The organism is Sphingomonas sp. HMP9, from assembly GCF_013374115.1.
GTDB lineage: Bacteria > Pseudomonadota > Alphaproteobacteria > Sphingomonadales > Sphingomonadaceae > Sphingomonas.
On record NZ_AP022673.1, the window covers coordinates 462,501 to 520,171 of the forward strand.

At 61.9% G+C, this 57,671-nt stretch carries 34 protein-coding genes, 1 tRNA gene, 2 rRNA genes, 3 pseudogenes and 1 other annotated feature (1 of these 41 only partly in view); of the genes and pseudogenes, 21 read left to right on the top strand and 19 right to left on the bottom strand.

Annotation, left to right across the window (positions count from 1 at the left end):
* From HMP09_RS02180 to HMP09_RS02195, 4 genes are all read left to right on the top strand, one after another.
* Nucleotides 1–2,331 (top strand): 23S ribosomal RNA (locus tag HMP09_RS02180); it begins 466 nt to the left of the window's first position.
* 256 nt (nucleotides 2,332–2,587) lie between these two features.
* Nucleotides 2,588–2,702: ribosomal RNA gene (gene rrf, locus HMP09_RS02185) — 5S ribosomal RNA — on the top strand.
* Between the two features lie 85 nt (nucleotides 2,703–2,787).
* Nucleotides 2,788–2,864 (top strand) — tRNA-Met (locus HMP09_RS02190).
* A 195-nt stretch (nucleotides 2,865–3,059) separates the two neighbouring features.
* On the top strand, nucleotides 3,060–4,328 hold the full coding sequence (locus HMP09_RS02195) for an IS256 family transposase (protein WP_176498995.1): 1,269 nt from the start codon (nucleotides 3,060–3,062) through the stop codon (nucleotides 4,326–4,328).
* On the opposite strand, the gene HMP09_RS02200 is transcribed toward HMP09_RS02195, so the two are convergent.
* On the bottom strand, nucleotides 4,273–5,067 hold the full coding sequence (locus tag HMP09_RS02200; RefSeq protein ID WP_176498996.1) for a zinc ribbon domain-containing protein: 795 nt from the start codon (nucleotides 5,065–5,067) through the stop codon (nucleotides 4,273–4,275). The two genes, HMP09_RS02195 and HMP09_RS02200, sit on opposite strands and share 56 nt — an antisense overlap.
* 53 nt (nucleotides 5,068–5,120) lie before the next feature.
* On the opposite strand from HMP09_RS02200, the pseudogene HMP09_RS02205 reads away from it, so the two are divergent.
* From HMP09_RS02205 to HMP09_RS02235, 7 genes and pseudogenes are all read left to right on the top strand, one after another.
* Nucleotides 5,121–6,349, top strand: a pseudogene (locus HMP09_RS02205) (IS3 family transposase).
* Nucleotides 5,402–5,518: a sequence feature (AL1L pseudoknot), on the top strand. Its footprint overlaps the pseudogene before it by 117 nt.
* A gap of 627 nt (nucleotides 6,350–6,976) precedes the next feature.
* Nucleotides 6,977–8,014 carry a gluconate 2-dehydrogenase subunit 3 family protein gene (locus HMP09_RS02210; RefSeq protein ID WP_232090557.1) on the top strand — a complete coding sequence of 346 codons (1,038 nt, stop codon included), beginning with the start codon at nucleotides 6,977–6,979 and terminating at the stop codon, nucleotides 8,012–8,014.
* A 24-nt stretch (nucleotides 8,015–8,038) separates the two neighbouring features.
* Nucleotides 8,039–9,850 carry a GMC family oxidoreductase gene (locus HMP09_RS02215; protein ID WP_176498998.1) on the top strand — a complete coding sequence of 604 codons (1,812 nt, stop codon included), beginning with the start codon at nucleotides 8,039–8,041 and terminating at the stop codon, nucleotides 9,848–9,850.
* A 15-nt stretch (nucleotides 9,851–9,865) separates the two neighbouring features.
* Entirely contained in the window at nucleotides 9,866–11,023 is a 1,158-nt protein-coding gene (locus HMP09_RS02220) for a cupin domain-containing protein (RefSeq protein WP_176498999.1), read from the top strand.
* Nucleotides 11,024–11,043: 20 nt separating this feature from the next.
* The gene (locus HMP09_RS02225) at nucleotides 11,044–12,381 is read left to right on the top strand and encodes a cupin domain-containing protein (RefSeq protein ID WP_176499000.1); all 1,338 of its coding nucleotides are present in this window, start codon (nucleotides 11,044–11,046) and stop codon (nucleotides 12,379–12,381) included.
* Nucleotides 12,378–14,351 (top strand): alpha amylase C-terminal domain-containing protein, encoded by a 1,974-nt coding sequence (locus tag HMP09_RS02230; protein WP_197942447.1) that lies wholly within the window; start codon nucleotides 12,378–12,380, stop codon nucleotides 14,349–14,351. Before HMP09_RS02225 ends, HMP09_RS02230 begins: the two co-directional genes overlap by 4 nt.
* A 229-nt stretch (nucleotides 14,352–14,580) precedes the next feature.
* A pseudogene (locus tag HMP09_RS02235) lies at nucleotides 14,581–14,841 on the top strand (transposase); the annotation flags it as partial.
* A gap of 103 nt (nucleotides 14,842–14,944) precedes the next feature.
* Here HMP09_RS02235 and HMP09_RS02240 read toward each other — a convergent pair.
* The 6 genes from HMP09_RS02240 to HMP09_RS18245 form a co-directional block, all read right to left on the bottom strand.
* Nucleotides 14,945–16,279 carry a recombinase family protein gene (locus HMP09_RS02240; protein WP_232090831.1) on the bottom strand — a complete coding sequence of 445 codons (1,335 nt, stop codon included), beginning with the start codon at nucleotides 16,277–16,279 and terminating at the stop codon, nucleotides 14,945–14,947.
* Complete coding sequence (locus tag HMP09_RS18320; RefSeq protein WP_232090558.1) at nucleotides 16,171–16,902, bottom strand: recombinase family protein; 732 nt, start codon at nucleotides 16,900–16,902, stop codon at nucleotides 16,171–16,173. The genes HMP09_RS02240 and HMP09_RS18320 overlap by 109 nt, the downstream gene beginning before the upstream one ends.
* Nucleotides 16,903–17,619: 717 nt before the next feature.
* Nucleotides 17,620–19,062, bottom strand: coding sequence for a tetratricopeptide repeat-containing sulfotransferase family protein (locus HMP09_RS02245; protein WP_232090560.1), 1,443 nt, complete (start codon nucleotides 19,060–19,062; stop codon nucleotides 17,620–17,622).
* A gap of 98 nt (nucleotides 19,063–19,160) precedes the next feature.
* A complete protein-coding gene (locus tag HMP09_RS02250; RefSeq protein ID WP_176499003.1) occupies nucleotides 19,161–22,259 on the bottom strand; it encodes a TonB-dependent receptor in 3,099 nt (1,032 codons plus the stop codon).
* A 919-nt stretch (nucleotides 22,260–23,178) separates the two neighbouring features.
* Nucleotides 23,179–23,865 carry a sialate O-acetylesterase gene (locus HMP09_RS18240; protein ID WP_197942448.1) on the bottom strand — a complete coding sequence of 229 codons (687 nt, stop codon included), beginning with the start codon at nucleotides 23,863–23,865 and terminating at the stop codon, nucleotides 23,179–23,181.
* Nucleotides 23,754–24,701, bottom strand: coding sequence for a hypothetical protein (locus HMP09_RS18245; RefSeq protein ID WP_197942449.1), 948 nt, complete (start codon nucleotides 24,699–24,701; stop codon nucleotides 23,754–23,756). The genes HMP09_RS18240 and HMP09_RS18245 overlap by 112 nt, the downstream gene beginning before the upstream one ends.
* Nucleotides 24,702–24,925: 224 nt before the next feature.
* Between HMP09_RS18245 and HMP09_RS02260 the strand changes: the two genes are divergently transcribed.
* Nucleotides 24,926–25,963, top strand: coding sequence for a cupin-like domain-containing protein (locus tag HMP09_RS02260; RefSeq protein ID WP_176499004.1), 1,038 nt, complete (start codon nucleotides 24,926–24,928; stop codon nucleotides 25,961–25,963).
* 78 nt (nucleotides 25,964–26,041) lie between these two features.
* Here HMP09_RS02260 and HMP09_RS02265 read toward each other — a convergent pair whose 3' ends face one another.
* Both HMP09_RS02265 and HMP09_RS02270 read right to left on the bottom strand, forming a co-directional pair.
* Nucleotides 26,042–29,527, bottom strand: a complete 3,486-nt coding sequence (locus HMP09_RS02265; protein ID WP_176499005.1) for a glycosyl hydrolase 2 galactose-binding domain-containing protein — start codon at nucleotides 29,525–29,527, stop codon at nucleotides 26,042–26,044.
* Between the two features lie 97 nt (nucleotides 29,528–29,624).
* Nucleotides 29,625–30,614 (bottom strand): ROK family protein, encoded by a 990-nt coding sequence (locus HMP09_RS02270; protein ID WP_232090561.1) that lies wholly within the window; start codon nucleotides 30,612–30,614, stop codon nucleotides 29,625–29,627.
* A gap of 236 nt (nucleotides 30,615–30,850) precedes the next feature.
* On the opposite strand from HMP09_RS02270, the gene HMP09_RS02275 reads away from it, so the two are divergent.
* From HMP09_RS02275 to HMP09_RS02290, 4 genes are all read left to right on the top strand, one after another.
* Nucleotides 30,851–34,000 carry a TonB-dependent receptor gene (locus HMP09_RS02275; RefSeq protein WP_232090563.1) on the top strand — a complete coding sequence of 1,050 codons (3,150 nt, stop codon included), beginning with the start codon at nucleotides 30,851–30,853 and terminating at the stop codon, nucleotides 33,998–34,000.
* Nucleotides 34,001–34,137: 137 nt separating this feature from the next.
* Nucleotides 34,138–35,658 carry a tryptophan halogenase family protein gene (locus tag HMP09_RS02280; protein ID WP_443026456.1) on the top strand — a complete coding sequence of 507 codons (1,521 nt, stop codon included), beginning with the start codon at nucleotides 34,138–34,140 and terminating at the stop codon, nucleotides 35,656–35,658.
* Nucleotides 35,659–35,755: 97 nt separating this feature from the next.
* Nucleotides 35,756–36,901: an ROK family transcriptional regulator gene (locus HMP09_RS02285; RefSeq protein WP_332103260.1), complete on the top strand. Its 1,146-nt coding sequence runs from the start codon at nucleotides 35,756–35,758 to the stop codon at nucleotides 36,899–36,901.
* A 37-nt stretch (nucleotides 36,902–36,938) separates the two neighbouring features.
* Entirely contained in the window at nucleotides 36,939–38,168 is a 1,230-nt protein-coding gene (locus HMP09_RS02290) for a glycoside hydrolase family 27 protein (RefSeq protein ID WP_443026432.1), read from the top strand.
* A gap of 212 nt (nucleotides 38,169–38,380) precedes the next feature.
* Here the strand turns inward: HMP09_RS02290 and HMP09_RS02295 are convergent.
* The 10 genes and pseudogenes from HMP09_RS02295 to HMP09_RS02340 form a co-directional block, all read right to left on the bottom strand.
* Nucleotides 38,381–38,635, bottom strand: a pseudogene (locus HMP09_RS02295) (tyrosine-type recombinase/integrase); the annotation flags it as partial.
* Nucleotides 38,636–38,673: 38 nt separating this feature from the next.
* Nucleotides 38,674–39,824, bottom strand: a protein-coding gene (locus tag HMP09_RS02300) for an IS3 family transposase (protein ID WP_176499007.1) whose coding sequence is annotated in 2 segments (ribosomal slippage) — nucleotides 38,674–39,560 and nucleotides 39,560–39,824 — 1,152 coding nt in all. Because the reading frame shifts where the segments join, the coding sequence is not laid out codon by codon here.
* 12 nt (nucleotides 39,825–39,836) lie between these two features.
* Entirely contained in the window at nucleotides 39,837–40,346 is a 510-nt protein-coding gene (locus tag HMP09_RS02305; RefSeq protein ID WP_232090567.1) for a DUF6351 family protein, read from the bottom strand.
* A 502-nt stretch (nucleotides 40,347–40,848) separates the two neighbouring features.
* The gene (locus HMP09_RS02310) at nucleotides 40,849–41,157 is read right to left on the bottom strand and encodes a VOC family protein (RefSeq protein WP_176499009.1); all 309 of its coding nucleotides are present in this window, start codon (nucleotides 41,155–41,157) and stop codon (nucleotides 40,849–40,851) included.
* Nucleotides 41,158–41,371: 214 nt separating this feature from the next.
* The gene (locus HMP09_RS02315; RefSeq protein ID WP_176499010.1) at nucleotides 41,372–42,664 is read right to left on the bottom strand and encodes an MFS transporter; all 1,293 of its coding nucleotides are present in this window, start codon (nucleotides 42,662–42,664) and stop codon (nucleotides 41,372–41,374) included.
* Between the two features lie 30 nt (nucleotides 42,665–42,694).
* A complete protein-coding gene (locus tag HMP09_RS02320) occupies nucleotides 42,695–44,086 on the bottom strand; it encodes a mannitol dehydrogenase family protein (protein ID WP_232090568.1) in 1,392 nt (463 codons plus the stop codon).
* Nucleotides 44,083–45,495, bottom strand: coding sequence for a glucuronate isomerase (gene uxaC / locus HMP09_RS02325; protein ID WP_176499011.1), 1,413 nt, complete (start codon nucleotides 45,493–45,495; stop codon nucleotides 44,083–44,085). The genes HMP09_RS02320 and uxaC overlap by 4 nt, the downstream gene beginning before the upstream one ends.
* Nucleotides 45,492–46,673 carry a mannonate dehydratase gene (uxuA, locus tag HMP09_RS02330; RefSeq protein WP_176499012.1) on the bottom strand — a complete coding sequence of 394 codons (1,182 nt, stop codon included), beginning with the start codon at nucleotides 46,671–46,673 and terminating at the stop codon, nucleotides 45,492–45,494. The genes uxaC and uxuA overlap by 4 nt, the downstream gene beginning before the upstream one ends.
* 308 nt (nucleotides 46,674–46,981) lie before the next feature.
* Nucleotides 46,982–50,050, bottom strand: coding sequence for a TonB-dependent receptor (locus HMP09_RS02335; protein WP_176499013.1), 3,069 nt, complete (start codon nucleotides 50,048–50,050; stop codon nucleotides 46,982–46,984).
* Between the two features lie 242 nt (nucleotides 50,051–50,292).
* Nucleotides 50,293–51,039, bottom strand: coding sequence for a FadR/GntR family transcriptional regulator (locus HMP09_RS02340; RefSeq protein ID WP_176499014.1), 747 nt, complete (start codon nucleotides 51,037–51,039; stop codon nucleotides 50,293–50,295).
* 279 nt (nucleotides 51,040–51,318) lie between these two features.
* Between HMP09_RS02340 and HMP09_RS02345 the strand changes: the two genes are divergently transcribed.
* Genes HMP09_RS02345 through HMP09_RS02365 form a run of 5 tightly spaced genes read left to right on the top strand, consistent with a single transcriptional unit; the run spans nucleotide 51,319 to nucleotide 57,377 of the window.
* Complete coding sequence (locus HMP09_RS02345) at nucleotides 51,319–52,743, top strand: 3-keto-disaccharide hydrolase (RefSeq protein ID WP_232090570.1); 1,425 nt, start codon at nucleotides 51,319–51,321, stop codon at nucleotides 52,741–52,743.
* Between the two features lie 14 nt (nucleotides 52,744–52,757).
* Nucleotides 52,758–54,080, top strand: coding sequence for a Gfo/Idh/MocA family protein (locus tag HMP09_RS02350; RefSeq protein ID WP_176499015.1), 1,323 nt, complete (start codon nucleotides 52,758–52,760; stop codon nucleotides 54,078–54,080).
* A gap of 1 nt (nucleotide 54,081) precedes the next feature.
* Nucleotides 54,082–54,936, top strand: coding sequence for an FAD:protein FMN transferase (locus tag HMP09_RS02355; protein ID WP_232090572.1), 855 nt, complete (start codon nucleotides 54,082–54,084; stop codon nucleotides 54,934–54,936).
* Complete coding sequence (locus HMP09_RS02360) at nucleotides 54,933–56,204, top strand: Gfo/Idh/MocA family protein (protein ID WP_176499016.1); 1,272 nt, start codon at nucleotides 54,933–54,935, stop codon at nucleotides 56,202–56,204. The genes HMP09_RS02355 and HMP09_RS02360 overlap by 4 nt, the downstream gene beginning before the upstream one ends.
* Before the next feature lie 15 nt (nucleotides 56,205–56,219).
* Nucleotides 56,220–57,377: a Gfo/Idh/MocA family protein gene (locus HMP09_RS02365; protein WP_176499017.1), complete on the top strand. Its 1,158-nt coding sequence runs from the start codon at nucleotides 56,220–56,222 to the stop codon at nucleotides 57,375–57,377.
* Nucleotides 57,378–57,671 lie beyond the last annotated feature (294 nt).

The window sequence follows — 57,671 nt, forward strand, 5'->3', positions numbered from 1 at the left end:
TCGTACATGACCGATAGCGAACTAGTACCGTGAGGGAAAGGTGAAAAGCACCCCGATGAGGGGAGTGAAACAGTACCTGAAACGGATTGCCTACAAGCAGTTGGAGGGCTTTTATGGCCTGACAGCGTACCTCTTGCATAATGGGTCTGTGACTTAATGTATCAAGCAAGCTTAAGCCGATAGGTGTAGGCGCAGCGAAAGCGAGTCTGAATAGGGCGCCAGAGTTTGATGTATTAGACCCGAAACCCGGCGATCTAGGCATGACCAGGATGAAGGTGCAGTAACATGCACTGGAGGTCCGAACCGATTAACGTTGAAAAGTTACCGGATGAGTTGTGTTTAGGGGTGAAAGGCCAATCAAGCCGGGAAATAGCTGGTTCTCCGCGAAAACTATTGAGGTAGTGCCTCGCACGAACACCTTAGGGGGTAGAGCACTGGATGGGCTAGGGGGTCGCGAGATCTACCAAACCTAACCAAACTCCGAATACCTAAGAGTGATATGCGGGAGACAGACGGCGGGTGCTAAGGTCCGTCGTCAAAAGGGAAACAGCCCTGACCTACAGCTAAGGCCCCCAAATCGTATCTAAGTGGGAAAGCATGTGGGACTTCCAAAACAACCAGGAGGTTGGCTTAGAAGCAGCCATCCTTTAAAGAAAGCGTAACAGCTCACTGGTCTAAACAAGAGGTCCTGCGGCGAAGATGTAACGGGGCTCAAGATACGTGCCGAAGCTTAGGGTGTACCACTTATGTGGTACGCGGTAGCGGAGCGTTCCGTAAGCCTGTGAAGCGATCTGGTAATGGGTCGTGGAGGTATCGGAAGTGCGAATGCAGACATGAGTAGCGATAAAGAGGGTGAGATGCCCTCTCGCCGAAAGACCAAGGGTTCCTGCGCAAGGCTAATCCGCGCAGGGTGAGCCGGCCCCTAAGACGAGCCCGAAGGGGGTAGTCGATGGGAACCACGTTAATATTCGTGGGCCTGGTGGTGTGTGACGGATCATGTGTGTTGTCATCCCTTATCGGATTGGGATGGCTTCGAAATGGTTCCAGGAAATAGCCCCACCGTATAGACCGTACCCGAAACCGACACAGGTGGTCAGGTAGAGTATACCAAGGCGCTTGAGAGAAGTGTCCTGAAGGAACTCGGCAAATTGCCTCCGTACCTTCGGAAGAAGGAGGCCCTCACTATGCGCAAGCACTTTGAGGGGGCACAGGCCAGGGGGTAGCGACTGTTTAGCAAAAACACAGGGCTCTGCTAAGTCGGCTTCAAGACGACGTATAGGGCCTGACGCCTGCCCGGTGCCTGAAGGTTAAGTGGAGGGGTGCAAGCTCTGAAATGAAGCCCAGGTAAACGGCGGCCGTAACTATAACGGTCCTAAGGTAGCGAAATTCCTTGTCGGGTAAGTTCCGACCTGCACGAATGGCGTAACGACTTCCCCACTGTCTCCAGGACATGCTCAGCGAAATTGAATTCTCCGTGAAGATGCGGAGTACCCGCGGTTAGACGGAAAGACCCCGTGCACCTTTACTGCAGCTTCAGAGTGGCATTAGGAAGAAACTGTGTAGCATAGGTGGGAGGCTTTGAAGCATCGGCGCCAGCTGATGTGGAGCCATAGGTGAAATACCACCCTGTTTGTTTCTGATGTCTAACCTCGTTCCGTAAGCCGGAACAGGGACCCTCTGTGGCGGGTAGTTTGACTGGGGCGGTCGCCTCCTAAAGAGTAACGGAGGCGCGCAATGGTGGGCTCAGGACGGTCGGAAACCGTCTGTTAGAGTGCAATGGCATAAGCCCGCCTGACTGCGAGACTGACAAGTCGAGCAGAGACGAAAGTCGGTCATAGTGATCCGGTGGTCCCTCGTGGAAGGGCCATCGCTCAACGGATAAAAGGTACGCCGGGGATAACAGGCTGATAACCCCCAAGAGCTCATATCGACGGGGTTGTTTGGCACCTCGATGTCGGCTCATCACATCCTGGGGCTGGAGCAGGTCCCAAGGGTTTGGCTGTTCGCCAATTAAAGTGGTACGTGAGCTGGGTTCAGAACGTCGCGAGACAGTTTGGTCCCTATCTGCCGTGGGCGTCGAAATTTGAGAGGAGTTGACCCTAGTACGAGAGGACCGGGTTGAACATACCTCTGGTGTACCAGTCGTTCCGCCAGGAGCGCAGCTGGGTAGCTATGTATGGACGGGATAACCGCTGAAAGCATCTAAGCGGGAAGCCTCCCTCGAGATAAGATTTCATAGAGCCGTCGGAGACCACGACGTTGATAGATCGGATGTAGAAGTGCGGTAACGCATGGAGCTAACCGATACTAATTGCTCTATTCGCGCTTGAGAGTCTCACACCATCAATGACAACACTGGGCCTAGCCCAACGCGTCTGATGCGTGCGGATGATTAAGACGACGCCAGATTGCCAATCCCCTCGCCGTCGAGGGATTGGTCCAAATACCAATACACCAGCACTCGGTGTTCCGAGAAGTTGGTCTACAAAATGCACGGTATCGATTTTAAAACCCTCAGGCTTTGCAGTAATGCGAAACCCGAGGGACCCAGATATTCACAGTCACGCATGTCGCACCGGCTTCATTGCCTGGTGGCTATAGCGTCGGTGTCCCACCCGATCCCATTCCGAACTCGGCCGTGAAACCCGACTGCGCCAATGGTACTATCGCTCAAGCGATGGAAGAGTAGGTCGTCGCCAGGCATTGAAGCCCGTGCGACATGCAACGCACAACACAATATCAAAACCCATTCACACACGTCTCATACCCCTTCGCTAACGCGAATGTCGCGGGGTGGAGCAGCCCGGTAGCTCGTCAGGCTCATAACCTGAAGGTCACAGGTTCAAATCCTGTCCCCGCAACCACCGCTATAGAACTACAACCGCCGCCCTCACGGGCGGCGTTGTCGTTTGTGGCAAACGCTAGCAAATCGGCGACCTTTGCGAGGACCTCTGCCTCGGGAGAGCTATGTTGGAAAATGGGTGACGGTGGAGGATTGAAGGCGGCGTATCGAGGCGGGTGATGAGCCTGCCGGAACCTCTCAAGGAGAGCGATACGCCATGACCGATACTACCAACGTCGTTCAATTTCGCCAGCCCGATGATGTCGACGATCCGTTGACCGAGGTGCTGCGTGCCGGAGCTCGCCGGCTGCTTGCGCAGGCGGTGGAACTGGAGGCCGAGGCGTTCCTGGCGGCGCGAGACGACCTGCGACTACCCGATGGACGGTCGCGCCTGGTGCGCCACGGGCACGGGCCAGAGCGTCAGGTCCAGACCGGGATTGGCCCGGTGCCGGTGTCGCGCGTGAAGATCCGTGATCGCGGGGGGGCCGAGGAAGGGGAGCGTGTGCGCTTCTCGTCGGCAATCCTGCCGCGCTGGGCACGGCGGACCAAGAGCCTGGATGCGCTGCTGCCGGTGCTGTATCTGCGCGGGGTTTCGACCGGCGATTTTCAGGAGGCGCTCACGGCGCTCCTTGGCAAGGACGCGCCCAACCTTTCGCCGGCGGTGGTCGGTCGGCTCACCGCTGAATGGCAGGTCGAATACGAGCACTGGCAGGCGCGCGACCTATCGGCCCGCCGCTACGTGTATGTGTGGGCGGACGGCGTCTACCTGCAGGCGCGGATGGAGGATCATTCCGAGTGCATGCTGGTGCTGATCGGCGCCACGCCTGAGGGCAGGAAGGAACTGGTCGGCTTCCAGGTGGGCGTCCGTGAAAGCGCTCAGAGCTGGCGCGAGCTGCTCGTCGAGGTGAAACGGCGCGGCCTCGCAATCGCACCCGAGATCGCGGTGGGCGATGGCGCACTCGGCTTCTGGAAAGCGCTCGACGAAGTCTGGCCCAGCACGCGCCACCAGCGCTGCTGGGTGCACAAGATCGCCAACGTACTGAACAAGGTGCCCAAGTCGGTGCAGCCTGCAATAAAAGCTGACCTGCGCGAGATATATAGCGCGCCTGAGCGCGCAGCGGCGGAGAAGGCGATCGCCGTCTTTGTCGAGAAATATAGCGCGAAATACACCAAGGCCGTCGAATGCCTGACCAAGGATCGCGAGAGGCTGCTCACCTTCTTCGACTTCCCCGCCGAGCACTGGGACCATCTGCGGACGTCGAACCCGATCGAGAGCGTGTTCGCGACCGTGCGCCACAGGACGGTGCGTACCAAGGGCGCGCTGTCACCAAAGACGGCACGCCTCATGGTCTTCAAACTCGTCATCGCCGCGTCCAGGAAATGGCGCCGGCTGAAGGGCGAGAACCAGTTGCCCAAAGTCGTCGCTGGTGTCACATTCCGTGACGGCACCGAAGTCGTCGACGGCCAATCAACCCGCGCCGCCTGATCGCCTCGTCACCCAAATTCCGGCATAGCTCGCCTCGGGACCATCCGTGCCGTCCGGGTAGATCGTCACGCTCGATAAGCGTCGCCAGTATCTCTGCCGATTCGCCGCGGGCCGCCTCGGTATCGAGCGTTTCGCGCAAGCGGCCGACCTTCTCTTCGAACAGTTGCAGCAGAGCCGGATGCGGCAGGACCTTGGCCGAAGGCACGGCTGTGGTTGGCGTATGCAACTGTCCTTCCAAGCGCGCTTTCTCGGTCTCCCGTTCGCTAAGGAGCTTCAGCAGGGTAGGGCTGGCTACTGCCGCCAGCATGTTCGCAGCCAGCGCGTCGATCTCGCGGGTGACCACGGCAAGGCGGTCGATGACCAATTGGTCATGGTCCGCCGACGTGCTGATGAGTTGCGCCATCTCACGCTTGAATTCCTCGGCGAATAGCCGGGCGTGGTCCCCGGTTAGCAACCGGTGTTGGAGGATCGAGAGGGTTGCAGTTTCGAGTGGCCCCTTGCGGACCGACACCGTGTTCGAGCAGGTGCCGCGCTCCTTCTGGCCGGCACAACGGTAATAGTCCTTGCCGGATATCGTGTAGGCCGACCCGCAGCAGCTACACATGATAAGGCCCGACAGGAGGTGCTTCTTACGGTTCTGGCGGGCGACCGGAACGTTTGTGCTGGGACGTAGACGCCGCGTGATCTGGGCCTGAACCGCGCTCCACTGCGAGTCGTTGACGATACGAAGATTGGGCACTGAACCGCGCCGGGTTTGCCGGAGGCTCCAACTCCTGAGAAGGTGGAGCCTGTATGAGCAAGACGACGAACAAGTTTGCGCCGGAAGATCGCGAACGCGCGGTACGGATGGTTTTCGACCACGAGCGGGATCATCCCTCGCGATGGGCAGCGGTGGTGTCGATCGCGGAGAAGAGCGGCTGCGTTCCGCAGACGCTGCATGAGTGGGTGAAGAAGGCTGAGGTCAACAGCGGCAAGCGTGCCGGTGTCCCGACCGAGGTTGCAGACAAGTTGAAGGCGCTCGAGCGCGAGGTCCGTGAGCTGCGGCAGGCCAACGAGATTCTGCGCAAGGCGTCCGCATATTTTGCGCAGGCGGAGCTCGACCGCCCGTTCCGGCGATGATCGCGTTCATTGACGATCACCGCGATGCCTATGGGGTCGAGCCGATCTGCCGCGTCCTGCCGATCGCCCCATCCACCTACTACGAGCGCGTCGCGCAGCGATAGGATCCGACACGCCTGTCGGCGCGGGCGCGGCAGGATGCGGTCCTAAAGCCTGAGATCGCGCGCGTGTTCGCCGAGAACTTCGCGGTCTACGGCGTGCGCAAGGTCTGGCGGCAGATGATACGGGAGGGCGTACCCGTCGCCCGCTGTACGGTCGCGCGACTGATGCGCGAGATGTGCCTGGCAGGCGTGATCCGGGGCAAGCCGGTGCGCACCACGATCAGCGACAAGGCGGCGCCGTGCCCGCTCGATCACGTCAACCGCCAGTTCTACGCGCCAGCGCCGAACATGCTGTGGGTCTCGGACTTCACCTACGTCGCGACCTGGGCGGGGTTCGTCTACGTAGCCTTCGTTATCGATACCTATGCTCGGCGGATCGTCGGCTGGCGAGCCAGCAGGATGGCTCATGCCAGCTTCGTCCTTGATGCCTTGGAACAGGCGCTTCACGATCGTCGGCCGACCCATCGGGGCGGCCTTATCCATCATAGCGACCGTGGGTCGCAATATGTGTCCATCAAGTACACCGAGCGCCTCGCCGAGGCCGGGATCGAGCCCTCGGTCGGCAGCGTCGGCGACAGCTACGACAACGCTTTGGCCGAGACGATCAACGGTCTCTTCAAGGCCGAGGTCATCCATCGCCGTGGACCCTGGCGATCCTTCGAAGCGGTGGAATACGCGACCCTCGAATGGGTCGACTGGTTCAACCATCGCCGGCTGCTGGAGCCCATCGGCAACATCCCGCCTGCCGAAGCCGAAGATCAATATTATGCTGCCGCGGACAACATCGATATGGCGGCGTGACTCACAACCCAACGCCTCCGGTAGACCCGGCGCGATTCAACCTGCCATTCCTTCAGCGTCATCGATCGTCACGATTGGTGGATTATCCGCCGCTGACCGGGGGCGGATTAAGCGGCCCGATGAAATCGGGATGTCCACCATCGAGAAATGTGAGTTCGTTGGTGGCGGTGGCCGTATCCGCGATCCGTCGCGAACCCACCTTTCGCGCAACGTCGAACCGGCGTGAAACATCTCCCTGGGCCAGACGCCTTCGAACGTGAACACGGCGGACGGCCAGATCAACGACACGAAACCGATTTGCTCGTCGGCCGTCTCACCCCTGGTCGATTCCGATATCACGCTGATGACACAGCCACGTTCGTCAAATATCCGGTGTGAACTTCTCCCGCAGCCGCAGCATCACTTTATTGAAGAACCTTGATGTCTCCATTTTTCTCTATTCCGCAGTGAGCAATTGGATGTTACCAATAAGCTCGATTGGGGAAAATCTCTCGTCATCCGATTCGTACTGGTGTGGTTTACTTAGGTTCAGTGACGGCTTTGCATTTCTCTTTGACGCGCGTTAAGGTTTTTTGGCCTTAATTGGCTCACCACACCTCCAGATTGCGAGGAATTATGGTCGCGACTGTGGTTATCAAAGATGATCAGTATATTCTCAATTACTGCACGAAGTATCTCGCGCGTGACAATGCGGACGAAAGGCACAGCGCCTATGGCGTCGATGCAGAAACTTCGCGAAGCCGGATCTCCGAATGCTGGCGGTTTCCGATAATCGACAGTCACGATGGGCCCGAGCCCCACGCTTACGAATTCAACGATGTAAGCTTCATCTGGCGATGCGATGATGCCGATCGGCCGCCGCACTCGGTCCAACTCATCACGACCTGCCATCGCTTGTTCGAGCCCCTTGATCTCAGGCGCATCGGAGACTCGATCTTCTTTGCCCTGACGCTCAAAGTGCCGAAAGGCGCGCGCTATCGCTACTTGCTCATCGTCGAGGGCAATGTCGTCGCCGACCCCATCAATCCTCAGATTCAAATCACGGCATCCGGCCAAATTTGGTCGAGCTTCTTTACTTGGGCCTACAATCAGCCAATCAGCTTCGAGCGTTGGGAATTCACAATCCTTGAGAGGCTCACCAGGCACATCCTGCCGTTCAACAGCAAAGAGGCGCAGAACTTCCTCGGGCGTGAGGGCGGCGGCGGCAATGGGGGCCATCTCTACCGGCTCGACATCTCGGTCGGCGTGGCAAACTATATCGACAAGGTCGTCGCGCGCGAAGAACGGCACCGCCTTTATGCCTACAAGACCTGCCTCGAGATGATCGATGCAGTGCTGCGCCGCCGTGAGATGCGCGTGCCGCCTGAAGCCATGGAAGAGCGGCTTTACGTCTCCCTCTATGACGACATGGCGAGCGGAGCCGCCGCCTTGTTCGAACACGGTTGGGACCGGATGCGCTACAACGATCCCGCGGACTTTCTGCGCCTCTTGCGGCGCCACGCAATGACAGGCGCCTTCGCTCATCCAAAATATGGCGGAAATCCGGGCGGAATGGCCTGGGCCTTTCTTTCCGAGCACTTCACGGGAAGCGACGGCAAAACCGCTTTCGACTGGCGGCGGGGCCAGGAGAAGCCGCTCGGGACGAGTACGGAATATCGCGGTTGATCGACCTCGGGGGGGATCGGAACAATGAGGGACCAATTCGACTACGTCATCATCGGCAGCGGGGCTGGCGGCGCGCCGATCGCCTATGAGAAAGCCCGGGATAAAAAATCGGTTCTCGTCCTCGAAAAAGGACCGCTACTGCTCACTCAGGATGAGCGGCACGAAGGCAGCCTCAGCGACTTCAAGCGCGATGAAATGTTCAACGCCGGCACGGAGCGAATCATCAACATTCCCGGCATGGCTAACAGTGGCCAGCCCTTCTTCACAAGCCACATCGAGCCCGACCTCAACGACGAGCCGCACATCTTTTCCGATCTCGCGGGCAACGGCCCCCGCGTCACGATAGAAGGCTATACCGCCCAGGTCGTGGGCGGGGGCACGCAGCTCTACGGCGGCGTCTCGCTGCGTTTCTCCGAGAATGATTTTCGCCTGAAGAGCTTCAACGACGATCGCCAGATTGCGTTGAAGAACGACCCGGACCGCGACGCGCTGCGCCACGTGATCGACTGGCCCTTCGGCTATGCGAAGCTGAAAAAGTATTATGAGAAGGCCGAATACCTCATTGGGATTAACGGAACTTCCGAGGGGCAGGTCAAGGCCAAGAAAAACGGCTTCTCTGATCCGGACCAGTATCAAAAACCTCGGAATCCCAATCCCATTAGTGAGTTCGCTCGCAAGGGCATGGAGAACTGCGGTTTCGCGACCTACCGCACGCCGCTCGCGGTCATCACCGAAGATCATCTCCCAAGCAATCGCAAAGCGGGCGATCCCCATGTCGGCTACGTCAACCGGTACGGCGATCCTCTCGGCTATAAGTCCAACACCTGGGTCACGCTACTACGCCCGACCATTCGTGAGGGGTTCGATCTCGAGCTGCGTCCGAATTCGACCGTTACCTATCTCGAAAGCCGTGGACGCGAGATTGTTGCCGTCCATTACCGCGACGAGAGCGGGCGCGCCCGGCGTGTCACGGGGAAAAAGATAATCGTCGCTTGTTCAGCGATAGAGTCGGTGCGGTTGATGATGCTGTCCGCCGAGCACGACCGGCTAGGCTTCGGCAAGGCGATCCGGTTCGAGGAAGACGGCAGCCATCTTGGCCGCTATTTCCTCACGCATGCCTTTGGCGGGGCCGAGGTCGCGATCAAGAATTACCGGTTCGACAAGTCGATCTCGCTCGATAGCGATTTCGCGACCGATGCCTGCGCGCAACAGGAGTTCCTCGATGCCAATGGTCTCTGGGCCGGCGGCGCGATCTACAACAACACCTCGGATCAGTGCCTGCCGATCACGCTGGCGCGCACTGACGGCAGCACCGACCTCGATACCTTCTGGGCGGGATTCAGCGGCGCGATGGAGAAGCGCGGCGACGGCCTCATTCGCTGGCTTAACGAGGATTTCGGTACGAGGCTTTCCGTGAGCTTCATGGCCAACCAGGTGCCGCGCTATGAAAATCGGATCGAGCTTCACGCCACCCCTGACAAATGGGGACGCAGATCCGCGCATGTCATCAAGGACTGGCATCCGCATGACGGCGCGGTGATGGGGACGCTCGCCGGCGTGTGCGAGGATATTTTGCTTAAGGGGGTGCCCGGCGCCACGCGCAACGACATCAGCGAAGGCTCGGTCTACGGCAATGCTGTCCGGGTGGCGAACCACATTCTTGGCGGAATGCGCTTCGGCGAGAGCGAGGATGTCTCGGTGCTAGACCCGAGTTGCCGCGTCTGGGGCTTCGACAACCTTTTTGTCACCGACGGATCCTTCATGCCCACCTCGGGTGGCGGCAATCCGACCCTGACCATCCAGGCGAACGCCTTTCGCGTCGCCGACCTGATCTGAGGAGCGAAAGGCAAGATGGATCCGCGCTTCGACAAGCTGGCGACCGACCCCTGGGCGCAGGTATTCCAGGTCGTGTTCTTCCCCGACCGGATCTACCACGCCCAGTATCTCAACGCGACGCGCTCCTCGCGCTATCGTTACAACGTCTGGGAAGTGCGCGGAAAGGCCGATCTCACGATCCTTAAGGGCGAGGTCTATCTCGACGGCACCAAGATCACCAATTTCCTAAGGATCGAGTATCGCGCCTCGCGACTTGTCGAAGTGCTGCGCGAGAGCAACCGCTTCCTCGGCCCATCGCTGGTGGCCGATGTTCGGGCTGCGCTGGCCAACGAGAATGTGTCTGCCCAGACCCGCGTCTCGCTCGACTTTTGCCCCTGGATCAACGCTTATCAGGTCGAGCTGTGGGAGACGTTAGAGCCGCCGCCGGGACGGCGGCACGACTATCAGGTTCTCTCGATGATGGGTCACAACGGCGCAATCACCACCGTTCCCAAGATCAATCCAGTGCTCGCCGACGGCGCTTTCGAAGATCTGCGCTGGGTGAACGTCTGGTTCGAGGAAAGCCCGGTCTACCAACCGCTCGGTCGTACGGTTCCAGATGGCGAGCGGTCGCGGGATAACTACTACCAGCGCAATATCCAGGTGCCCAACAGTCCCAACCCGAGCGATTTCGCTAATACGGTGCATGAGGACAGCTACGGCGTCGATTTCGCGCGCGGCTGGTACTTTGAGGATGTCTCAACGGTCCAGCCCGTCAAATACCGCAACGCGATGATGAATGACGACAACCCGGATGCCAAACCCGGCAATGTCAATGTCGTTGAAATGCGCTGGATTCTTCAGCAGGAATTCGGCGGCGCCGATGTGTTCTTCCACGAGGTGACAATTCCGGAAGGCGTAGTCGAGGGAACCCACCGCCATATCGGCAGCGAGGAACTCTACTACGTGGTCGAGGGAACGGGCCATGCCTGGCTCGGCGAGAATGACGATCCCAAGCTTGCCGATGCACCCCTCGTAATGCGGCATGTCTACGGTTTCGAGCCTCGCTTTTGCCGCGAAGTACCGGTCAAGCCGGGCAGCGTTATCTTCACAAAGAGCGGCGGCATCCACGGCATTGCCAACACCGGCAAGGGTGATCTCAAATTCGTCGCCTTCCTCTATCACAGCGCCTGAGACCGCGGGAGACTTCGAACATGTTCTCGATCATCGAGCACGAGATTCACAACGTCGTTCCGATCGAGCCCGGAACCTCGCCGAACTACAACCGGCACAATCCGCTCACGAAGATCATCGAAGCCTACGAGGGGTTCGAGCCCTCCGCCGGAGCGCAGCACTACCTCGTGGACTCTCGCAATTTTCTAATCCCGTTCCGCAATCTCGCCCTCTACGGCCCGGCGGGAGACGATTGGCAAGTCGCCGATCCGCGCCTGCAGGACAACAAGAACGATTTCCAGAAACAGAACGTCCAGTCGTTCGATCTTGCCGAAACGCAGCTGATGCGCTGCTATGCCCACGCGGGTGATTGGACCGGATCCTGCCTGCACATATCCTACACCCCGTGCCTCGCCTCGCCGCTGTCGGCCGACGGCGGCCCTTACCGCGAGGACGCGGTCCAGATGTTCCTGACAGTCGGAAAGGCCAGTACAGGCGGCGCTCTGATCACGGTACCCTACAACGAGATATCGCATCGTTACGAGATAGAGATTTGGGCCTATCCGGGCGCCGACCTGCGGGCCCATCTCGACCCCAAGGGCACGGCCGCGATGGACCACGGCGAGCTCATCGTGCGGCCCGATCTCGTCGTGGGCAGCCTCGCCGATTTTGAAGGCCCCGCGTTTGACGGGATGCGCGACCGCCTGAAGTCTGAAGGGAAGGGTTTCGAGACGTTCGATTATGCCGTCGACCACAGTATGCATCCGATCCGCCCGCTGGCGATCGAACTCGCCTGGGCGAACAAGGCGAGCGATCGCTGGGACTCCGATGACGGCCGCAATTACCGGTTCGAATTTGCGATGTCGCTGCGCGGCTGGCGCAATTATTTCGGCGCGGGAAAGAGCGGCAACCCGCATGGCGGGCTCGGCTCCCTCGACTACCGTAATCTTTTCTCGAACTATTTCGGGCATGAGGCGCAGCGCCGACAGGAACTCGGCGAGGAATGGATGAGCGAGCTTGGGCGCGAGCTGCATGATTGGAATTTGGACGCCTATGGCCGCAAGCCGCCGCCGGAAGGCCGCGAGCTATTCATGGCGGCCAACTATATGGACCTTCACTCGATCGCTCCCAACAGTGCGATCGGCCTCCATCGCCACCGCGACAGCCTCGAGGCTTTCCTGCTGATCAGCGGCGAGCGGGGAGAGAAGGCCTACATGATCACCGGTGACTGGGCGCAGCACCATCGGCGCGCGCGCGCCTTCGAGATTCGCACCATGGTGCGCGGTGACATCGTCCTAATTCGCGGGGGCCAGCTGCATGCCCTGGTCAACGACGGCGACACAAACGTGGAATTCTTCATGTTCGGCGGATACGATTGAATGCCGCCGCCGCGCCGGGCAATATCGGGAACTCCACTTCGATGGCGGTAACGCAGGAGCACATCGGCGCACAGACGCCCATGGGAGCGACGCTGGTCGATGCCGGCGCGACGTTCCGTGTTTGGGCGCCCCTCGCCAGGGAGGTCCACGTCTGCGGCGATTTCAACGGCTGGGCGCACGACGCGCTCAGCCTTCTCAAACGCCAGGACGATGGCCGCTGGGCGGGTTTTGTGCCGGGCCTGGCTGAGGGACACCTCTATAAGTTCTATGTCGTCGGAGAGGGTTCGGAAGGGTTTAAGCGCGATCCCTATGCGCGCGAGCTGACGCGAGGATGGCCCGGCCCCGCCTGCATACTGCGCTCGCCCACGGCATATACCTGGCATGATGCCGGATGGAGGCCGCCAGCCTTCTCCGACCTTATCGTCTATCAGCTGCATATCGGCACGTGGGCGGGCCCGGCCCCGGGCACGCGTGTGGGTACCTTTCTCGATGTCCTCGATCGCATCGAATATCTCGCCGATCTCGGTATAAACGCAATCGAGCCGCTGCCGATCATCGAGTACAGCACACCGCGCAGCATGGGGTATAACGGCTCCGACCTCTTCTCGCCCGAGATGGACTACCAGGTACCGCCCGGTGAGCTCGGCGCCTACCTGCCGACGATCAACCGGTTGCTTGCACAGAAGGGACACCCGCCCCTCTCGCAGGCCGATCTTTCCGCGGGAATCAATCAGCTCAAAGTGATGATCGACATTTGCCATCTCTACGGCATCGCGGTCCTCCTCGATATTGTCTTCAATCACGCTTCTGGAGACATAAAGGGGCAGCCCGAATCGCTCTATTTCTTCGACCGCGCTGCAGGCTTCAACCCGAACGACAGCCTGTACTTCTCCGAGCGCGATCACACCGGACCCGTCTTCGCCTTCTGGAACCGGGACGTTCGCCAGTTCCTCATCGACAATGCCACCTTCTTCCTCGACGAATATCACATCGACGGTTTCCGCTATGACCAGGTCACGGTCATCGACCGCGAGAACGCCGGCAGCGGCTGGCTGTTCTGCCAGGATCTCACCGACACGCTCCGCCACCGCGCCGCGCGAGCGATCGACATAGCCGAGTACTGGGGTCCAGAGCCTGCGGTCGTCCGGCCGCGCGAGGCCGGTGGCGCAGGTTTCGACGCGATCTGGCACGACGGCCTGCGCGAGACGATCCGCGGCCTGCTCGCAGCTGTGGCCGGAGGACGCGATGCACCGATGAGCTGGCAGGCGCTGATATCCCAGCTACGGGCACCCAGGTTTAGAGAGGCGTGGCGCTGCGTGCAGTGCATCGAGAGTCACGACGAGGTCTATCACGACCGCGAGCCGCGGATCGCGGCGTTGGCCGGCGGCGGGAATTCTCGGTCCTGGTTCGCCACCAGCCGGGCTCGTGTGGCGACGGGGCTCTTGCTCACAGCGCCCGGCATCCCGATGCTGTTCATGGGACAGGAATTCTTCGAGGACAAACGCTGGTCTGACGACCCGGCCAGTCATCCTGGGACATCGCTCTATTGGTCCGGCCTCTCGGCTGACAAGACGATGACCGACTTCCACCGATTCACCCGCGAGCTAATCTCGCTCCGGCGACGTCATCCAGCGCTGCGCGGTGAGAACTGCGTGGTTCGTCTGGCTGACGACGTTGCCCGCGTTATCGTCGTGCATCGCTGGCTTGAAGGGAGCGGGCGTGATGTCGTCATCGTGGCGAGCCTGAATGAAAGCACGCACCATGGCTTTTCGATACCAATGCCGTCTGCCGGCCATTGGACAGAGACCTTCAACAGCGATCTCTACGAAAACTGGGTTAATCCTGTTGTTGCCGGGAACGGGGGCAGCGTGATGGCGAGGAACGATCCCACAATTGGCCTACCGTGCTCCGCCTCTCTGACAATTCCTGCAAATGCTTTTCTTGTGCTAACCCGCGATGGTGGCGACTGAAAGGCTCAGACGTTTACTCGTTCGGCAATACGGTGATAGACTTCTATGTCGGAGGACGTAACCCTTGCGTTGATTTCCTGAATCCGGAGAATTGCGAATATCGTCGGGCACCGATCTCGGATCGGCGCAATGCTTGGCCAGATCGAGCAATATCAAGTGCGGGCGCACGATTTGTGGAGGCAAAGGCAGTTTCCTGCGCTGCTGGACGATATGCGCCAAGGCGCAATGACTGCTGGGCGACCGCGGCTATGACGCCGACTGGTTCAGGGATGCCCTCCAAGAAAAGGGGATAAAACCTTGCATTCCTGGGCGAAAATCCCGTCTCGCATCCATCAAGTTCGACAAGCGTTGCGACAAGCGCCGCAACCGCGTCGAGATAATGTGCGGCCGTCTCAAGGAATGGCGCCGCGTCGCCACCCGTTACGATCGATGCCCGACAGTATTCTTCTCCGCCATCGCCCTCGCCGCCACCGTCATCTTCTGGCTGTGATCAACGAGTCCTGAGCCTTGATGGTAGGCGCGCAGTGTCCAGCGTCGTTCGATGGTCATAGCTTTTTGTTAGCAGCAGCCATGTTTTAGGGCACAGGAAATCGCTAGTCTGGACCCAGCCCAACCCAATCCATGGATCGCCGCCTTTCTAACCAGCCAATGGCGGGTTTCGTCCGAAAACGCCATTCAGGCCATTCGTGGGAACGGCAGAATTGTCCCAAAGCTTGCCATTCCAGCGCAGCTTTAGGGCGATCGCGAACCGATGAGTGAGTGTGTCCGGAATTGGAAAGCGTAAGAAGGGCGCTGAGCGTCCATGAATGGGTCCCCGCAACCATCTTGATTTGCAACACCTCCGAGGGAATACTCGCGGAGGATATTTGCGTTTCCGCCCCAGCACATAGCGACAGCATCGCAGCAAGCTCGCCGCGTAGGTCGACTGCGAGATTGCCGTCTTCCGGCGTTAGCACCACCCCCTCGATAAGCGCGCGCAACCGTTCGAACGCCTGCGCCTTCAGCGCGTGGTCCTCGAACGCCGCGGTGAGCTGTTCGACCTTCTCGCGGTACACGCGGCTCAGGTCCGGGGTAAGCAGCTCGGGCTCCGGGGAAACCGTCTGTGTGGTCTCCTGCTCGGCAAGTTCCAGTTCGGCGAGCAGGGCCTTGCGCCGCTCGGTCCAGATCTTCATCTCGTCCACGAACACGTTCGCATCCACGCCTTTGAGGATAGCCGCCTTGGCGCGCGCGATCTGGTGATCGAGATTGACCAGTTCGGCTTCCCGCTCGGGGCGGGCTCTGACCGTCTCCGCCGTCAGTCGACGGGTCTCTGCTTCATATTCCAGGAGGAACGCTGCAACGGCGTCGTCACGCAGCATCTCCCTCGACAGACCCGCCAGCACGCGCGCGTCGAGTTCGTCCTGCCGGATCGTCAGCCGGTTGTCGCACCAGGTGGGTCCCTTTTTGGCGGCGCCCTGGCAGCCGAACCGGGTCTTGCCCGATTTCGCATAGCTCGCGCCGCAGCTGCCGCAGGTCATCTTGCCGGTCAGCAGATACCGCGGGCGTTGTTGAGCAAAGAACGGCAGGCCAGCCATCTCGGTACGCCGTTTCTGCCCGCGCGATAGCGTAGCCTGCCGAGATTTGACCCGGTCCCACAGTTCGAGGGGGACGATACTCAGGGCCGGTGACTCGACGTCATCAGATCTCTTCTCTTCCGGATTGATGAAAGCGTGGCGTTTTCCCGTCTCCGGATTCTTGCGATACGTCTGCTTGCCGTACGGCCGTCGGCCCATATACAGCGGGTTGTTCAGGATGCCGGTGCCGCGTGCGGCATTGCCGGTCAGCGTGTTCGGCGTCCATGCCGCGGCCTTGCCGAGCGGATGTTGGCTCGCTTTGCCGCTGCGCGGCGAAGGTACGCCCTCGGCATTGAGACGCCGCGTGATGGCGATGGGGGATAGGCCGGCTGCATAGTGTTCAACGATGCGGACCAATACCGCGGCCTCGGTGGGCACGATCTTCTGTAGGCCCGGATGCGTTCGCCATTGCCGTCGTGCTCGATGCGCTTCTCATAGCCATAGGCAGAGCCACCAGGATACTTCCCCATCGTGTGACGACGCACCAGCGCATCGCGCGTCTTGTCGCTGGTGGCGCTCAACTGCTCGGCGTTGATCGTACCAATCATGCCGATGTGCAGCGGCGTGACTATGCCTTCCTTGCGCGTCGCCAGGAGGATGCCGCGAAACCGGAGACGGTCGAACAATGTCGCGATGTCAGCCTGACTGCGCGACAGCTGGTCCATGGCGTCGGCGTAGACGATGTCGACGACGCCTGCGGCAACGGCCGCCAGCAGTGCCTTCATACCGGGGCGATGCATCGTAGCCGCCGATTCCGCTGCGTCTGTGAAGCAGAGCACTTCCTGCCAGCCCTGGCGCATCACCTCGCGCCGGCACATCATCAGCTGCGTCTCGATCGACTGCACGTCCTGTTTATCCGTCGAATACCGCGCATAAATCGCACACCGCTTCATCTTTCCTCCATTCGTGCTTCCTGCATTCGAAACGTAGGTCGTCATGATGGTCGCCTACCTGTTTTCGGGGCGACCTGATTCCTCTGGGATCTCTGCTGCCGCGCCAGATCGCGCGCCAGCAAACGCGCGAGGTCCAGTGCGAGATCGTGGAGCGGCGAGGGGGGCTGCGACGGCATCCAAGCCATCTGGCGCGCGGGGCGTCACTTTGACTCCAACCTTCCCACATAGTTGCTGGGCCGCATCAAGACGCCGCCGTTGGCGGATCTGCCGCTGTTCATATTGGTGGATTACGGCCGGTCCGCTTTCGGGCAGCGATCGCGGTGAGCGGCCGTTCGTTAATTTGATGGGGCAGGGGCCCAATTGCCGATTTCTGGTGGAAAGCGGCCGGTCCGCTTTGGGAAAGCGATCGCTGTAAGCAGCCGTTTGTTCATCAGTTTGTCGAGATGAGACAGATAGCCGAGTTATCCACGCACCATGCGTAGGGTGTGCGGACAAATCCGTATGTAAACCGAGAGGCGTTCCTCGCACTTGGACTGTTCGCTAGGCGCAGGTATGTCATAAAGTGGGAGTGTTGCAGTAGACCTGTTTTGCTCAAGCTTGCGGCTTGAGGTCGGTATCGGCATCGATCATAATTAATATCTGTTAAGTTACGAACGTACTTTTGCGAACAACGATCATGCTGTGAGGGCGATAATAATCAAGGTGCGACGGCGCTAACTAATCGTTAGTCTTCGGTACAACAATGCAAGTCGATCGACTTATTTAACTATGGTACGCGTTGAGGAACGGTTCAAGATGGCGGCTATAGCGGTGTCCTGACCCGATGGCATTGCGGCTGATTGGTTGGCGCACTTGGGCGACACTCGAGGTGAGCACAACGCGTTCGGTCTTGTGCGGAGACAGCGTACGGGGGTCTTGGGGCAGGCCCGCATGGGCCACGATACGCGAAATCCATACGTGGGGGGCGGCGACAAGTTCCTCATAATTTATGCAAAGCAACCGGCTACCGAGGCGCGATCGCCAGAAGGCAAACAACCGATCCTCGAGCGCGAAATGCATAGCGATGGTCTCTTGCGACCAGCTCCATGGCACGCCGCGTGCGAAATAGGTGTGGAGACACGACCAAGCAGTATCTAGCGGATTGCGGCGCAACCAGATGATAGGCGCGTCTGGCATCAGGGTCGCCACCATGCCCAGCATGCGACTGGCGTCAATCGTCTTGTCGACTACACGTGCTCCCGGTGTGAAGCGTTGACCGACCAGGTGATCATAAAGACTGACCAGTTCGTCTGCCGTGCGCCCCGCACGGGCAAAAGCAGCTAGTGAGTCGGGGCCTATCCCCCCCGCTTCCTGCGCGATCGTCGACAGCAGGTTCAACTCGCCACCACCTGCCACTAGGGGATGGCTCGCAAGACTATGCTCCACGAGCGTCGTACCAGACCGAGGAAGACCGGTCACGAAAAGCCGAGTTGAGCCCGTCGCACGTTTGGCCTGGCTGAATGTAACGTCGTCCCACGCAGCGACAACCGCATCGGCCTGAGTACGATCAGCCGTTGCGTCGTAATGGCGCTCAGCGGCCACCAATTGAGCCCCCTGCGCAAAAGCCGAGAAGGCTGCGTCGACATCGCCGATATCGTCCAATGCCTTGCCAAGCGCATACGTCAGCGCTGAATAGGTTCCATCTGGAACGGCATTGGATACCGTTCGACGCAACCGATCAAGCAATGGATCTCCATGGGTGAAACGGTGGACGGCGGAGAGCTCGAGCCACGTCTGACCGGACTGTGGATTGGCCTGGAGGACGGTGTCGAAATAATGTCGTGCATCGTCGAACAGGCCGGCTTCAGAAGAGAGCGCTCCTAGGAAATGGGCAAGTCGAACGTCCGATGGTAACGCTTCCAGCATCGATGCGGCAGAGGCGCGGGCTTCCGCATTACGCCCTGAACGAGCGAGCATCACCGTTTCGGCGAACCAGCGCGTGTGATCGTCGGGGGCTGCGGCTCGGTGACGGCGGACCGCGCGGAGCGCCAGCGTCCACTCACCGTGCTTCGCAAGAATCTCCGCGAACGCGGCCCAGCGATCCCCCACGGCAAGGTCGCGATCGAGCCAGTCTGCCAGCAGCGTGTTGATTGCGTGGCGATCATGAATCGCAAGCAAGCGTTGGAGGTCGGCAAGCGGAGCAGTGATCATGGATCGTTTCATCATTCGGGGAGGGCGGTGTCAAAGGCACCGGTCGTTTGGGGCAAACAAAAAAGGGGCGACACCGCATGGTGCCGCCCCTCCTGGCAGATAAGACCGTAGCGTTACTCGCCGCGCGCGGGCTCGCCGAAGCGAAGACCCAGCGTCAGGCGCACCGACCGTGGCGCCTGATAGCCCGTCACCTGCGCATATCGCTCGTTGAGCGAACCACCTGCGTTGTTGCCGAATTCATTGTAGTCCAGCTTCGACTTGAAGTTGAACACGTTGAACACGTCGACGCTCATGAAGCTGCCAGGCAGTGCCGCGATATCATATTGCACGTTGATATCGATCTGCTTGCGCCACTGGCTTTTGAACGCGGTGCTCCGATCGACCAGGTACGACGTCCGCGTTGGGTCCGTCGGATCTACGAAGCTCGGGCGGTCCGCAAACTGCGGCTGCGTGCAGTAATAGCTGGCATTGTCATACTGATACGCGAAGTTGTCCGAGTCGTAATGCTGACCGATGCATGAGAACTTCCGCGGCGACTCGAACAGCATGTTCGCACCGATGCTGATGTCCTTGGTCAGTCGGTAACTGCCGAACAGCTTGAACGCATGCGCACGTCCGTTTGCCAGCACACCCGTCGCACCGTCGAGAAGACCGGGCTGATCGAAGTCCTGCGTCAGGCCGGCATCGTCCTGGCCGTTATCCGACTTGACCGCACCCTCATAGTTTCCGCGCAGCTTGGTGTAGGTGTACGAGCCGCGCAGATACCAGCCGTTGGACGGCGCCTTTTCGAATTCGAACTGGACGCTGTCATATTTGCGAACCGCCTTGGGGAAGCCGAGATCGGCTGCCGACAGGTTTGCGACTTCGCACTGGCGAGGATCCGCAGTGCAGTCGCCGTCGAGCCGTACCTGGATGTCCTGGCCGGGGTTGGCGAGCACATACTGGTGGAAACCGGAGAACACGTCACCGCAGCCATTGATGCCCTCACGATCGCAATACGACAGAACCGCCGCATCGATCGCGACGTCGTCGAGCGTCCGGCCAAGCCGGCGGTTGATGTACGTCAGCCCGAACGTCCAGTCGCCTAGGCGCTGCTGCGCACCAATGGTCCATTCGTCGGTATAGCTCGGTTTGAGCGTCGACGACACGAGCGTGTCCGTCGGGCCGAGCACGCCGTCGGAATATACAGCGCTACAATTCGCACCGGCGTCCGCTCCGGCGACCGCGGGGCAGGCACCTGCGACCCCACCGGTCGTGACTCCGAGACCCACGATATTGCCCAGAGCGTCGTAGGTCAGGCCGGCGGGAAGGCCGTTGGCATCGAACACGGCCGGATTGACGCCGGTCGGATAGGCAAAGCGCTGACGATAATAGAGTTCGGCGCCACCGAGGCGGATGTTGGTGTTGGTTGCCACCGGCAGGAAGTAGCGGCTCCACGATCCGCGGATCGTCGTACGCTTGTCGCCGAACACGTCAAACGCGGCACCCAGACGCGGACCCCATTGATTGCCTGACTTGTTGAAGGTCGTGCCTTCGAGCGTATCGTTACTGAAGCGATCATTGCGCAGGCCGAGCTGCAACGTCAGGCGATCGTTGATGAGCGACCAGTTGTCCTGGATATAATAGGACTCGTTCTTCGACTTCCACGTGCCTTCGTTCACGTAGTTGTAGCGATAGACATAGGTCGGCGCGAGCAGGTAGCGATAGCCGCCCGCGTACCGCGTATCGGTCGTCGAGGTCAGCTTTTCCTGTTCGTATCCGAACCGGAAATGATGTGAGCCCAGCAGGTTGACGTAGATGTCGCCATCCGCCCGCATAAACTTTCGGACGTCTTCGTCGGTGCTCAGGCCGCTGTCGAAGCCGCGAGCCGTGGTCGTCGTGCCCGTCAGCGTGCTCTGGATGAGCGACTGGACCGGCAAAGGCGTGAACGACCGATCGTCGTGATTTTCGCCGTAGGCCGCAGAGAGCGTCAGCCACTTGCTGAACTGGCCCGTATAGCTGCCGACGAAATTGTCGCCGCCCGATTTCTCGATGATGTCCCCGATCGGTGCGCCGACAGCGCCGGTCGTGCCGTTGAACGCGTCGTACCGTGTACGTTTTGTCTGCGCGTTGCGGAAATACGTACCTTCGAGGCGATGGCCGTCGGTAATGATCGCGTCGATCTTGCCACCGAAGAACGGCGAACTGTTGGTTTCCGTCAGACGCTGGCCGAGCGTGATGCTGCTGTTCTGCGTCTTGCTGTAGTTGGGATTGTACAAGCCGTAGAAGAACAGGCGATCCTTGATGATCGGGCCGCTCAAGTAGAAATTGGCCTCGACGTTATCGACATAGTCGGTCTGGTTGTAGGCGGCGTAGGTGTTGGGTGAATCGTCACGCAGCCCGTCCGGCGAGAATGCGACGATCGCGCCGGCCTTCAGCGTGTTCGAGCCCGATTTGGTCACTGTGGTGGTGAAGCCGCCCAGCGCACGGCCATATTCGGCGGACAGGCCGAACGTCTTGGTATCGAAGCTCTGGTAGAATTCGATCGGCGGGTTCTGGCTGCCGACGAAGTTGCGGAAGTTGGTGACGTTCAGGCCGTTCACGTAATATTGATTCTCGGCGACCGTCGCGCCGCTTAGCGAGGGTAGATTGCCGTCCCCGAACGCCGTGTCGCCTGCGGTGGCGCCCGGTGCGAGCAGGATGAGCGCGGTCTGGTTGCGCGCGATCGGCGTGCTGTTCAGCAGGTCGCTGACGTTGCCGATCGCGAGGCCGCCGGTGTTGGTGCTGAAATCGTTGCCGCGCACCGCGCGGCCGGTCACGACGATTTCATCGCCTCCCGCCGGAGTTCCTGCGGCGATCGCCGTCAAGGTAAAAGTGTAGGTCGCACTAGAGCCTGCGACTACGGAAACGTTGCGATCGATCAAGGATTGAAAGCCAGGCGATGCAACGGTTACCGAATAGGAACCTACCGGCAGCGCAGGCACGCGGAAAGCGCCATCAGCCGAAACCTGGGCAGTTCGCGTGAAGCCCTGAGCATTAGATACGACGGTGACGGTACCACCTGAGACGCGAGTGCCTTCGGGTGTATTGACGACACCAACCATGGCGCCATTCGTAAAATCCTGTGCTACCGCGGGTGCTGCCAACGCCATTGTTGCAGCGAGACCGGCACCCATGAGCGCTAACGCTTGCAACGCTGCTCCGCCGCGTAGACCGTTCGATGATTTGGTCATTGGTACACCCCCGTTGGACCCGGTCGCAGCGGCGTCGCCGTCTGCTTCCGAGCGTTGTCCGTCCCCTCTCGATCACAGTGTTTGCGACTCCCGAGGAACATGACGGGCAGGTGAACAAATAGTCATATTTGTGTAAACCCGGATAATTAGCGCGTAGGCGCTTTGCGGATTTCTGTCGCAGAAATGGCACAGTAACTGACGATTATTGAACGGAACTTGCTGCTATTATAGGCAATCTTTGTTAATTGCTTAACAATTGGGCAGCATTAGGCCGTTGGGGGAGTGACTGCTCTGTGCCAGCCTCTGACCCTACAAGGGTCGGTGCCGGGGGCGGTTCGGATCAAGTAAAGACGGGCGCGCTACGATCTGGGGTGCTTGTTCATGGTCTCGCCATGCTGATGATCGACGGGCAGCTACCTGCCGACGACCATCTTATTGATACGCTTCTTCAAGGGTGACACGAGCGCCCAATATTCTCTTATTGAGACGGCCGTAGGTGGGGGCTAGGCGGTATCCCACGTCGGCGTCCTTACCGAAATGAACGAGCGGCCAAGGTTGAGAACAGGAAAGTACGCCGCGAGCGTCCACTTCTAGGCCTGTGTCGCTGTGGACATGGTTCGCGTAATTTCGCGATCGTGTCGTGGCGCGTTGTGATAAATCGCAACATCGCCAAGAATACATTAATACTTGTGTGAATCAACGCGCAAGTTGGTGGCTCGGACCTGCTTGAACAGGATCGGCAATTGGGACTGGATACCCTTTTTGGTACGAGGAACATGATATCTGGTCATTTATCACTTGGTGAGTTGAGACAATTGCCAAGTTACAAGAAGGGGTAGGCGGAGGAATGGCGTTTAACCGAACAGCGACATCGTGAATCTCGTGTCGCTCTGTTAGCTCGGGAAGGCGAAGAATTATTTTAAGGGTAAGTTAAATGACCTCGGATGCGCTCTTCAGAGGTGAACGTCGACATGGGCAAGCCTGCGGCATTGTAGAGGCTACCGGGTACGACGTTGCTCCAATTGTAGCGAACGTAGCTAGGTTTCGATACCGCCCCGGTTACGAACACGCTCTCGCCATCGATCCGCGCGGTCGCGGGAACAAATTTGCGATCAGGCCCGGCGATCTCGAAGCCCATTACTGGTGCGCCCCGGCTCGTCAGGCCTTCGGCATGATCGAACCAGATGCGCTTCCCACCCGGTTCGCCACTTGCTTGGCGGAACAGCGGGCTTTGATACGCAACGTGCTCCCCATACGCGACGCTGCGGGCCGCGAGTGCAAGTCGCGCGGCGACTGTCTGCTTGTCGGCTGGATGGACGTTGTCGGGATCGCCGACGTCGGTCGTCACCACCATGGCGGTGTTGGTCAGCACAAGAGCACGACGCTGCGCATCGCGTACCAAACCCCACTCTTCGTCGGGTGAGTTGAATGAAGAGATCTGCGCAAAAAGGAATGGGAAAGCCCCCTGCGCGAAATTGTGACGCCAGTCGGTGATTAGTCCCCGGAAGAGGTCGGCGTAATATGGCGCGCGCGCGACGTTGCTGTTCGTCTCGCCCTGGTACCAGATAACGCCCTTGATGCCGTAGCCCGTGAAGGGCGCGACCATTGCATTGTACAGTGATGACGGCCGGTACGCATCCTCGGGGGGTGCCATGGGTGCGTGGGAGGCTTACCGCCCGACGCAAGGATGGCAGCATCCTCGCGAGCCTCAGCGACGGTGGCTAGGTCCGCGTCGGTCTGGTCCTGTTGAAATCGAGCACGTGCGTCGATGGCGGGGGCCAGCGTTGCGTCGGTCGCGAACGCGTCGGTCGACACCCAGCTGTCAGCAGGTGTGCCGCCCCAGGTCGAGTCGATTACGCCTACCGTCACGTGCTCGCGAGCTGCGATTTCGCGAGCAAAGAAATAGCCGACGGCCGAGAAGTCGGTGGCGGTCGCGGGCGTAGTAGTCGTCCAGGTTGCATCGATGTCGCGTAGCGGGATGGAACTGCTCTTGTGTTCGATACGGAGGAGCCGAACGTGCGGGTCGGTGGCTGCTGCGATCTCCGCGGCGGCATTCTTTAGCGGCGCGCCGTCGAAGCCCTTTAGCGGGAACTCCATGTTCGACTGGCCCGATGCGAACCAAACGTCGCCAAGCATCACATCCTGTACCTGGACCTTGCCCTCCGCTGCACCTCCATCCACGACGAGCACATAGGGTCCGCCTGCCGCTTCGGGCTTCAACCACGCTTCCCATCGGCCGAGGCGGTCGGCGACCGCGATTACGCGTTGGCCATGCAACGACACGGCAACGTTCGTGTCTGCACGCGCCCAGCCCCAGACGTGCAGCGGCCGATCACGCTGCAGCACGGTGTGGTCGCTGAACAGACGCGGCAGCTTGAGCTGTGCGGCCGCCGGTGATGTCGCGGTGGCGGCGAGGAGAGCGGTGTAGAGCAGGAGCTTCATAATCGGCGTTATCCCTGACGTGTGTCGCTGATTGTCGCGATGTCTTGACCGCAGAATATCATCAAAGACGTGCATGACCAGTTGGCATGCACCCAGCAATCGCACCTGCCTGGATACGATGACAGCGGCCCTGCACTCCGATAATTGTGGCATGCGCGTTTACACAGCGGACGGTCTTCAGCTTCTTGGCAACCGACGCTAGAAGGCGGCGAGGAGAGCCGGTTATGATGATTCACGCCAAGGTCGATGAAACCGGCCCGGTCGATGCGGCGCGGTTCGCCGACGAGATCGCGACGCGGGACCGGCCTATCATATTGCGGGGTCAGGCAAGTCGGTGGCCCGCCGTTGCGGCAGGGCTCCGGTCCGACGAAACCCTGGTCGATTACATGAAGGCGATGGACCGCGGACGTCCGGCCGAAGTGCTGATCGGTCCGCCGGAGATCGATGGTCGGTTCTTTTACGATGCGTCGATGCAGGCCTGCAACTTCCAGAAGCGGTTCGGCTCGCTCAGCGGACTTCTCGACAAGCTGCTGTCGCTTCGTGGGGAAAAGGAGCCCGTTGCGTTATATTCCGGCGCCGCTGCCGCGGACGATCACCTGTCCGCCTGGATCGCAGACAATCCCCTGTCGTTCGATTTGCCGGGTGCCAAGCCGCGGATATGGGTAGGCAATCGTACGCACGTCGCCACGCATTTCGACGAGGCGAGCAACGTTGCGGTAGTCGTGGCGGGTCGGCGGCGTTTTACGCTGTTCCCGCCCGAACAGGTCGGCAACCTCTATGTCGGCCCGTTCCACTTCACGATCGCAGGGCCGCCAGTCAGCATGGTGGATCTCGAGAACCCTGACTTCGAACGCTTTCCCAAATTCGCAGACGCCATGGGGCACGGGCTCGTTGCCGATCTCGACCCCGGCGATGCGCTCTTCATTCCGCCGATCTGGTGGCATAGCGTTAAGGCGACCGCCGCGTTCAACGTGATGGTAAATTACTGGTGGGCCGAGCCGCATGCGCTTTCGCCGATGGGCGCGCTGAGCCACGCCGTCCTCGCGATCCGCGATCTCGCGCCGGCCCAGCGCTTGGCATGGCGCCGCTGGTTCGAGCATTATGTATTCGACGACGCGGCGCCGGACGCCGGCAATCACCTGCCGTCGCATGCGCTGGGCGTGCTAGCGCCACCGTCGGAAATGCGGAATGCCCGGTTTACGGCACAGATCGCCGACGCCCTAAGTCCGCCGCCAATGCCTGCGGCGCGCAAACCCGGCTGAAGCGCTTTGTCAGCGAGGGTGCCGTCAGGATGACCCAGCCTGCGAGTTCGGCGCAACCGAGGTTGCGCCGATAGGTCGCTATTGCGCGCGCCCAATGCGGACAGTCTGGGGTGCGAGGGTGATGAAGCGCTCCGACTGCGCGACGTTCCATCCGCGCAGCGTAAGCGCGGCCGCCGTCTGGCCCGTGGCTTTGGGGTAGCGGATGACAATGCGCTTTTCCTCGCCGGGCAGGAGCGCAACGTAATTGTCGCTGTAGAACGCCGGCAAGACACGTTTGCCCTGTGCATCGACCAGCGTCAGCTTGGCGTTCAGCGCCGGAACCGCGGTTCGATTGGCCAGCGTCACCGTCACGACGTTGTCCGCGCCGTCGACCGCCTGCGCTACGACGGAGCCGGTCAGCGCGACGCTCTGCAGCGTGTTCAGCATCCGGTAGGCGGCTTCGTCTTTCCCGCGCCAGTAGAAATTGTCGGCAACCGTCTTGCCCACCCGATCGATCAATTCGAGCTTGACCAGGAGCATCGGGTTCGACGCGAACAAGCGATCGAGCGGCACCGCTGCGAGCGGCGTCGCCATGTTGGCACCCGCATCGACGCGATCCTCGCGCGTGAAGAGCTCGGCGTTGTCGAGCCCGACGACACGCGTGCGGACTTTTAGTCCAGGTTGGGCCTCGCGAGTCGTATTGAGCACTACCAGTTCGTTGCCCGGCAGGTTGAGCTGAACGTGAAGCGGTTCCGCAGCCTTCTTCGCACCATAATAGGAGGCCTGGGTGTCATAGTCCCAGCTGTAGATCTGCCACGTATTCGACGGCCATGCCGGATGCGTCATCCACAGCAGTCGACCAGAGTTCTTGGTCCACAAATGACCGAGAAACCCTTCGTACATCGCCTTGTGCGTCTCGAGGTTCATCATCTGCGACTTGCGCTCGAAATCGGCGAAGCTGGTACCGGGCCCGAACATGGTGTCGAGCGTGGACATGAACGTCTTGGTGTCGCCGTTCCCCGCAAAATGCCAGTCGTGATAGGCCAGCGTGTCGCTGAGCGGCCAGGTTTCGCTGTCGGGCATGTTGGCGCGTACAGATTCGAGCGTGGAGAGCGACGGCGTTCCCGTCTCCACCGAGAAACCGGTGGCGAGGCCGGTGAAATAGCCGACCGGTGGACGATAGTTGTACGGTCCCGACCCTTGCAGGTTGACGACGTTGGAGCTGCCCGTGAACCAACGCGTGCCATCCTCGCGGGCGATGAGTTCGTCGAGGCCTTCGTTCAGGGCCGGGTAGGGCACCCCCTCGTTGCGACCGAACCATAGGATGATCGACGGGTGGTTGCGGTAGCGGCGAACCACGTCGTCGGCGTTCTTCAGGAACAGTGCCGGATCTTCCGGCTCGACCTGGAAATTCTGGGTCGATTGCCAGAAATCGTTGAGGATCATCATGCCGTTCTCATCGGCCAGGTCGTAAAACTCCTCTTCGGTATTGTTGCCCATCCAGTTGCGGATGACGTTCATGTGCGCCTCCTTCTGGAGACGGAAATAGGGGGCGAGGCGTGCGCGTCCGATGCGCTTCATCGCATCGTCCATGCCCCAATTACCGCCGCGCGCGGCGATCTGCACGCCGTTCACGCGGATCGTCAGATGCGGTTCGGGCATCGTCGCCTCGACCGGTGTTACCGCCGGGGAGCGCTCGCCCTGCGGCGTCAGCGATTCCGCCCAGCCGTTGGGGGATTGCTTGATGGCCTGATGGCGAACATCGATCAGGCGCTCGCCGCGCAGGCTGCCATCCGTGAACTGGAGGTTGACACGGCGCAGCGCACCAGCCGCATCGAACAGCGACAGGTCGTAGCTGACTTCGCGAATACCGAACTTGTCGGTGCGCGTATCCGAGAGCTGGCCGTCGGCCAGCGCTTCCAGCGACAGTTGGTAAAGAGCCTGCTCGCCATAGCCGTTCGGCCACCAAAGTTTTGGATTGGCGACGTGAAGCTGTGCGAACTCCTTAGGGTTGAAGACGACCTTCGTCTCACCGGGCGGCGCGATGACCGTCTTCTCCACTCGGACGCCGCCAAACGCTGCACGCACGGTGACGCTTGCGGCTGTCGCACCAGCGTTCTCGACCGGTACGGTGATATAGACGTCGGCGCTGTCAGTACGCGGCAGAGGCAGATCGGTGACGATCTTGGGATCGAGCAACCGGACGGTCCCATGCGCGAGCAGTTCCACGGGCCGCCACAGCCCCGTGTTACGGTCGCGAATGCCCGGTATCCAGTCCCAGCCCTCGGTTGCGACGAAAGTAGGGCCGTCGATGGCAAGCTGGCCCCCGTTCTCGCCGACGCCGCCGCTGATCGACTGCTCGTGCGGAATGCCGGGATGCGGTGGCGGCGAGACGCGGACCGCGACGACATTCTCGCCGGCGACCGGCACGAGGTCGAACTGGCCGCGGATGAAGGCGCCGTGGGTGTCGCCGAGCTTGCGGCCGTTCGCCCAGACGTCAGCGGCGTAGTTGATGCCACCGAAGACCAACGTCAGGCGTTTGCCCGCGGCGGCTGCCGGCACCGTAAAGCTGGTGCGGTACCAATAGTCCTGACGTGCCAGACTCTCGGGAATCTTGAGGTTGTTCAGCCCGTAATATGGATCGGGATAGACGCCGCGGTCGACCAGCGTCGTCAAGACGGTGCCCGGCACGGTCGCCGCACGCCACGTGCCCGTGGCAGGGCCCGGACGCGACAGAGTGGTGGCATCTTCGCGCACCTCGGGGGCTGCGGCGAGCTGCCAGCCATTGACCAGCCAGCGACCGTCGCTTTCGCGCGCCAGTCCCGTCGGGGGCAGGGGCAAGTGCGCGATCGGGGCCGTGGTCGCGCTCACGCGTGCCTTCGGCAAGGTCCAGGCATCCTGCTGCTGGGTAAGGCCGATATTGGCCTGCTTCTGGAACGGCCAGCCGACGCCGACCTGCCAGAATTGCACGAGATCGAAATCCGGCCGCGCTCGGATGGCGGCCGTGATCTCGCTGGCGCTCAGCGCCGCGCCGTTGAGCTGCGCCGCAACCAGCGATCCGCCAAAATGGCGAGGCGCTTTAGCGCCATTCGTCACCGGTGCGACGGCGAGGCGGGCGACGACTTCGCTCGGGTGGTTCGCGACGGACGCGACGACGCGACCATCGACATAGAGGGTCAGTGTCCGTCCGTTCGCCACAGCGGCGACATGCGTCCACTTGCCGGCGGCCAACGCCGGTCCGCCGGTTACCCGTGTCGCTCCGTCCACGGCAGTCGCACGCCCATTGGTAAGGTCGAGGCAGCGACAGGCCTCCAGCGGATTACCGACGGCCAGCAGCAAACCGTCCGCGCCGGCTTCGCTTGGGCGAACCCAAGTGGACAGCGTCCAGGGGGCATTGGCTTGGACAGCTGCGTCGGCGCCCGTCAGATCACGCTCCAGCCCAGTCCCGCCTTCTAGGATGGCAACATTATAGGGGCCGGCATTCGCGATCGTCGGCCGCATGGTCGGCATCACGGCTTGAGCGGCCAGCGAAGAGGATAATGCGGCACCGAGCAGCAGCGCGGCTGTTAGTGGCAACGATCGCATAAATAGATCTCTCCTGAGTTCCTGGCTCGATATTCTACCGGCCGGTTGGTTATTATGTTCGTCGTGCTAGACCTTGGGTCGGTCAGGCGTCCCCAGTCTACAGTCGTGCAGCGCCGCGCACGCCTGACGCGTCGCCCCAGCGCGCGGGCACGATGCGACCCTCCCATAGGTCCGAGAAGGCATAGCGGCGGACGATGGCAGGAAGTTCTTCATAGATTTCGGCGACGTTCGACATGCCTCCGCCCAATACGACGACCTCAGGGTCCAGCAGGTTGGCAACCATGGCCAGTACGCGTCCCAGCCGATCGATATACGCATCCAGTGCAGCTCGGGCGGCGGGATTCCCGGCTCGGGCGGCTGCAACGATCTCGGGGGCGCTGAGCGACAGACCATGTTCTGTCCTGGCGGCGCGCGCAAAACCCGTGCCGGAAACCCAGCTTTCGATACACCCCGTCAGGCCGCACCAGCATGGCGGCGGAGACAGTTCGTCGCTGCGCGGCCAGGGTAAAGGTAAGTGGCCGATTTCGCCGGCGATGCCGTGGGCGCCGTCGTGACACGCACCGGAGAGTACGATGCCGCCACCGACGCCCGTACCAATCACCAGCGCGAACACGCTGCGCGCACCGGTCGCGGCGCCATCGGTGGCCTCAGACAGCGCGAGGCAGTTCGCGTCGTTGACCAGCCGCACCGGTCGGCCGAGAACAGAGGTGAGGTCTTTGGAGAACGATCGACCGTTCAGGTAAAGAGAGTTGCTGTTGCGCATCACGCCGGTACGTGGCGACGGCGATCCAGGTGCGCCGATGCCGACGGTACATGCCGTGCCCCCCGCGATGTCGGCAGCCACGACGAACTCGGCGATAGCGGCTACCGCGGTATCATACGTGCCGGGATTGGGAACCCGCTGCTGCCACAGCGTCTCACCGTCTGCGCCTAACAACACGGCTTCGATCTTGGTGCCACCAAAGTCGATACCTAAAGCCGGTACAGATGCTGGCTGCGGCTCGATAGCCCGACCAACGATACTGTTTTGCAAGACGACCTTCCTCTCTTTTAGTCGCGTGACCGCTGCCCGGCCATCGTCAACCAAGCATGCCAGCGATTGTTATAAACGCAAATTGATTTTGTTATTGACCGGATCCACCGGACGATTAAACACGTGATGTCGAGACAACGGAAAGTTGCGACTGGCAGGCAGGAGAGGGTGGGGCGATGAGTCGCCGATCGGCTCGATCTTAGCATGCTAAAATGTTCGCCAGTTCTTGGCGATTTCGGGTGCTGAGGGAGACGGTCGAAATGTTGCGTGCACGTTCCAAGAATATGTTGATGGTCGCGGCTTCCGTGACGGCGCTAGTGAGCAGCGGCACTGCGCTCGCCCAGCAAACGTCTACGACGCAGGGGGTTCTACAGAACGCACCTACCGATCAAGCCGCATCGCCGTCAGCGGCTGCTGCCGATCAGACAAGCGAAGCTCAGAACCCGACCACGCCCGCTAGCGACGCGGCTGCTGAAACGCAGGACATCGTCGTCACCGGCATTCGCGGATCGCAGCAGCGTGCGGTCAACCTCAAGCGCGATGCCGCGTCGGTCACCGATTCCATCTCGGCCGAAGACATTGGCAAGCTGCCCGATGTAACGATCTCGGACTCGCTCCAGCGTATCCCCGGCGTGCAGATCCGCCGTGATGCCGGTGAGGGCGCGGCAATCAACATTCGTGGCCTGCCGCAGGTTACGACGTTGCTCAACGGCGAGGCCTATCTTGGCGCGCAGTCGATCACGACGATCCAGCCGAACTTCAACGATATTCCGTCGCAGCTGTTCGCGGGCGCGGACGTCATCAAGTCGAGCACGGCCGATTTGCTCAACGCGGGCATCACCGGCACCGTAAACTTGCGCACGCGTCGCCCGTTCGATCTCAAGAAGGGCTTCACCGTTGCTGCCGCTGCCGAGGGCGCCTACGGCGACAAGACCAAGGAATTCGATCCGAACCTGAACGGGCTGTTCGGCTTCCGGGGCGATAAGTTCGGGTTCCTGGTGTCAGGCGCTTATTCGAACCTGCATCTTTCGAACTCCCACAACGGGATCCAGGAAAGCTACGGGGCCGCGCTGCACAACGAGCAGTTCAATACTGCGGCCAACCCGACTGGCGACGTCAACCTCAGCAACGGCTTCTCGCCGGCAAATCGTCCGAAGGGGACGATCGTCGGAACGGGGCGCGATGTGAATGGCGACGGCGACGCGAACGATGCTTTCATCGTTCCTCAGGGCTTCACCGCCTGGGACAAGGTCAACCAGCGTGAGCGGATCGGCATTAATGCCTCGGCTCAGTGGGAGATCAGCGACGCCCTGACGCTGAACGCAGATGCGTTCTTCACGCGCCAGAACGAGAATGATCGCACCGCCGGCATTCAGATGCAGAACGTCAACTGGCAGGCCGGCGAATTCGTGCCGGGCCAGTCGCGCAACACCGGCTCGACCGTGTCGCTTAGCAACGGTGGCGTAACGCGCGATTATGATCTGAACACGACGCAAGTCTATAATTACGACCTGGGTAATTTCGATTCCTACGCGCAGAATGACAAGTTCAAGTCTCAGTCGCAGAACTACAATGCCGAGCTGAAGTACGACAATGGCGGCCGGTTTAAAGCCAGCCTGCGCGGCGTCTACGGCAAGGCCTATTCGAACTACGATCAGAGCTATCTGCAGTTCAGCCCATCGAACGGCGCGCAGTGGCAGCCTGGCGGGATCGGTCATTATCCGACGGGTGACGTCGCATTCAATTCGGGCGGGTATGCGGTCAACACGATCGCCGGGTCGGCATCGTTGCCAGCGACGGTCGATTTCACCGGTAACCAGCCCGTCTTCACCTTGCCGTCGCAGCTGACGACGGCGCTCGGCAACATCGACAGCTACACGATGAAGACCACGTCTTCGGAGGGTAACTACCGCCGAAAGGGCGACCTGAAGATCATCCGCGGTGACGTTTCGTACGAGGCCAACGACAATGTCAGCTTGAGCGCCGGTGGCCGGTACAGCGAGCGCTCGGTCGACGACTTCGAGTTCGATCGGGCGGCACCGCTGTATGCGGGGCAGGCGTCGCAGCCGGGCGGTTGCCTGGTCAAGTGGAAGGCGTTCGACGTGCCGCTCAACGATGCCTCCTGCTATGCGGGTACGGGCACGTTCGGGACGGCGAGCTTCAGGCCCTACACGTCGGGCGTGGTCCGCAAGGCCAGCGACCCGATCTTCAACGGCCAGGTCAAGCAGTTCAACCTGCCGGGTGCCGGCCTGCCGCCGATCTACGTGCTTGATCCAAAGGTCATGGATAACGCGCTGGCGTTCCAGAACAGCTTCTACCCCGGCAACGTCGAGATTCAGAACCCGGGTGCGTCGTTCAACGTCGGCGTGAAGCAGATCTCGGGCTACGCACAGCTCAACGTCAAGGGTGACGTTTTCGGCATTCCCGTATCCGGCAACGCCGGCCTTAAGGTCATCAACACCAAACTCGACATCACCCAGTTCGTGACCGGTTCGCCTCGCCCCTACGGCGTCGCAAACACGGTCAACGGCACGGTCGAGACCAAGCGGAGCTTCACCGACTTCCTGCCGGCATTCAATCTGGCGTTCAACTTTGCCGACAACCTGAAGCTGCGCCTCGCCTACTCCAAGACGATGACGCTGCTGGATCTCAACCAATGGGGGGGCGGACTCAATCCAAACTACGCGATCGATACGAGCAACCCGGGATCCCCCGTCTTCCGCGTCACCGGCGGCAGCTCGAACGGCAATCCGCAGCTCGATCCCTGGCGCGCCACGAACGTCGAAGGTTCGCTCGAATACTATATCGGACGCAGCAGCTTGTTGAGCGTAGGTGCCTTCTACATCGACGTCGCCAGCTTCATCCAGTCTGGCAACATCGTGCGAACGGACCTGCCGGACAATGACGGCGTGGTTCGCAACCGGACCGTGTCGATCAGCACTCCGGTTCAGGGCGACGGTGGTACGCTCAAGGGTGTCGAAGCTGGTGCCAAGCTGTCGTTCAACGACTTCGGCTTCATTCCGACGGTGCTTTCCAACTTCGGCATCGATGCTAACATCACCTATTCGCCGTCCGATTCAGGCGCAGTCGATTTGAAGGGCGACTCGATCCCGTTCCAGGACAATTCGAAGATCCAGACCAACCTTGCGGGCTTCTACCAGGACAACCACTTCCAGGCTCGTGTTGCTTGGAATTACCGTTCGAAGCGTGCGGTCCAGCAGGACTTCGGCGGCATCCAAGGCCTCGAACTGTATCAGCAGCCGACGAACTATATTGATGCGTCGATCAGCTACGACTTCACGCCAAATCTGACGCTGTACGCGCAAGGGTCGAACCTGACCGGCGAGTATGAAAAATACTACCTGACCTTCCCGGATGAGAAAGCGTACAACAACATCTATGAACGCCGGTTCATGGCGGGCGCACGTTTCAAGTTCTGATCTGCGGGTGAGACTGTAAGCGCCCGCCATCCTGTCTGTGGGGTGGCGGGCGTTTGCTTGGTAACGCACAAGATGGGGAATTGATCGTGACGGATGGAGCACGGGCGACGCGTAACTCAGGACCGCTGCGCTCGATCGTGATCGTCGGCGGGGGGACCGCCGGGTGGATGGCGGCAACGCTCCTCGCGCGCAGGCTCGATCGTCAGTCCGTGACCATCACGGTCGTCGAATCCAGCGACATCCGCACGGTAGGGGTCGGCGAGGCGACCGTGCCCGGGATCCGAGATTTCTTCCGGGAAATCGGCGTCACCGAGCAGGAAGTCATCGCGGCTGCGCAGGGTACGGTGAAGCTCGGAATCGAGTTCGTCGACTGGAAGCGCGAGGGCGAACGGTTCTTCCATCCCTTCGGCCTGTACGGAATGCGATCGCGGGGGGTGGCGTTCCACCATTACTGGCGCAAGCTAAACGCATCTGGGCACCCTACGCCGCTGTCCGACTTCTGTCTCGCAACCGCTCTTGCCGAGCGTAACCTCTTCATGCGACCGACCGACAGCCCGGTGCATGACCTGCTCTTCTTCGACTGGGCGGTACATTTCGACGCAGGGCTGTTTGCTAAGTTCTTGGCAAAAAAGGCGGACGAGTGGGGCGTGGAACACATCGACGCCACGATCACCGATGTCCTCGTCGACCAGGCCACAGGTTATATTTCCAGTGTCGATACCCAATGTGGCAAGACGATCGCGGGAGACCTGTTCATCGATTGCTCGGGTTTCCGGTCGCTATTGCTCGGCGACTCGCTGGGCGTACCGTACGAAGATTGGACGAACCTGCTCCCGTGCGATCGCGCGGTCGCGATGCCGTGCGAACGAGCAGGACCGCTTACCCCCTATACGCGCAGCACCGCGCTGGCAGCAGGATGGCAATGGCAGATCCCGCTGCAGCACCGGGTCGGCAACGGCTATGTCTATGCGAGCCGCCACATTTCGGATGACGAGGCGGTGGCGACTTTGAAGGGCAGGCTCGAAGGCGAGGCGCTGGCCGAGCCGAACATGATCCGTTTCCGTACCGGTCGTCGGACAGCATTCTGGCAAGGCAACTGCGTCGCACTCGGACTCGCAGCGGGATTCATGGAGCCGCTGGAGTCGACGAGTATCACGCTCATCCAGACCGGCTTGGAAAAGTTGCTCGCCTTGCTGCCTGATCGGGGTTTCGATCCCGCGCTGGCGAATGAGTATAATCGCACGACCGGCCTGGAATATGCCCGCATCCGCGACTTCCTCATCCTGCATTATTTTGCAAATGGCCGGCAGGGTCAGCCGATGTGGGATCGCTGTCGCGGCACCGCGCTGCCCGAGGAGCTGGCGCGCAAGCTGACATTGTTCAAGGCTCGCGGGCACCTCGTGCGCTACGAGTGGGAGTCATTTCAGGACCCAAGTTGGCTATCCATGTACGCCGGATTTGGTATCGATGCCGCGGCGCACGACCCGCTGGCGGATCATTTCTCCCTGTCAGATCTCGAGGCAGCGTTCGAGCGGATGAAGGGTTCGATACGTGACGCCGTTGCACTTGCCGAACCGCACGAGACGTTTCTCAAGTCGTTTGCCCCCGCATCGGCTCTTCCCGCATTCCGGTCGATGAGCCTTGCGGCGAATGGATAGGCCCTCGAATTTCGACGTTTCTCGAAAAGCGACCAGCGGCAGCGTTACCGCAGACGACCGATCTGTCAGGCTTGGGCCAAGCCTGTCGGGCACGAACTTGGAACGTGCAGGTGACTATAATCAGCGCGTCGTAACGCAGATCATTCGGCGCAATCCTGACATCACGCGAAACGAAATCGCGGTGATGACCAATTTGACCGCGCCGACGATCGCCAACATCGTAGGGCGATTATTCGAGAACGAGCTCGTGATCGATGCCGGACGACGCTTGGGCGGTCGAGGGCAACCGGCGACCCGCCTCCGGATAAATCCGGAAGGGGGCTACGCCATCGGCCTCAACATCGATCGCGATCATGTTACGTTGGTATCACTCGATCTGGCTGGCACGGTGCGCTCTCGATTTACCCGGCAGATCGCATTCGCGTCGCCCAACGACGTCGTACGGGTCGTCGAAAAAGGGATCGCGGCAATCGTTGGTACCGATGCGATACGCTTGGATCGGGTCCTAGGGATGGGCGTGGCACTTCCCGACGACCTCGGCCGTGTCGATCTCCCGCATCGCCCGCCCGGGTACGAGCAGTGGAGCGATGTCGATATCGAGGCGATGCTCGCGCCCATCATCCCCTGGTCGATCCACATTGACAACGATGCTGCTGCAGCAGCTATCGGCGAGGCGCAGTTCGGCGACGGGCACCACGCGAACTTCTTCTATATTCTCGTCAGCGCCGGGCTAGGCGGTGGAGTAGTGATCGACGGCGCCTATTACCGCGGCGCAAACGCCCGCGGCGGGGAAATCGGGTTCCTGCCGCTCGCCAATGATCCAACCAAGGTGCTGCAAGACGTAGTCTCCTTGTCGGCGTTGTCGAGCTATCTGGAGACTGCAGGACTGGACACGGCGGGCATGGATCCGACGCAACCGTTTCCCGTAGCGTTCGAGCCGCACGTCGCCGCGTGGCTCGAGGACGCATCGGACGCGCTTGTGCCAGCGCTGACGGCCGTGAACTGTCTAGTCAATCCGGCGATTGTGCTCGTTGGCGGGCGGCTGCCGGACGATATCCTCGATCAGCTTGCTGCGGACACTTACCGGAAACTGCGAGCGGCAGCACCCAATATCCCCATAATTGCGCCGATCGTTCGTGCCAGTCTCTCGCGAGATAGTCCGGCAATAGGCGCAGCGATCCTGCCTTTTCTCGACCGCATCCTGCCGTCGGACGGAATCCTCATCAAGACGCAATCTGCGTAGCCAAGCGAATGATCAGACGGATTACTTTAGAGAGGAAGTGTTTTTGCAAAAGCTGGCGCATCTAGCTGTACTTGCCCTGCTGCCGTTTGCCGTCGGCGTCGCGCGTGCGCAGGATCAGTTTGTCGATCCGAACACGCTGCGTCCGTCGTTGGACCCAAACCGCAAGGCCAATGGGTTGGCACCAACGCCGCAGATGGGATGGAACAGCTGGAACAAGTTCGGCTGTAACATCGATGAGAAGACGGTGCGTCGCATCGCCGACACCATGGCAACGAATGGAATGCGCGATGCAGGGTACGAGTATGTCGTAATAGACGACTGCTGGCACGGTGAACGCGATGCCAACGGCTTCATTACCGAAAGTCGAGAGAAGTTTCCGTCGGGCATGAAGGCACTGGCCGATTACGTCCATGCTCGCGGCCTCAAATTCGGGATATACTCCGATGCCGGCGCTAAGACGTGTGGCGGCAAGCCCGGCAGCCTTGGACATGAATATCAGGACGCGCTTACATACGCGCGGTGGGGCGTAGACTATCTGAAATATGACTGGTGCTCGACTGGCACGTTGAACGCTGAAAGCGCCTACGCGCTAATGTCGGATGCCCTCAAAGCCGCGGGACGACCCGTGCTTCTCGCGATGTGCGAATGGGGCAATAATCGCCCTTGGGAATGGGGCAAGAAGATCGGCAACTCATGGCGCACGACCAGCGATATCCGCGATGCCTGGAAGGGGCGGGACAAATGGTCGATCGGTATGGTCGACATCGTAGACGCGAACGAGCCGCTTTATCCGTACGCCGGGCCTGGCCACTGGAACGATGCCGACATGCTCGAGGTCGGCAACGGCGGAATGTCCGATACCGAGTACCGCTCCCATTTCAGTCTGTGGGCTATGATGGCTTCACCGCTGATTGCTGGCAACGATGTCACCAACATGAGCGCAGCGACGCGCACCATTTTGTTGAACAAGGAGGTAATCGCGGTTAGCCAAGACCCACTGGGTCAGCAGGGTCGTCGTGTACGCGATGATGGCGATCTAGAGGTCTGGTCGAAACCGTTAAGTGACGGAAGCCGGGCCGTGATACTATTCAACCGCTCCGACAGCCCTGCCAAGATTGAGGTTAATTGGCCAGAAATAGGTCTGACTCGCTCGGTACGTGCAGACGTACGCGACGTGTGGAGCCATCGGTCAATAGGCAAGATCTCTGATAGCTATGCCGCACTGGTGCCAGCGCATGGGGTGATCATGGTTAAGGTAACCCCCTGATCGCACCATCAGATTGTACTACGCTTTGTCGGTCAGACGAACGCCGGATGCGAGTTTGCGACGAACCTCCCGTTCGAGAGGTTGCGTTAAGCCGAGCAGCGAAGCTGTTACTTTGCCATTTTATCAGCGTTCCTGGGCAGTTACGAACCATGGATGAACGTGCGAACTTGGGAAGCGCGAGAAGGACGCTGAGCGTCCGCTTATGGGTCCGCTCAGACCTCGGTGCGTCCGGCCAATTCCAAAGCGTCTTCCACGTCAACGCCCAAGTAGCGCACCGTGCTGTCGATCTTGGCATGGCCGAGAAGGATCTGAACGGCGCGGAGGTTGTCAGTCGCCTTGTAGATGATCGATGCTTTCGTGCGCCGTAGCGAGTGCGTCCCATAGTCCTGCGTCGGAAGGCCGATGCCGACGACCCACTCGTGCACAAGGCGGGTAACTTGCCGCGTGCTCATGTGGTCCATGTAGTCGTTGTGGACTTGCCCCGATAAAGTGGAGAGGCATTTGCTCAGCGTGACGCAGTTCGTTCGAACTGGGCGGGGCTGATGTAGTCGAGCGCGGAGTGGCGCCGGACGGGGTTGTAGAAGCCGTCGATATAGCGGGCAATGGCCTGTGCGGCTTCGTCGCGGGTATAGAAGACGGTGCGCCAGACGAGCTCGGATTTGATCGTCTTGAAGAACGTCTCGACCATCGCATTATCGTAGCAATTTCCCTTTCCCGACATGGAGATACGGATGCCGTGGCGGCGCAGCTCGGCCTGGTAATCCACCGAACAATATTGACTGCCGCGGTCCGAGTGATGGATGAGCCCTTCAGGCGGACGCCGCATGACGAGGGCCTTGCGCAGCGCGGCGAGCGCCAGATCACGGTGCAGCCGGTCGCCGACGGCCCAACCGATCACACGTCGGGAGAAGAGGTCGATGACCACGGCCAGATAGAGCCATCCCTCCCGCGTCCAGACATACGAGATGTCCACGCCCCACTTCTGGTTGGGTGCCGTTGCAGTAAAATCCTGGTCGATGATATTCGGTGCGATCGGCCAGCTGTGCTCGCTGTCGGTCGTTCGTTTGAACCGGCGTTTCTGCCGGCCCCGTAGGCCGTTCTCACGCATCAGTCGCGCCGTGCGCCTGCGTCCGATGGCGAAGCCATCATCCTGCAACTCGCGTGTCATACGCGGGCTGCCATAGGTGCCGTTCGACAGCGCGAACGCAGAACGGACATGCGCCAGCATCACCATATCGTCGCGTTGACGCCGACTGGCAGGTCGATCTTTCCACGCGAAATAGCCGCTCGGGCTGATGCCGAGCACTTGGCAAAGGCGGTGTACGGGGAAATCCTTCTTCGCCTGATCGACGAGCGCGAACCTCATCGACTTCCCTCCCGGGCGAAAAAAGCGGTCGCCCGCTTCAGTATGTCGCGCTCTTGTCGGAGGATCTCGTTCTCCCGCCGAAGGTGCTTCAACTCGGCAGCCATATCTGCCTGCGGCGCCTCGCCGGGCATCTCCATCAATCGATCACGACGACGGCCGATCCAGCGTACCAGCGTAGACAGGCCAACGCCCAGATCCTCCGCCACCGCACGCTGCGTACGCCCGCTGGTCGCCACCAGCCGGACCGCCTCGTCCTCGAATTCCTTCGTAAATCGTCGCTGCTTCGTCATCGAGTTCACCTTTCATCTCAGGAAAACTCTCCACTTTTCTGAAGCAAGTCCACACTGCGCATCGGTCGGAGCCGTGGACAACCCGCTGGCGTTGGCGCCCGTTGCGGTTCCCGGCTGCGGCGTCGCGCATATGTACGGGTTGATGTGCGAACTGAGCAGCACCGGCACGTTGATACCGGCGTTGGTCACGGTCAGTCGCGCACCGGCAAAGCTGTTGTTGGTTGCCGTGACCTCGATCACGTTGGCACCGGCCGCGAGCCCCGACACCAGGCCCGTGATGCGACCGTTCGAACGGAGCGCGAAGTTCGAAGACTGATCGCGCCCGCCGACGGCGACCCGCAGATTGGCTGGCACCGCGCCCGTCGGCAGCACGACCTCGACCAAAGCGTCTCCGTCGGTTACCATGTCGGCACGACCGGACAGAACCTTGACGCTGGTGCCGCTCAGCGGCGGCGCGGCGGTGGGTGAGTTCTCGTCATCGCCGCAACCGGATAATAGCCCCGTTGCCGCGACCAGCAGCACGAGGCGCGCGCCTCCTCCCCGTCTCGTCATTATCCTCTCCCGTGGCGACGATACCCATCGCAGGCCCGGCGTTTAGCCACCGGATACTCGTAGCTTAGGCGGATGTCCGACCCAGTCAACGCGATCGACGACGGCGAGCGGCAAGGAAAGATCCAAAAGCGTGGGTATCGACGTCGGCGCCCGTTGCTCTACCTTGTATGCGCCAAGGCAAAACAATTGCAGGCGGCTACGCCGCTTCTACGGAGCCGATTCTCCCAACTGGGAACGGCGATCAAAAAGGCCGGCGTTGGTTCAGGAGAACTGTGGTGTCCGTGGGGTCGCGTGTGGTCCCTGCTCGCACGATTGTCCGTGATACTCTGTCGGGCTGAGAAATTGCACGACACCATGAAAGGGGGGGGCGCCAGGCGGTGCAACGGCTGCCATTTCATCATGACCGTCAAACCCAGCCAAGGCGCTCCCATACTTGTAACGGAGATAAATCCGAGCTTATTTTGCGTTTGCGTTATCTGGTAAAAGCGCCACGCGAGTCTCCGATTTCTAACCAATAGCCATCGGGATCCTGCACATACATTTGCCGAACTCCATCGAACCTGATCTGCATCCTGTGCGGATTGCCTGCTAGGTCAGTCCAAACGATGCCATGTCTCTCCAACCATGTGGTAACGATGGCGAGATCGTCGACGTGCAACGCTAAATGCTCGTTCCGGTTTGACGGTTTCGGCGCGGTGCGGCCGTCCAGTATGTGCAGTGCCAGTCCATTGCCGAGGTCGAGCCAGCGGCGGTTCTTGAGCGGCGTCGGGATGATCCGCAAGCCGAACGCATCATGTTAGAAGGCCGCGCTGCGATCGATGTCACTCGCCTGGATCGCGACATGTTCGGCCTTACCGGGAGGCTGGACTGTTGCCTGCTGTGCTGCAAGGATGAGAAGAACGGACTGCACGATCATGAGCGGTAATCCTCGAAACACGTACGATGATACGAGCTGATATTCGGACGATGGTCATCATCCCCTGCGCGATGTCAGTTCAGTTCCGTTCCGTACCTTCTAGGTTCGGCAGCAAAAGATGGATGATGGCGAGCGCTATGAAATAGGCGATGCCGGCCCAGATGAAGACCGGGGCGTAGCTGCCGACCGTTTCAAGAACGTGGCCGACGTAGCGCGCCATGATCATCCCGCCGACCGCACCCGCGGCGCCGCCGATACCCATGACGGAGGCGACCGAGCTCTTAGGGAAGGTGTCGGAGACCATCGTATACAAGTTCGACGACCATCCCTGATGCGCCGCCGCAGCAACGCCGATGATCGCGACGGCAGCGAACAGGCTGGAGACGGTACTGGCCAGCATGATCGGCAGCACCAGCACGGCGGAGGCAAGCAGCGCCAGTTTGCGGCCTGCGTTGACGCTGTAGCCACGCTTGATCAGCGCCGACGAAAGCCAGCCGCCGCCGATGCTGCCGACGTCCGCGAGCAGATAGACGGCGATCAGCGGTGGGCCGAAGGTCTTGAGATCCAGGCCGTGGCGCTTGGCGAAAAAGTCGGGCAGCCAGAACAGGAAGAGATACCAGACCGGGTCCGTCAGGAATTTCGCGGTGATGAAGGCCCAGGTGCCGCGATAGCGGAACAGGCGGCGCCATGGGATCGGCGCAGTGCCGGCGTCGTTTTGCTGATCGGCCTGGATATAGGCAAGCTCCTGCTTCGATACGCGGGGGTGATGTTCCGGCGCACGGTAGAAGATCAGCCATGCCACCAGCCAGACAAAGCCGAGCATCCCCGTCACGAGGAATGCGGCCCGCCAGCCATAGGCCAGCGTGATGATCGGGACGACGATCGGTGTGGCGATCGCACCGACATTGGCGCCGGCGTTCAGGATGCCAGCTGCCAGCGCGCGTTCCTTCTTCGGAAACCATTCGGCGACCGACTTGATCGCGGCCGGGAAGTTCGCGGCCTCGCCGAGCCCGAGCGCGAAGCGAGCGATCGAGAAGCCCCCGGGACTCCGCACAAAAGCATGCACCAAGGCGGCAAGGCTCCACACCGTGATCGCCGCGGCATAGCCCATCTTGGACCCGATCTTGTCGATCAACGGCCCGCAGGCGAGCAGGCCGATCGCATAGGCCGCCTGAAACCAGAACACGATCATGCCATAGTCGATTTCGGTCCAGCCCAGTTCGCCTTGGAGGGTGGGCTTGAGGATGCCGATGACCTGGCGGTCGATGTAATTGATCGTCGTCGCGAAGAACAGCAGCGCGCAGATGACCCAGCGAACATTGCCTCCGGCCTTTTGCGGGCCAGGACCCGTCGCCTGTGTTGAACCGTCCACGCTCGCTCTCCCTTGCGGCTTGTCCGCCTGTTATCGTCTGTCGAATGTCGCCAGTTTTTCGGCGAGTATCACTTTGTCCTGCACGCGCGGCCGCCAAGCACCGGCCAGCAGACCGCGTTCGCCGACGATCGCATCGACGATGCCGTCGCGCCCTGCCGAGTCCCACGCCGCCGCCAGCTCCGCCGCGCGCGGGTCGTCGACGGGGCCGCCATCGCCGCGAACGTGCAGCATCCAGGCGGCCAGCGCCGACAATGTTTCCGGGCAGGTCCGTCCGCGCAGGCGATTGGCCTCGAGCGAGGCGAGCCAGCGCTGGGGGATCTTCTGCGATCCGTCGCTCCCGATCTGGCGCAGCGCGTGACGTAGCGTCGGATTGGCAAAGCGGGCCAGCAACGCGTCGGCATAGGCGGTCAGATCCTGTCCCGGCGCGGGATCCAGGCCTGCCGCCGCCTCGTCGCGCATCAGCCGCTCGACGGTCGGGCCGATCACGGGATCGCTTATCGCCTCGTGGACAGAGGCCAGACCGCGGTGCAACCCGAGATACGCGAGCGCGGAATGCGCGCCGTTGAGCATACGCAGCTTCGCCGTTTCATACGGCGCGACATTGGCGACGATCTGCGCGCCGACCGCGTCCCAGCTTGGGCGACGGCCGGCGAAGTCGTCTTCGATGACCCATTGGGCAAAGGGTTCGGTCAGGACGGCCGCTTCGTCGCGAACGCCGAGCCTCGCCTCGACCGTATCGAGATCGGTAGGCGTGACGGCGGGCACGATGCGGTCGACCATCGTCGACGGACAGGTGCATTCGCTTGCGAACCAACTGCCGAGAGTCGGATCGATATGGTCGAGCCACGCGCCGAGCGAGGCCGCGAGCGCGCGGCCATTGTCGGCAACGTTGTCGCACGAGAGCAGGGTCAGTCCACCGGTCCCGGCGTCCCGACGACCGGCGAACGCTCGCGCGAGGTGGTGGTAGAGCGTGCCGCCCGCCTGGCCCACGGCGGCAAGGTCGAGCGATCCGTCTGGGCGACGGTGATAGCCTTTCTCGGTCACCGTCATGGTCACGATCGCCGTGGCGGGCGAGACGAGCGTGCGGTGGAGATCGTCGTTCGTGGTCGATGCGACGATCACGTCGCGAACCGATCCGATCAGCCGCGTTTGCGGAGCGTCCGTAGCGGTCTCGGTCACCGTGAACAGGCCGTCCTGCGGGTTGAGCATATCGCGGGCGGCAGGGGAACGCAGCGATGCGCCGACGATACCCCAGTCGCGGTCGCCCGCCGCCATGGCGAGATCGGTGAAGACCGCTTGATGCGCGCGGGTGAAAGCGCCGATGCCGAGGTGGACTATGCCGATACGCTGGGCCATGCGGTCATAGTCGAAGCGCGCCACGCTCGCCGGCAGCCGGTCGATCGTGGCGGCGGACAGCCTCACAGGCGGTATGACCGACGCGCAAGCCCGACGGTCAACTCCTGCGCGAGATCGGCGGCTTCCCAATCCGCCAGCCGGTGCTCGGCGACGAGGCGGGCGAGAAACGCACAGTCGACGCGGCGTGCGACGTCGTGGCGCGCGGGGATCGACAGGAACGCGCGCGTGTCGTCGTTGAATCCGACGGTATTGTAGAAGCCGGCAGTCTCGGTCGTCATCTCGCGGAAGCGACGCATGCCCTCAGGTGAATCGTGAAACCACCAGGCGGGCCCGAGCCGCAGGCAGGGATAATGACCGGCGAGCGGCGCGAGTTCACGTGCATAGGTGGTTTCGTCGAGTGTGAAGAGGATGATGGTGAGGGTTGGATCGTTGCCGACCACGTCGAGCATCGGACGCAGGCCGTTGACGAAGTCGACACAGCCGGGAATGTCGGCGCCGCGGTCGCGTCCGTGGCTGGCGAACAGGCGCGCGTTGTGATTGCGGACGCTGCCGGGATGGATCTGCATGACCATGCCGTCCTCGATCGACATGCGCGCCATCTCGGTCAGCATCTGCGCGCGGAACATCTCGGCGTCGGCAGGCGTCGGGTGGGGGCGGATCACGCGTGCGAACAACGCCGCCGCGTCGCCCGCATTGAGGTTTGCGGTACGCGCGGTCGGGTGGCCGTGATCGGTCGCGGTCGCCCCCGCCGCACGAAAGTCCGCGCGGCGCGTTCGGTGAGCGGCTAGATAGCCGGGCCAGGTCCAGACATCCTCCCCGGTCAGCATCGCGAACCGCTCCATCGTCGGGCGGAACGCTTCGTGTTCGACGTCGACAACGCCGTCGGGACGGTAGGTCGTCACGACGCGGCCCGTCCAGCCCGAGTCACGGATCGCGCGGTGTGCGTCGAGCGGATCGTCGGCGCCCTCGGTCGTCGCGAGAAATTCGATCCCGAACCGCTCGAACAGCGTACGCGGGCGAAAAGCGTCGGTCGCGAGACGCTCGGCGATGCCGTCGAAATACAGGTCGCTCGTCGAGGCATCGAGCGCCACGTCGAAACCAAGGACCTCGGCAAAGACGTGATCGAGCCATGCCTGCGACGGCGTGCCGCGAAACAGATGGTAATGACTGGCGAGCGTGCGCCAGGCTTCGCGCGGGTCGGTGTCGGGCACGCCCTCGCGTGACGGTACGCCGAGTTGATCGAGCGGGATGCCTTGGCTGTAGAGCATCCGGAACAGGTAGTGATCGGGCGCCAGCAACAGGGTGGTCGCGTCGCGCCACGGTTCGTTCGTCGCGAACCAGCGCGGATCGGTATGGCCATGCGGCGAGACGATCGGCAGCGTGGCGATCTCGGCATACAGCGCCCGCGCGATCGACCGCTGGTCGGGATCGCTGGAGAACAGTCGATCAGGCGATAGGCGAAGCGGGCGGCTCACGCTTGCGCCGTCATATGCCGTGCCGCCATATGCGCGATCCCGCGTTCCAGGCCACGCAGTTCGGCAAGCCCGCGCATGCGCCCTAGCAGCGAATAACCGGGCAGCGTGTGCTTCGAGAGGTCGTCGAGCATCTGGTGGCCGTGATCTGGGCGCATCGGGATCGAACGCCCCTCGCGCATCTGCAGTGCATGAATGGCAGCGACGAGCGCGGCCATGTCGGCGTCACCAGCGAGATGTGCGGCCTCATGGAAGGCCTCGTCGGGTTCGCGCTGGACCGACCGCAGGTGAAGGAAGCCGATCCGATCGCCCAGCCGTTCGATCATGCCCGGCAGGTCGTTGTCCGCACGAGCGCCGAACGAACCGGCGCAGAAGCACAGGCCGTTGGAGGGGTTGGGCACTCGCGCGAACAGGGTTGTGACGTCGGCCTCGGTACTGACCACGCGGGGCAGGCCGAACAACGCGACGGGCGGGTCGTCGGGATGCACCACCAGCCGCATGCCGAGCTCGTCGGCGAGCGGACAGACCGCCTCCAGGAATGCGATGTGATTGGCGCGAAGTCCCTCGGCATCGATGGCGTCATACTGCGCGAGGGCGTCGCGGAACCGGTCGGCGGTAAAGGTCTCCTCGCTGCCAGGGAGACCGGCGATGATGGTCCTCTCGAGCAGGCGCAGCGCTTCGCCATCCATCCCCGCGAACCGGCGTTCGGCCCTCTCGACCAGCGCGGGCGAATAATCATGGTCGGCGCCTGAGCGTCGCAGGATGTGGATGTCGAAGACGGCCGCCGCTTCCAGCTCGAAGCGGAGCGCGCGCGCGCCGTCGGGCATCGCCCAAGCCAGGTCGGTGCGAGTCCAGTCGATAACCGGCATGAAGTTATAGGTCACCGTGCGAATGTCGCACGCGGCCAGATTGGTCAGGCTTTGCCGATAATTGTCGATCAGCACGTCCCAGTCGGCACTGCGTGTCTTGATTGCTTCGTGCACTGGCAGGCTCTCGACCACCGACCAAACGAGCCCGGCCGCTTCGATCTCGGCTTGCCGCGCGGCGATAGCGTCCCGCGGCCAGACCTCGCCATTGGCGACCTCGTGCAGTGCGGTCACGATGCCGCTTGCGCCGGCCTGGCGAATATCGCGCAACGTTACCGGATCGGATGGACCAAACCACCGCATCGTCTCAATCATTGACACCCGGCTTCCTCTCTCGGTTGCGCGAACCTTATGGCAGCTGCAGTTCACGCCTGTTTAGCAATCCCAAACCTATTAGGCCAGATACAACGAAGTGGTCAGGCCATTTTGTTGGAGGGCATCCGCTAACTGTACAGGGTGATCAGGGGGCCGCGTTGGGTTGGCGACCATGACGGCACGCAAAGATAGCCGCTGGCGCGCGCGTGGATAGAAAATCGGGTGCGCCGCGATACCGTGCGGCGCACCCTTAGTTTGTCGACATCGGCAATGGGGGGCGCCGATGTCGATGGGGGAAACTGGAGTATTCAGAACTGGAAATTGACCGCCAAAGCGTAGGTGCGGCCGAAATAGGATGTGTAGAGGGGGTCCTGGCGCGTCGTGTCTACGGTCAGGCGGTTGGTCTCGTTTGTGATGTTGGAGACCTCGGCGATCAGCTTGATATGCTCGTTGAGGTTGTACGAGGCGGAGGCGTCGACGAAGATCGAGCTCGCGTTCGATGTCGAATCCGCATCGACAGAGCCGCTGGGAACCGCCGTCAGGAACGCCGAGCGGTAGTTCACCGTCGAGCGGATGCTGAACTTGTCGTCCTCGTAATACAGCGTCCCGCTCGCCGTTTCCGGCGACAGGCCGACCAGCGGCGCGGTCCGCGAAAGCGTCGGCGATATGACGTAATTGATGTTCGAACGGACCCGCGTGAAGTTGCCGAGCGCGCCGAAATTCTTCAACACGCCCGGAAGGAAGGTGAAGGGCAACTGGACGTTCACCTCGGACCCGCGCAGCGGTCCGCCTTCGGTGTTGTTGCTGCGCTGAACCGTAAACACGTCGGTCGGGCGCAGCTGCGTACCGTTGAGCAGAGTCAGCGGCAGGCCGATGTCCTGGAAGGCGACAGCCTGGCTCGTCGTCTGGATGTAGCTTTCGATGTTCTTGTAGAAATACGCGACCGAAATCAGCGACCCCTTGGCGAAATACCATTCGAGCGCCGCATCGAACGTGTTGGCACGGATCGGCTCGAGGAACGGGTTGCTGAAGGATGCGGTTTGGATGACGAGGTTCGCGGAGCCTGCGGGGATCAACTGGCCGTACGCCGGCCGCGACATGACGCGGGCCACCGACGCGCGCGCGATCAGTTCCGGCGTGACGTCCAGCGCGAGGTTCGCCGACGGCAGCCAGTCGTCATAGCTGCGGCCGACCTCCGATATCACGAAACGCGACGGATAGAGCGACCCGGCGGGCGCCGCCGAGGTGATCGGACCATAGGTGTCGAGGCTGGTGTGGACGTAGCGGACGCCGGCATCGCCGCGCAGCGCGAAGGGCAGGGAATTGGCGGTGTTGAACTTCACCATGGCGTAGCCCGAGCCGTATTTCTCGTAGACGCCGCCAAACGTGCCCTTTGCGCATTCGAGGCTGCAATAAACATAGCTGTCGAGACCGACCGCATCGCGGAACTTCTCCGGATCGATCGAGACGAAATCCTGCAACAGGCCGTCCAGATTGCTGCCGACGCCCTTGGTAACGGTGGTCAAACTTGCGAGCGTGACGCCCGCCGGCAGTTCGAGCGGCGTATTGGTGGCAAGCTGACGCTCACGCGCGGTATATTTGTTGGTGCGATACTGGCCGCCGACCTGAATCGTGAAGTCGGGTGCGGCCTCCCATTCGCCGTTGAGTTCGAACGTCTTGCTGGTGATCGTGTTGCGGCGGATGAAATTCGACAGCTGTCCGCGCTGGTCGCCGTTCGCGAGCGGGGGACCGTATTGGAACAGCGCAGGATTGGTCGCGTCGATCCCGTAGCCGATCTTGGGAATGTCGGGATTGTCGCGGAAATCGATCGAGAAATCGCGCGTGTCGTTCGCATCGATCGCGACTTGCAGGCGGTCCACGTCGAGTCGCGACTGGTTGATACCGGCCAGGCCATAGACCCGAACGGTGTCCGAGAAGCGGTGGTCGAAGTTCAGATTGACCTGACGATAGGTCGAGGTGAATTTTTCCTGCTGCATCTCCGAGCGCAGGTCGACGCCGTCGAATAGACCGTGAACCAGCGACCCGTTGTCATCGACCTCGATCTCGCGGACCGACGTCAGGGGCTGGCCGTTGTTGGAGATCGCGCGTCCGAACGACCGTGCATCGAAATACGTGTCGAGCCGGTCGACCTTGAACCGCGAATACAGGCCATCGAGCGATATGTCGGTATTGTCGCTGGGCTTCCATTGCAGCGTCAACGTGCCGGCGAGCCGCTCCTGATCCTGGCTGCTCTTCACCGGGCGTGGCAGGCGCGGCAGATAGACGCCGCCGCCTGGACGACCGTTCACCCCGGTCCGGCTCATGATGTAATCATAGGCGGCGGCATTGCCGGTACGCGGATTGCCGGTGCTGCAATTGTTGGCGTCCGCGCCGATCGCCGAGCCGTTGGGCTGGGTGTAGCCGGCGAGGGGGCTGTTCGTCGCCGCGCCGCGATAGGTGTAGCCGACGGGCGTGCAGAACGGGAAGATCACGCCGGCGTTCGGGGTGCCGGCGGGCTGCGCCTGGCCATAGACCGTGGTTGGCACGACATCGACCGCCGAATAGGCATATTCATCGATACGCCGCTTCGAATAGGCGACGCTGCCGAGAATGCCGAACGTATCGCCGAACTTCTTGGAGACGAGCGCGGACAGGCGCGGATCGACCTTCTTGCTGATATCGTTGTAGATACCACGCGCGGTGCCGGTGAGGACGAAATCCTTTTTCTGGTCGAACGGCTTGGGCGCGCGAAGATCGACGGTCGCGCCGAGCGACCCTTCCTCGACATCGGCCGACAGCGTCTTGCGCACCGACAAGGCCGAGAAGATCTCGGTCGGGAAGGTCACGAAATCGAACGAGCGGCCGGTCGCAACGCCGCCGCGGATGTCGCTGCCGCTGACCTGCGACACGCCTTCCATGCCGTTGATCCGCACGCGCGTGAACTGCGAGCCGAGGCCGCGGACCGAGATGTTGCGGCCCTCGCCGCCATCACCGCGCGACAGCGCGACGCCGGGGATGCGCTGCATCGACTCGGCGAGGTTGGAATCGGGGAACTTGCCGATGTCCTCCGCGACGATGCTGTCGATCGCGGCGGTTTCATTGCGTTTCTGGTTGAGCGCGTTGTTCAGTGCAGCGCGAAACCCGGTCACGACGATATCGGCGTTTTCCGAATCTGCAGCCTGAGAGGGGTCCGCAGCCTGCGACGGATCGGCGGGAATAGAGGGGGCGGCGGGATCGGGCGGGCTCGTCTGACTGTCCGCCGGCTGCGGCATCTGGCTGCCCGCAGTCTGCTGGGCCATGACAGGCGCGGCGATGAATAGGCTGACGATGCTCGTCGAGATAAGCAGTTTCCGCTTATCGAAGCTCTTACGGCTCAAAGACCCTCTCCCGATAGGCCGGGCGCGCCGAATTGACGCTGTCCGACATTTTTGCCGCCCTAGTTTTCTAAGGTCGGCGTAATTCGTCAGGTATCATCGCTATTTTAATATGACAATGCCGAATCATTTGGTCAGGCAGATTGTTTGTCGACCAACTTGCAGCCTGCGCTCTATGGCGTTGTGAAAGGCTGAAACTTGGTTGTCGGGCTCATAGCAGCCGAGGGCCGTGACTGCCCGTCCGGTCAGACCGAGCGGCGGGCCAGGGCGCGTCGGCGCTGGTCGGTCGCTGCGCGCGCGCGCTCGACGGCCTCGGTCTCGGTAACGTCGAGCAGGTGGTCGATCACGCGCGCCAGATGATCGCGCATCGCGTTGCGCGCGTCGATCGGCGAGCGGGCCTCCAGGGCACTGAGAATCCGGCCATGTTCGATCATGCGGTTCTCGGTACCGAGGCTGCCGGCCTTCGCCAGCACTTCGCGCGCGAGCGGCGAGCGGAACCGCATGTCCCAGAAATCGGTGACGGCCGAGATGATCACGGCATTACCCGTCGCCTCCGCGATCGCGATGTGGAACCGGCGATCGGCGTCCTCCGCCGCTACCGTATCGTCCTGATCCATCTCCGCCAATATGCCGCGCAATTCCAGCAGCTGCTGCTCGTTTATCTCGGTTGCGGCGACGGCGGCGACCTCGCCTTCGAGCAGACGGCGCGCCTCGGTGATCTCGAACGCGCCGATATCGAGTTCCTGTTCCGAGTCGTTCGACGAGGATGCCAGGACGAACACGCCCGATCCCTTGCGGGCCTCGACCATGCCCTTCATCTCGAGCGCGATCATCGCCTCGCGGATCGTCGGCCGGCTGACCTTGAACCGCTCGGTCAGGTCGCGTTCGGCGGGCAGGCGGGCGCCAACCTGGTATACGCCGTTCGCGATGTCCGTGATGATCGCCTGTACGATCTTGCGGTAGAGTTTACCGCCGCCTTCAGCGCCTTGCATTGCGTTCCTCGTTCGATGCGCGCCCGTCCGAACGTCGGCGCTGCTCCCTACATCGCCCTGCGCGGCGCAGCGTCAAGTGCTGTCGATCCGAAAAGTGCCGGGTTGCCTGATAATAATGCCTTACAATCCTGTTGCATGTGGCCCGACCACAATTTAGGGTCGGTTCAGGAGAGGCCGTACGACAGTGTACATGTCGGCGGTGAACGATGTGAGACAACCGGATTCGTCCGGAGAGGGTCGCCCAACCCGCGCTCGCAGAAAAGAGAAAAGGGGAGGCGGATGACTCGAGCGCTCGCAATTCTTACCTTGGCGGCGGCGCCATTGATGACGCAGGCATCGGTGTATGCTGCACCTCCGGGTCCTGCAGCATCGACGCAGCAATCCGCCACCAACCAAACAAAGGCGCCGTGGCGCGACGTGACTCCGCGCGAGGGCCTCGCCGGCTGGCGGGCGACCGGCGGCAAGGCAAGCTATGCGTTCGAGAATGGCGAACTGATCGGGCGCGCCGAGCCCGGCAAGACCAACAGCTGGCTCGTGTCCGAGGCGCAATATGGCGACTTCATCATCGAGTTCGACGCGAAGACCGATCCGGCGCTCAATTCCGGCATGATGATCCGCGGCCAGAGCCGACCCGATTACCGCGACGGCGTGGTGCACGGATATCAGGCCGAGATCGATCCGTCGTCGCGCCGCTGGAGTGCCGGGCTGTACGACGAGCAGCGGCGGCAATGGCTCTACACGCTGGGTCGTAACGAGGCGGCGCGCCAGACCTTCCGCTCGGGCGACTGGAACCACTATCGTGTCGAGGCGATCGGCAACCGCCTGCGAACGTGGATCAACGGCGTGCCTGCCGCCGATGTGGTCGACGACGTCGACGCACGCGGTTTCATCGCCTTCCAGGTCCACGCCATCCCCGATGCGGAGGCTGCACGGCATCCCGAAGTGCGGTTCCGCAAGGTCCGCATGATCACCGACGCGCCGGCGCGGTTCGCAATGCCCGCGACGGCGCTTGCCGAGCAGGGATGGCTGACCAACCGCCTGTCCGCGGGCGAGCAGCGCGCGGGTTGGAAATTGCTGTGGGACGGGAAGACCGGTGCCGGCTGGCGTAGCGTCAAAGGCCAGAAGTTTCCGGCATCGGGCTGGTCGATGGCCGATGGCGTATTGCGCGTCGAGGGCGGCGGGGGGGGCAGCGGGGGCGATATCGCGACGACCCGCGACTACCGCGATTTCGAACTGTCGATCGATTTCAAACTGACGCCCGGCGCCAATAGCGGGATCAAGTATTTCGTCGATGCCGGCCTGCTCAAAAAGGGCGAGTCGATCGGGCTGGAATATCAGTTGCTCGACGACGAGCGGCATCCCGATGCCAAGATGGGGCGCGACGGCAACCGGACGCTCGGGTCGCTCTATGACCTGATCGCGGCGAAGAACCTGTCCGATCCCGACAGCCCGGGCAAGCGGATCAATCCGCCGGGCGCCTGGAACCGCGCGGTGATCGTCGTGCGGGGCGCGCATGTCGAGCATTGGCTGAACGGCTTCAAGATGGTCGAATACGACCGTGGATCGCCCGCGTTCCGCGCGCTGGTGGCACAGAGCAAATATGCCGGCGTGCCCGGTTTCGGCGAGGGCAAGCAGGGACCGATCCTGCTGCAGGATCACGGCGACCGGGTGGAATTCCGGTCGATCAAGTTGCGCGAACTCTGAAGGGGGATGGATCGATGGACCGTCGGACGATGATCAAGGGCGCGGGCGCCACGGTAGGGCTCGGGCTCGGCGTGGCGATGAGTGCGCGCAGCTATGCGCGGATCAAGGGGGCGAACGACCGGCTGAGCGTCGCCGTGATCGGCGTGAACGGACGCGGCCAGGCGCATATGGGCGCGTTCACGAAGGTGCCGAACGTCGAGATCACGCATTTCTGCGACGTGGACTCGGCGGTGCTGGCCAAGCGTGCGGGCGAATTCGCGGCGCGCGGCAATCCCGCGCCCAAGACCGAAGGCGACTACCGCCGGGTGTTCGACAACAAGGCGGTGGACATCGTCACGATCGCGACCCCGGACCATTGGCACGCCAAGCTCGCGGTCGACGGGATGAAATCGGGCCATCACGTCTATTGCGAAAAGCCGATCGGCATCGCACCCGCCGAGGGCGAGGCGATGATCGCCGTGCAGAAAAGCACCAAGCGCGTCCTGCAGGTCGGCAACCAGCAGCGATCGAGCCCCGAGACGCGGCAGCTGCTCGCGCTCGTCCAGGCCGGCGAGCTGGGCGACGTCTACGAGGCGCAGACCTGGTATGCGAACAACCGCAAGACGATCGGCAAGGGGCAGGTGACGCAGCCGCCGGCCAATCTCGACTGGGCGATGTGGCAGGGGCCACGGCCGCGCGCGCCGTACCGGTCGAACCTTGTCCCCTATAACTGGCACTGGTTCTGGCAATACGGGACCGGCGAGATCTGCAACAATGCGATGCACGAACTCGACGTCGCGCGCTGGCTGATGGGGCTGACCTATCCGAAGACCGTCTCCGCGCAAGGTGCCAAGCGCTTCCATGCCGGCGACGACTGGGAGATGTACGATTCGCTCGCGCTGGATCTGAACTACGACAATGACCGCGTGATCCGCTGGAACGGGCAGAGCTGCAATGCGATGCTGACCTATGGGCGGGGGCGCGGCGTCCTGCTGCTGGGTACCAAGGGGTCCGCGGTGGTCGATCGCAACGGGTTCGAACTTTACGACCTGGCGGGCAAGTCGGTCCGGCAGGTGATGGCCAAGGCGAGCTCGGAGACGACCGGCACGGTGGGGGAGGGCATCCTCGACGTCTATCATGCGGCCAATTTCGTCGACGTGATTCGCGGCCGCGCGGCCACGCTCAACTCGCCGATCGCCGAGGGGCATATCAGCACGACGCTCTGCCATCTGGGCAACATGGCCTATCGCACCGACAGCGTGCTGACCGTCGATCCGACGACCGGCAAGCCGAGCAGCGCCGAGGCGATGAAATTGTGGTCGGTCGCGTACGAACCCGGCTGGGAGGTCAAGGCCTGACGTGAGCATCGCCGCGCAGGTCGAGCGCTTCGTCGCGATGGGCACACGGATCGAGCTGCACGTGTTCGGCGTCGGGTCCGCGGATGCGCTGGTTGCGGCGCGGCGCGCGATCGAGGCGGTCGACGATGCGTTGACGATCCATCGACCGTCGCCGACGACCGCGGTCAACGACGATCTGCTTGCGGGGCGGGGCGTCGCGATCGACGATCCGCTGCTGATCGCGGCGCTGGTCGCGGTGCAGGACGCGCATGGGCTGACCGGCGGGGTGTTCGATCCCGCCGCCGACCGCCGGTTCGGCGGCGCGGGCTGGGGCGACGTGGTGTTCGACCCGCGGACGGCATGGATCTCTGCGACACGACCGCTCGCCCTGGATTTCGGCGGGTTCGGCAAGGGGTTCGCGCTCGACCGGGCCTGTGCGGTGTTGCGCGACGCGGGCGTCGTCTCTGCGTGTCTGTCGGCGGGGGAGAGCTCGCTGGCGGTGATCGGCGAGCATCCGCTCGGCGGCGGTTGGCCGTTCGCGATCCCCCATCCGGCGCGGGCGGACACGGTGCTGGTCGAGCTCGAACTCGTTGACGAGGCGCTGTCGATTTCGACGACGGTGGGGGCGGGGACGCGCGCGCCCGAGCGTGCGGCGATGATCCGGCCCAGCGACGGCGCGATCGTGACCGCGGCGCGCTGTGCGGTGGCCGTCGATCGCAACGGTGGCCGGGCGGAGGCGCTGAGCACCGCGCTGTTGGTCGCGGATACCGAACAGGCGCGACGGTTGCTGGACGGTGGGCCGGGCCGGCGTTTCCTGTATGATCTTTCCAAAGAGGCGGCGCCGACCGTCGACGTAACGAGGATGCAAGCGGCATGACCGACAAGGATTTCGACCTCACGCGGCGATCGTTCATCGATCGCGTGATGATGGCGACCGCGGGTGCGGGGATGGCGGCGGCGGCACCCTGGGTGGTGTCCGCAGCGTCGGCGGCTGGTGCCGATCCGGTGAAGACGAACCCGGTCCGGCTCGGCGTGATCGGCACCGGGGATCGCGGCCGCACGCTGATCCAGAACATCGCCAAGACGCGCAACTGCACCGTCGTGTCGATCTGCGATACCTATGCGCCGAACCTGGCGAAGGCGCGGCAGTGGATCGGCCCGACGACGCGCAGTTTCAACGATCACCGCGCGATGCTCGACGCGGGCGGGATCGATGCGGTGGTGATCGCGACGCCGCTCAACATGCACGCACGGCATAGTTTCGATGCGTTCGATGCCGGGCTGCACGTGTGGTGCGAAAAGGCGATGGCGCGGACCATCACCGATTGCGGTGCGATGGTGACGCGCTCGAAGGCGGCGAACAGGGTGCTCCAGATCGGCCACCAGCGGATGTTCCACCCGACCTATCTGAACGCCCTGAAGCGCGCCAAGGCCGGCGAGATCGGCTCGCTCACGCAAATTCGCGCGAGCTGGCACCGCAACAACGCATGGCGCCGGCCAGTGCCCGCCGACGCGACCGATCGCCAGATCAACTGGCGCCTGTACCGCGACAGCTCGGCAGGGTTGATGACCGAACTGGCGACGCACCAGCTGCAGGTCGGCAACTGGTTCTTCGACGCGGCGCCGACGCGGGTGATGGGGTCGGGCAGCATCTGTTTCTGGAAGGACGGCCGGGAAGTCTACGACCATGTCGCGCTGATCTACGAATATGCCGGCGGGCGGAAGTTCATCTACACCTCGCTGCTGAACAATGCGCGCTATGGTTGCGAGGAGCAGATCCAGGGCAGCAAGGGCACCATCGAGCCCGAACTCGGCCGGATCTACCAGGAAGTGCCGGCCAAGGTGCTGGCACTGCAGCGGATGCAGAAGGACGTCGCGCGCGGTCACAAGCGGACCGTGCCGATTGGTGGCGCCACCTGGTTCCCCGAACTGCCCGTGACGACGCCCGGCGAGTCGCTCGGCTGGGGCGAATATGACGAGACGATGCTGCAGTTCGAGGGCTTCGCCGAAGCGGTGCGCGCGGGCAAGCCGCTGCCCGGGCTGCTGCGTCAGGCTTATCAGGCGAGCGTCGCGTCGCTGCTCGGCGAGCAGGCGATGGACCGTGGCGAAGCGATGACCTGGCCGACGAATCTGGTCGCGATCTGACAAGGGGAATTAGCTGTGACCGATACCAACCGACGCGGAATCCTCGGCCTCGGCCTGACCGCTGGCCTCGCTGCCGGGTTTGCCGCCGACGCCTTTGCGCAATCCGCTACACGCGGCGATGCACCGACCGAAGCTGCGGTCGCCCGGCCAGCGCCGGACGCGAAATACCGCGTGCCGTTTGCCGTGATCGGGATGGACCACAACCATATCTTCGGCATCACCGATGCGATCATCCGCGGCGGCGGGGTGCTCACCACCTTCTACGCGACCGATCCGAAGCAGATCGCGGTGTTCAGGAAACGCTATGGCGAAGTGAAGCTGGCGCGGTCCGAACAGGAGATCCTCGACGACCGCACGATCAAGCTGGTGTGCAGCGCGGCGATCCCGAGCCTGCGTGCACCGCTGGGCATCCGGGTGATGCGTGCGGGCAAGGATTACCTCAGCGACAAGGCGGCGATGACGACGCTGAAGCAGCTTGCCGACGTGCGCCGCGCAATCAAGGAAACCGGGCGCAAATACGGGATCATGTATTCTGAAAGGCTCGAGGTGCCTGCCGCGGTGATGGCGGGGCAGCTCGTCCATGATGGCGCGATCGGGCGTGTGATCCAGACGGTAAACCTCGCGCCGCACCGGCTGTCCGCCGCGAGCCGTCCCGACTGGTTCTGGGACCCGGCGCAGAACGGCGGCATCCTGACCGATGTCGGCAGCCACCAGGCCGACCAGTTCGTCTATCTGACGGGCAGCAAGCGCGCGCAGGTGGTCGCATCGCAGACCGGCAATTTCGGTAATCCCGCGCATCCCAAGTTCGAGGATTTCGGCGACATGATGCTGAGCGGTGATGGCGGCGCCGGCTATGTCCGCGTCGACTGGTTCACGCCCGACGGGCTGCCGACCTGGGGCGACGGCCGGCTCTTCATCCTCGGCACCGAGGGTTATATCGAGCTCCGCAAATACGTGGATATCGTCGGGCGGCCGGGTGGCAACCATCTGCTGATCGCCGACAAGAAGGGGACGCGCTACATCGATTGCTCGAAGGTACCGTTGCCGTTTGGGCCGCAGTTCGTGACCGATATCGTCGAACACACGTCGGTGGCGCAGGACCAGGAGGGCGCGCTGCTTGCGGCCGAACTTGTACTGACCGCGGAGGCTCGTGCGACACCCGCACGACGATAAGGCGTCAGCTCGTGCGGATCGGACAAGCGTATGGCTTCACTTGGCGTTGCCATGGGTAATTGGCTTTGGCTCGGCGGCCGCACCGGCGTAGCCCTGATCGACTAGGACGCTCCGTTAAACCAGCAAGTCGATCCGTACCTCGGGACGAGGAGTGACGACAAGTACGTCACGATTATGGGCCCAACTCTCGAATTTGGCTAATCCACCGTAGGTCGAAAACGATCGCGTCCACGACGCGCAGCGCGACCTATGAATTTGAGTAACACCCAGATGAACGGATGGCCGAAGTTGGGA

Coding starts and splice junctions, on each gene's coding strand:
- HMP09_RS02195 (WP_176498995.1), top strand. CDS start 3,060: ATGACCGATACTACCAACGTCGTTCAATTTCGCCAGCCCGATGATGTC.
- HMP09_RS02215 (WP_176498998.1), top strand. CDS start 8,039: ATGAGGGACCAATTCGACTACGTCATCATCGGCAGCGGGGCTGGCGGC.
- HMP09_RS02220 (WP_176498999.1), top strand. CDS start 9,866: ATGGATCCGCGCTTCGACAAGCTGGCGACCGACCCCTGGGCGCAGGTA.
- HMP09_RS02225 (WP_176499000.1), top strand. CDS start 11,044: ATGTTCTCGATCATCGAGCACGAGATTCACAACGTCGTTCCGATCGAG.
- HMP09_RS18320 (WP_232090558.1), bottom strand. CDS start 16,902: ATGACGACCTACGTTTCGAATGCAGGAAGCACGAATGGAGGAAAGATG.
- HMP09_RS02245 (WP_232090560.1), bottom strand. CDS start 19,062: ATGATGAAACGATCCATGATCACTGCTCCGCTTGCCGACCTCCAACGC.
- HMP09_RS02250 (WP_176499003.1), bottom strand. CDS start 22,259: ATGACCAAATCATCGAACGGTCTACGCGGCGGAGCAGCGTTGCAAGCG.
- HMP09_RS18240 (WP_197942448.1), bottom strand. CDS start 23,865: ATGGTCGCGCCCTTCACGGGCTACGGCATCAAGGGCGTTATCTGGTAC.
- HMP09_RS18245 (WP_197942449.1), bottom strand. CDS start 24,701: ATGAAGCTCCTGCTCTACACCGCTCTCCTCGCCGCCACCGCGACATCA.
- HMP09_RS02260 (WP_176499004.1), top strand. CDS start 24,926: ATGATGATTCACGCCAAGGTCGATGAAACCGGCCCGGTCGATGCGGCG.
- HMP09_RS02265 (WP_176499005.1), bottom strand. CDS start 29,527: ATGCGATCGTTGCCACTAACAGCCGCGCTGCTGCTCGGTGCCGCATTA.
- HMP09_RS02275 (WP_232090563.1), top strand. CDS start 30,851: ATGGTCGCGGCTTCCGTGACGGCGCTAGTGAGCAGCGGCACTGCGCTC.
- uxuA (WP_176499012.1), bottom strand. CDS start 46,673: ATGATTGAGACGATGCGGTGGTTTGGTCCATCCGATCCGGTAACGTTG.
- HMP09_RS02340 (WP_176499014.1), bottom strand. CDS start 51,039: ATGCAAGGCGCTGAAGGCGGCGGTAAACTCTACCGCAAGATCGTACAG.
- HMP09_RS02345 (WP_232090570.1), top strand. CDS start 51,319: ATGACTCGAGCGCTCGCAATTCTTACCTTGGCGGCGGCGCCATTGATG.
- HMP09_RS02350 (WP_176499015.1), top strand. CDS start 52,758: ATGGACCGTCGGACGATGATCAAGGGCGCGGGCGCCACGGTAGGGCTC.
- HMP09_RS02360 (WP_176499016.1), top strand. CDS start 54,933: ATGACCGACAAGGATTTCGACCTCACGCGGCGATCGTTCATCGATCGC.